Below are 57,671 nucleotides of genomic sequence, written 5' to 3'. Positions count from 1 at the left end.
TAGCAATAGTTTTCGATTTGTTAATGGCTCCAGACAGCTTACGCAATGCCTGCGACATCAGACGTGCTTGAAGACCGACATGGGAATCTCCCATTTCGCCTTCAATCTCTGCCTTCGGCACAAGTGCCGCTACGGAGTCAACAACTACAATGTCTACTGCTCCACTACGTACAAGGGCTTCGGCAATCTCAAGCGCCTGCTCTCCTGTATCTGGTTGCGATAGTAACAACTCATCAATATTGACACCCAGCTTGCTTGCATACGACGGATCAAGCGCATGCTCGGCGTCGATAAAGGCGGCTTGTCCGCCTGTTTTTTGCACCTCTGCGATAGCGTGAAGAGCTACTGTCGTTTTACCGGATGATTCCGGTCCGTATATTTCAATAACCCGGCCTCTTGGAAAGCCGCCCGTTCCTAACGCAATATCCAAAGCAATCGAACCACTGGGGATCGTTTCCACTTGCATGTGGGTAGACTCACCCAACTTCATAATGGAACCTTTACCAAATTGCTTTTCTATTTGACGGAGCGCCATATCCAGCGCAGCACGACGATCTGACAATAAACTCACATCCTTCATTGTTTGTACTTTAATAATACCTTGTTTTGACACGCTTGCCAAGCATTTTTTCGAACATACATTCGTTTTTTTATTCACACAGCTCTCTTCTGTAATTACACCTGTCTCTTAAAACAAAAAAAGAACCGCTGGCAAAAGGCTTTGCAACGGTTCTTCCGATAAGGTGATTATATCATGAATATCTATCTAAAACAACTCTACGACCCACACTGTACATAGATGATTAAGAGAGTTTCTCGTTCTCTACCAGCCTGCGCCACAATCTGTACAGAATCGCTTTGACTGATCGCAGTCGGATTGTTTCGCGGTTACCACTCAGTCTCAGTTCATGTACTTCCGTTTCCTTGTCGCGTTCAGCAATGCCAATATACACTAGACCGACTGGCTTACGTTCGGAATACCCAGGTCCGGCTACACCAGTAACTGAAAGTCCAAAATCGCTGTCCATGATCATTCTCGCCTGCTCTGCAAGCACAAGGGCCACTTCCTTACTCACTGCACCTGGCGCTTGATCCCCCTCTAAATAATCACAAGGCACGTTGAGTAATTTCATCTTCATTTCATTGGAATAGCACACGATGCCACCTTGAAACATAGTAGCACTGCCAGGTATAGAAGTGAGGTGTTCCATCAGCAGTCCACCTGTACAGCTTTCTGCCGCACTCACAGTGAGTCCGCGATTGGCCATTAGATCTACGATAACCTTCTCCAGCGTAACATCTTCGCTTGCATACATAAATTCCGAAAGACGCTGCTGAATTTCTACTTCCGTAGCCGTCAGCTTAATCAATGCTTCACTTTCGCTGGCCGCCTTGGTGGATATACGGATCGTGACTTCCCCTTCCTTGGCATAAGGAGCAATCGTGGGGTCTGTCTGGGATTGGATCAGATCTAACAAACGGGTTTCAAGAGCTGACTCACCAATCCCTGCAAATTTTAGCATTTTTGAATAAATTGGCATTTCCTCACCGCTCAATGCCTGCTGAAGCAACCAAGGTTTGGCCTGGTTTGCAAACATCGGTTTGAGTTCCTTAGGAGGTCCAGGCAAAACTACATAAAATTTACCATCCTGTGCAATTGCGTCGCCCACAGCTAGCCCTGTCTCATTTTCAAGCGGAGTAGCACCTTCAATAGAAAGCGCCTGCCGGCGGTTATTTTCGGTCATTTCTACCCCACGGTTACGAAAAAATTGATCTAGCTTGTCCATTGCAAGACGATCTATGTGCAATTTTCGCCCCAATACAGACGCTATCGCATCTTTCGTCAAATCATCCTGGGTCGGTCCCAGACCGCCAGAAAATAAAATAATATCCGCACGCTTCTGAGCAATTCTTATGGCTTCCTGAAGCCGATCTATGTTATCGCCAACCACAGTCTGAAAATATACATCGATTCCAATTGTAGCCAACTCTTGTGACAAATATTGAGCATTTGTATTCACTATTTGTCCGAGCAATAACTCTGTTCCTACCGCAATTATTTCAGCTTTCATCAATTCTTCCTCCTGTACTGCGAATATGATGGGAATTATATAAAGAAACAGCAATAAGTTTAGTCCCTATTGCTGTTTCCATAAAATTTATACTGTTAAACCTTGGAGGAGCTCAGCAAATGGATATTTTTCACGAAATAATCAATACCCGAATAAATGGTGATCAACACCGCTGCCCATATCGCTATTAAATCAAACGGTATACCAAGAAAAACAAACGGGAAATTATTAATGAGCAGCGCTACTATAGCAACAATCTGAATGATCGTCTTTAATTTGCCCCAATTGCTTGCAGCAACCACAGACCCATCCAGCAAGGCAATCTGACGCAGCCCCGTAACCGCAAACTCACGGCTAACAATCACAACAACAATCCACGAATCAATTTTCCCCATTTCTACCAAGGAAACCAAAATGGCGGTTACCAAAAGCTTATCAGCAAGGGGGTCCAACAGCTTGCCCAAATTGGTGACCATATTATTTTTACGTGCCAAATACCCGTCAAGACCGTCCGTGCTGGCTGCTACAAGGAAAATGATAGCCGCAATCAGCTGATTATACGGCAGCTTGAAAGCTCCGATCTCAATCGGTGGCGGATAAAAATCAAAGTCCACCAGCAAAGCCAGCATCATCACCGGGATAAGGCAAATCCGCGTTATTGTAATTCTGTTGGGTAAATTCACAACACACTCTCCCCTGATTATCGTACTTGATTACAAATGGCAGTTTTCGGATTAAATTCAACCCTATGTAAATCGCTTTCGGCGAGCGCTATACACCTGAATTGTCTGCATTTTCGTTACAAGTATAATATGGCGCAAAACGCATGTCAAAATAACCTGCCGCACATCAAGCAACGTTTTTCCTGCAAAATATATGAGGGAAAACGTCTTTATTTCATGTTTGTAAATTGAAGCTCCAATGGCAAATCAGCTTTACGTAGCAATTGAATGATCGCCTGTAAATCATCCCTGTTTTTCCCGGTCACCCGGATTTGATCACCTTGAATCTGACTTTTAACTTTTAGCTTGGAGTCCCGAATAAGAATGTTAATTTTCTTGGCATTATCCTGATCAATTCCCTGCTTCAGCGAAAGACGCTGACGCACTGAACCTAGAGAAGCGGGTTCCAATTTGCCATACTCCACATTTTTGAGGGACAGACCTCGTTTAGCCATTTTAGACTGCAAAATATCAATCACCGCATTCAGCTTGTATTCGTCTTCCGATGCAATCGTAAGAGCTTCTTTCTCAAGCTTGAGGCTACTTTTGCTATCCTTGAAATCAAATCGTGTTTCAATTTCACGCTCCGTCTGATGAACCGCATTTGTTAACTCCTGCATATCCATTTTGGAGACGATATCAAATGAATTTTCTGAAGCCATCGTTTCACTTTCCTTTCCACAACAAAGTTCAATATCTAATTATAGGCTAGTCATTTACAAAAATCCAATAATCGGTTGACTAAAAAGGCGTTCTTGCCAGTTTTCCTGACAAAAACGCCTTTATTTCATTTAGGGTCAAAATATCTAATTATGGCTTCGTGTTGGAGTTCGGAACATATCCAAAAGTCCAAGCACAATGTGAGCAAGACCAAAGCCCAGTATGCCATAGCCCCATGCATTCGGTGTCAGATAATAGCCCAGTAAACTGACAATTATACCGAGCCCAGTCACAATCCAGCTGACGGTCATAACGTATACACCTCACTTTGCGGAAAATGAAATGACTGCCTTTCCAGGAATTACAGTCATTAGTATTTCCTCGCACCAAGGCGTTTATTCACCATTAGTAGTTGTAGAATCTGTACCACTTTGTGCTGAATCCGTACTGCTACCTGTCGTAGAATCTGCAGGTAAACCCGTCACCCCTGCACTCGTTCCGGTCGAAGAGGCTTCTCCTTGCTGTATCAGTACACGAGTAGTCGATTTATTATCTGTTATCGGTTGACCTGCTACGGAAATATCTGTGGCAGAAGACCGCCCTGATTTGATATATAAACCTTCTGGACCAATATCGAAAGACATGGCATCTCCACTTTTAGTCATACCATAACTCAGCTTTTCTCCACGGGAATTTTCTCCCTTGTACACTTCAAGCCAGCTTTCACCCGTAGCTTTAATATCAACCTTGGCTGTGGCTCCCGTTGCACTGGAAACTTTAAAAATCGTCGTCTTGCCTTGCTTGCCGTCCTGTGCCACAGTTACACCTTGTTGTGGAGTAGTCGTATCCGGCTGTTGTCCAGTATTTGGAGTAGTAGCATCCGTATTCCCCGTACCATTTGGCTGAGTTTGCCCGGTTTGCCCCGCACCAGGAGTCTGCCCACCAGCACCATTTGGAGCCGTCGTTTGACCATTGTTCGGCTGTGTCGTAGTGGTATCAGGAGTAGACGTGTTTGGTGTTGTACTCGGTGTTGTACTTGGTGTTGTACTTGGTGTTGTACTTGGTGTTGTACTTGGTGTAGTAATCGGTGTTGTGTTTTCTGCTGTTTTTGGAGTTGAATGGTTGTTGCTCACCCAATAAGCATAAATAACCCCAACAATGAGAACTAGAAAAAGCCACATTAACGCTGTAGGCAACCATTTAAGATTACCAATCGTGGCGGGACGGCTGGAGCGTTTCTGTGTAACAGGCTCCATGACTGCTTCCGGTTCAGGTTCAGGCACATTGCTTTGATGCCCTTCCAGAATCTCATCAGGATTCAACCCGACCGTTTCAGCATATGTTTTAATAAAAGCTCTGACATAAAAGCTTCCCGGCAGCACTTTGTAATCGCCCGTCTCAATGGCTTCCAGATAACGTTTGCGTATCTTCGTCATTTCCTGAACATCGTCAAGGCTCAATCCTTTTTGCAGCCGGGCCTCCTTTAATTGCTGACCCAGTTCTGACATGTCATCATCTCCTTGTGTAATTACGCTTATTTAAAGATCTTCTGTATAACTGGCTGTAAAGGTATCATAAATAATTTCCTCAGCCGGATTATTGCGAAGTTCAATAATGATATTGAAATCGTCAAAGCTGTATCCCGACTCACGTACAAATACATCAGGATGCTCAATCACTTTAGTACTTGGCATGCTCATAATTTCCTGAAGCAGGTGATAATGTCTTTCATTTGACCGAATTGTACTCACAATACCATCAATAATAAACACATTGTTTGGGTTCATTTCTTCTTCAGAGAGCTGACTGCGTACCGTCTGTCTTAGTAGCGTCGAAGATACAAAAGTCCAACGCTTCATTGCGCATACACTACTGGCAATAATGGATTCCGTTTTGCCCACACGTGGCATCCCGCGAAGACCGATCACCTGATTGCCGTCCCTCTTTAATACTTCACCCAAAAAATCGACCAGCAACCCAAGCTCATCGCGTGTAAAGCGAAATGTTTTACGATCATCCGAATCCCGATCGATGTAACGGCCATGTCTTACTGCCAATATATCAACCAGTCTCGGAGCACGTAAGGCCGTGACTGTAATGTTGCTCGCTTTTTTTAACGTGTCTCCGAGAATACGTATCTTCTCATCATCGTCTGTTTCAAGCAACATTCCCCGTCTTTCACCTTCAACACCGTTGATCGTCAGTATATTAACCCCCAGAATACCAAGCATGGAAGCAATGTCTCCCAGCAGTCCGGGTCGATTTTTATGTATCTTGTACTCCATGTACCACTGTTTCGTTTCTTCCGTCACGTTAGCACCTCATTCACATTCAAACCGTCAACAACTCCAAATCAAAGCATTATTGTATCATAAAATAACATCTTTCGACAAAACCAATTATTGAAATTTGATAGGCTGCATTGTGTTGTAAGCCTCAATCACGTTTATGATATATAAATTACAAGGGAATTACAAGAACAGCTCTGTAACCATTACAGAAAAGCCCCCAAAAGGGAGCTTTTCATGTTGGTTCTTACTTATGCGTTGCTCTTGGCCAATTTAACCATTAGCCGGGCGATGGTGTGACGCTCGTCCTCATCGGCAACTCCCCACAGTTCTTTCAATGCGCGGTTGGAGTGGTTGGCTGGATCGACCTTCTCATCCAGAAAATCACCGATTTCATAAGCAAGCTCTGAAATGGTATCTTGGCTGATTCCCAGCTTCTCCGCTTGCTCTACACGCTGACCGAGGAACTTTTTCCAAACATCAAAATTCTGAACAACTGTTGACATACTTAAATCCTCCTTAGATGATTCAGATTTAAAATCAACAGTTGTAATATGCTCTTCTCAGACGCTTACTATACTGGTGGATTCCTCCAAGCGCTATTTCCCTTAAGTCACCCATCCTCCGTTAGGACTTATGACCTGGCCATTAATATAACCTGACTCAGGAAGCGCAAGAAAATAAACCAGGGATGATATCTCATCAGGTCGAGCCAATCGTCCGGCAGGAATTTCTTCTTCCAAACTGGTAATTTCGCCTTCATCTAAATGATCCAGCATCGACGTATTCACTGCACCTGGAGCTACTGCATTCACTGTCACCCCGGAAGGTGCTACTTCTTGAGCCAGCGCTTTAGTGAAAGCGTTAATGCCTCCCTTCGTGGTGGAATACAACACCTCGCACGAAGCCCCACATATCCCCCACACGGAGGAAACATTCACAATGCGGCCATAGCGTTGGGAAATCATATGTGGCATAAAAACCTGCGTACACAGAAAGGTTCCCTTAACATTGACTGCCATCACTTCGTCCCATTCCTCTTCCGAAACATCTGTCAACAGCCCATAATGAGATAATCCGGCGTTGTTCACAAGAATATCCGGCTTCATCCCGTGATTATCCAGCTTTTCCCGCATGCGTTCGATCTGCTCCTTGCTCCGCAGATCCGCAGACACGGTCATTACCTTGCCTGAATAAACCATGCAACGACGGGCAACTTCATTTGCTTTTTCATGGGACTTCATGTAGTGAATGACCACATTCATCCCTACAGCTGCAAAACGCTCAGCAATAGCCGCACCAATTCCGCCACTCGCTCCTGTAATCAGCACAGTTGTATCGCCAATCGCTTTTAATTCTCCGCCCTCAGTGGTCATCGTTTCCCTCTCCCTGGACATTACGGACTCACCACTAGTGATATTGCGAGTTGATCCCACTGGATATGGTCTTTCAGACGGCGATTTACATCCTCAAGCGTAATACTTTCATAAATCGGAAGCAGTTGGAAAAAATCACTGCCCCGGAAGCGATGTCTTGTAAATTCATGCGCAATATTTTCTGGTGAATTGAGTGTACGCAGATAACCACCGATTTTCTTTTTGCGTGCCCGTTCAAAATGTTCTGCTGCGAAGCCCTGCTTCTGGATGGACTCCACCTCTTCACGTATTCTCGCCAACAGCCGATCCGGGTCTTTGGTATCTCCACCGATTGCGGAAAATGCATATTGCTGCGTACTATTGTACTCATGGCCAAAACTGTCCGAAATCAGATCCTCATCGTAGAGCTTTTGATACAGTTGTGTACTGGAACCAAATAGGAGATCAAGCATCAGCTTGGTTTCCAGATCATGACGAAGCAATTCTTCACCCGTTAAGCCTACTTCAGCCTCCTTGAATCCAAACAGTAGCTTTGGCAGAGAAACGGCCAGCTTCACCTCACGACGTGGTTCTGCAACTGTAGTGGGTTCATCGTCGAAAATCCGCTCAATCTCTCCCTGCGGCTTATAGTCCTTTTTGGCCTGATTGTTACGTACCAGCTCTATTACTTCAGCTGGATCCACTCCTCCCACTACAAAAAGAATCATATTGCTTGGGTGGTAGAAAGCTTCATAGCAACTGTACAGCGTTTCCTTTGTAATCGTACTGATGGATTGAATCGTACCTGCGATATCAATATGCACCGGATGGACCTTGTACAACGCCTCGATCAGACCAAAGTAACTCCGCCAATCGGGGTTATCTTCATACATATTGATTTCCTGGCCAATAATGCCTTTTTCCTTCTCTACATTTTCATCTGTAAAGTAAGGATGTTGAACAAAATTGACCAGCGTGGTCAAATTTTCTTGAATACGCTCAGTTGCCGAAAACAGATATACGGTTTGATCAAAGCTCGTAAATGCGTTCGCCGATGCACCATTAGAGGAAAAGGTAGCAAAAATATCTCCTTCAGGCTCTTCAAACATTTTATGCTCCAAAAAATGGGCTATGCCATCCGGCACCTTTACGGGCTGTTGACCTTCTACGCGGAAATGATTATCAACCGAGCCGTATTTAGTCGCAAATGTGGCGTACGTCTTCTGAAAACCCGGTTTGGGCAACACATAAACGTGTAAGCCGTTATCCATTACTTCATAGTACAGCGTTTCCTGCAAATGCTCATAAGGTATATGCTCCACCGTTATTCCCCTTTCTGGTCTCTCAAGAAATAAATAGTGTCCAGTCGGAACGTCCGGGCGGCATCCTGAACATCCTGCACCTTGACTGCCTCCACCTGACTCAGCAGCTCATCTACCGTCCGCTCTTTACCGGAAAGCTGTCTGTTAAAATCATAGGCGATCATCTCAAAAGCGGAATCCTGCATCTCCTTCAGCAAGTTGCGAATCATCGCCTGCGTTTGGGTCATTTCCAGCTCAGTAATCGCTCCGTTTTGCGTATCTTCCAGTTGCTTGCGGATAATAGTAACCGCTTTTTCATAATTAGGAATTTCAATACCAGATTGAATCGTACCAATCCCTTTATGCCCGTCATATCGCGATGAAGCGTAATACGCCAAACTTTCCTTTTCCCTTACATTAACGAACAGCTTTGAATGCGGATACCCGCCCAGAATGCCATTGTACATCAGAGCGGATGCATAGCGATCGTCACCATACGTAATAGGGGTCCGCAATCCCATGTTGAGCTTGCCCTGGTTCACATCAAGACGCTCTACAACAGTTTGAACATCACGCTCTACCGACTTGGGCTGTTCCGGAACATACCCTGCTTCCGCTGAACGGTTCAATTGAAAATAGCGATCAACAAACTTCTCAACTTCTTCTAGCGTCGTATCTCCCACAACGTATAAATCCATGCTGGCATGATTCAGCCATTCTCCATAAGCCTCATACAAGCTCTGTGCATCTATACTGTCCAGATCAGATCGTTGACCAAGAGGGTGCAGACGATAAGGCTCATCTTTGCACATTTCCTCCATGCAGCGCTCACCAGCATAACGTATTTTATCGTTAACTATAGATTCCAGCTTCTTGCGCACATTTTCTCGTTCCTGCTGAACGTATCCAGTTTGAAATGCATCATTTTCCAATGCAGGCTTCGTCAGCACTTCTCCAAGGAAAGCAAACGAACGATCCAGCAAACTATCCGGACTGTTTACAAAGCTGTCATTAATCGTATCCATGCGAAATTGCACGATCTGATAATCTCCACGTTTATACACATCGAATCCGAAACCTGCGCCATACAATTGCTCTAACTGTTCTCTGAATTGTGTAGTCTGCGGATACGATTCTGTACCCCGGCGCAGAACGAAAGGTACCAGCCCCACTCGAGTTACGGTTTCCTCCCGTAGCGGAGTGCCTACATACAATGATATAGCAAACGTCTTAAAGCGCTTGGTTGGCAGTACATGAATCCTCAGTTGTCTGCGTGTGCCACGCTCGAAACCTGTTTTGTTCAAGTCCAAAACTCCTTTGTGACGTCAATTGGCGTCTAGCCTTTGATTAGCATTAGCTGCTGTAAATCGTCCTCCTGTAAAGAGGTAAAGTGTACCAATCTTTATTCTAACCATGCAAAAGCCAAGAAGCAACCGGAGACAAGCTCCCGGCTGCTTCGGCGTTTTACATGCAAAAAATATGTTCCCCGATGGTTTTCACCTGCGGACGGGTCCAAATCCATTTGGAGGTGGCTGTTTTTGGATTAAAATAATAGAGACATCCTCCGCTTGGGTCCCAGCCGTTCAGCGCCTGTCGTACTGCCTTCTGTGCAGTTTCATTCGGCGTAAGCCAGATTTGTCCGTCTGCTACAGCTGTAAAGGCCCCCGGCTGGAAAACCACCCCAGATGGTGTATTTGGAAAACTAGGTGATTTAACCCTGTTCAAAATAACCGCCGCCACGGCAACCTGCCCTTCAAAGGGCTCGCCACGGGATTCACCGTAGACCGCATTAGCCAAAATCTTAAGATCGTTTGCAGATAGTCCCATGGTGTTGGCCGATCCCATTGTTTCATCATTTTGATCCGCTTTATCATTATTGTCCGCTGTGTGTCCCTGAGCGGAACCTTGATTGTTACGATGCATAGGAGTTTCCGTTGGCTTCCAGTTAGGGGTAGCATTCACCAGCTTTAATTTCGTCTTTGCTCCGACCACTCCATCGGGACGGATACCAAATTCCTTTTGAAAACCTTTAACAGCTTTTAGTGTACTGCTGCCAAAATGGCTGTCCACTTTCCCGCCAAAAAAGCCCAGCAACTTCAAACGTGATTGCAACTCATATACATCCTGACCGTAAGATCCAAAATCAACCGTTCCCGAGCTGAATGTCGGCTCGGATGGTTGCGCCGCTTGTACTTTCTGCTGTGTGCTGAGCGACTCTGCTTGCTGCTGTGCAGAGTCATTTTTAAAAAGTCCTGTGTACGTAATAGCCGAGGCTGCGAGGATACCCGTGCAAATCCAGACCATTGTCTTTTTCATATGCTGCGCTCTACCTTTCTTTTGTGGGATTAACAGGATGGCTACGTTTATTATGACAAGCTCCGCTTAAAGCTATTCACCCTTTTAATCTTCTTTCAGCAGGTAGTCGCCACACCTCAAAAATACATCACAAAAAACGCTGTTTGTGCACTTGCAGTTGTCATTTTAGAACAACTACCTTGCGAACGAACAGCGTTTTAATGTAGTGCTGGATAGAGATAATGCTTAGGAACTAACTTTATTTTGCTGATATTGCTCCATTGAGATAAGAACCTCACGGGGCTTGCTGCCCTCGTAAGGGCCGATGACTCCGCGAGCTTCCATGGAGTCAATCAGTCGAGCAGCACGTGTATAACCGATCCGCATACGGCGCTGAAGGAGCGAAACGGAAGCTTGTTTAGCCTCTAAAATGATGTTGACAGCCTGATCGTACAGCTCATCCAGCATTTCATCTGCATCAGTCGATACCTCTTCCACCTCCGGCACTAGCGTCTCATCATACTGCGCTTCACCCTGTTCACGTACATAGTTAACAATATTTTCGACTTCTTGATCGCTCATGAACGCTCCCTGAACGCGGACTGGTTTAGAAGCACCCATTGGCATGAACAGCATATCACCACGTCCGAGCAGCTTCTCGGCTCCACCCATATCCAATATAGTACGGGAATCTACCTGCGAGGAAACGCCGAAGGCAATACGTGAAGGAATATTAGCTTTAATTACCCCGGTAATTACGTCAACCGAAGGTCTTTGCGTTGCAATGATAAGGTGGATGCCTGCTGCGCGCGCCATTTGGGCAAGTCGTGCAATCGCATCCTCCACATCTCCCGCAGCTACCATCATTAAATCTGCCAACTCGTCCACAATAACGACGATGTAAGGCAGAAATGCATCCGGGTTATCTTTCATCAAATTATTGTATCCCTCAATATTACGGGTTCCTGATTTGGAAAATAACTCATACCTTTTTTCCATTTCAACTACAATTTTCTTCAATGCAAGTGAGGCACGCTTTGGATCAGTCACGACTGGAGCCAACAAATGTGGGATTCCGTTGTACACGTTCAACTCCACCATTTTAGGATCGACCATCAAAAATTTGACCTCATCCGGCTTTGCTTTGTACAAAATACTCGTGATGATCCCATTGATACACACTGATTTACCCGAACCTGTTGCCCCAGCTACAAGCAGATGGGGCATCTTGGCCAAATTACCGACAATCGTCTGTCCTGCAATATCACGTCCGAATGCAATAGACAAGCTGGAAGCTGACTCCTGGAAAACGGTTGTCTCCATTACCTCACGCATCGTTACAATGGAAACTTCATTATTCGGAACCTCAATTCCGATAGCAGATTTGCCAGGAATTGGAGCCTCCATACGGATATCTTTGGCAGCAAGCGCAAGCGCAATGTCATCCGTCAGACTCACAATACGGCTGACCTTCACTCCAATGTCCGGCTGAATTTCATAACGTGTTACGGCAGGGCCACGGACAACCTCCAGCACCTTCGCCCGCACACCGAAGCTTTCCAGCGTTGCTTCCAGTTTGCGTGCCGTTTGCATATAATCCTTTTGTCCCATACCTTTGCCTGCATTTTGTGGTTTAGCAAGCAAACGAAACGATGGTAGCTTGTACGGTTTAGGCGGCGGCGGAGCCGGGATAGCTGTATGGGTACCTTCAACCTCTTCGCCTGCCACCCCAGTTGCAATCGTCTGAGCTTGTCCCTGAGCACCTTCTAATGTCCCCTGAATCGTAGTCGAATCATCCATATCCTTATTCGCATTGGCACCCACAAAGTCATCATCCAGGGGTTCGTCAATAATGGAAGTCGTCTGCTCTGCCCCTGTCAGGGACTCTCCAAATTCAGCTTCCGTTCTTCTTTCCTCATGCTTTACTTGTTCGAAGAAATCCCTAATAATCGGCGACCTTTTTACCGGAATTGCAGCTTCCTGCTCAGCGTGTTCGACTACGTCAGACAGCTCTTCACTCTGGTTGCCATTTCTCCACTGGGCCTGCGCGTCCTCAGCTTCATATGGAAAATCATGATCATCCTCATCGACGGAATGCTCTTCCTTGTCCGCTTTATCTGAATTCTTAAGACCAAACAACTGAAAGAAAATCGGTTGTTTGCGTGCAGGAGGCTGCATTTCGTCAAAGTCATCATCCATGTCTTCCTCATAGGCAGGAATCGGCTCAGACTTGATCTTTCTATTTCCATTACCTTTGCTAGATGCCGAAAGCGGAGTAGCTTTACCAGTCCATTTTTTGCGCACACTTCCCCCAGCTGCTAGCAGCTTGGTTTTTACAATCCGCACCAAATCCACATAGGACAGTTGGGTCATCAGCATGAAACAAATGACGAACATAACAATCATGATCAGTTTAGCTCCCGTGAGACCAAACAGCCACAACAGAACAGTAAGCTGCAACGCGCCTACGTAACCCCCGCTGATATCCTTGTTCAGCATTGAGGAATGGCCCTGCTGATCAGGCGACAGCAACTGCTCGCGCATATCTATATGTATCTGGGTCATCACTCCGCCCGGCTGAAGCGCGTTGATCGGCCCCAAACGCTGCTCCATAGATGAAATAGAACTCATAAGTGTAAAGGCAAATACCAACAGGAGCAAACCCGTTTTACGCGAGTTCCACTGGTTCGGCCACTTGCGGTGAATCATCACCATCAGACCATAATAAATGCCAATCAGAGGGATAACAAAATAGAATTTCCCCAATACGAGCCCAAACATCTTGGATAGCGACCGACCAACTGCCGCTTCACCCGACAACGCAATGACCGCTAATGTAATCAGCACAATGCCGTAAATTTCAAATTTTAGAACTCCGCCAAATGCGGCTTTCTTTTTTCTTTTTCTTCTTCTGGACATACAAGGTCACCCCCCAGAAGAATATTATACCACGTCACCCGGTATCCGCACATATGTTCTTTTTCAGCAATAAATGACCGATTTCTATACTATTCGACACCTTCTACGACCATTCGATGACTTGACCGGGTCCATAACGCGGATTCAGGTAGGCTTCCAGCGGGCAGTCCAACAACCGTACAATGATCCCCCGACGACTTTCAAGCGGCTGTACCTGCATAAGTAGACCGTCTACTCGAACCTCTGCAAGCTCCTCAGCCTCTTTCCACATCCCTTGCCACACCATTTCCATTGGCATTACAGTATATAATGTCATTGAGATAGCTCCCCGCTATGCTCCCCTGACAGTGTCTCTGTAGGAGTTCCTGTAGCACTGGGAATAAAAGGAGCATACGGAGCCTGCTGTTGGATCCCAGCGTTCCCGTTTTGCTGACGCCGCGTTTCAATAATGGTGTTCAGCTGTTTTAAAGCCTCTCCGATCCCTCCAACCGCGTCCATCAATCCATACTTCACTGCATCGGCTCCCCCAACCGCTGTACCAATATCGCGGTTTAACTCACCGGTTTTAAACATCAATTCCTTAAACTGCTCTTCTGTAATACGAGAATGAGAAACGACAAAGCGTACGACACGCTCCTGCATTTTTTCCATATATTCAAAAGTCTGTGGGACTCCAATGACCAGTCCGCTCATACGAATAGGATGAATGGTCATCGTCGCACTCTCCGCAATGTAGGAATAAGTGGAAGACACAGCAATCGGCACACCGATGCTGTGCCCCCCGCCTATCACAATGGTCACCGTTGGTTTACTCATCGATGCGATCATTTCAGCAATAGCCAGTCCTGCCTCTACATCACCACCAACTGTATTCAGCAAAATCATTAATCCTTCGATACGAGGATTTTGTTCTGCCGCTACCAGTTGGGGAATAATGTGCTCATATTTTGTCGTTTTGTTTTGAGGCGGTAAAATGAGATGCCCTTCAATCTGACCGATAATCGTCATGCAAAAAATATTGGACTCGCCTCCAGGCATGGAGGTTTGACCCAGTTGCTGCAAAGCCTCCATAGCAGGTAACGCGGGTCTTTGCCCAATTTCTGGTTGATCTGGCGTTTCCGTTTCCTCGTTGCCAGATGATAGATTGCTGTATTGTTCCATATGGGTGATCTTCCTTTCGCTTTACGCATCTATATGACCCGTAGTCACCCTATAGTATGGGATGTAAATGGAATATTTTATACCTACCCCCATGCTTTTCCTTGCCCCGAAAAATCAAAAAAGCCTCTCCTTCCGCGGAAACCGTCCAATATTTCCTGCGGGAAGAGAGGCGACTGTGTGCCTGTGACTTAAGTTTTTAATTCAGGTTTTTGAACAAATTTCAATTGAATCACACTTCCATTATAATTGGCAGGATCATCGGTCTGCGACGAGTTTGCTCATACAAGAAGCGACCCAGTGCATCCTTGACATTTGTCTTGAGGGAAGCCCATTCATTTACATTTTCACTCATGAGCTTATGCAGGGTACTTGAGACAATACGATTCGCTTCATCAAGCAAACCTTCCGATTCACGGACATAAACGAAACCGCGGGAAATGATATCTGGACCCGATTTAATCGTTCCGTCTTGCTTACTCAGCGTGACAACCACCACCAAAATACCGTCCTGTGACAGCAATTTACGGTCGCGCAATACGATATTTCCTACATCCCCTACGCCTAGTCCATCGATCAGTACGTTACCTGCTGTAACTTTACCAGCTCTGCGTGCTCCGCCATTCTGAATTTCAATGACTTCACCGATATCCGTGATGAAGATATTTTCAGGCTCAATACCTACGCCTTCAGCAAGAAGGGCGTGACGACGTTGCATTCTGAACTCACCATGAATTGGCAAGAAGAACTTTGGTTTCATCAGATTCAGCATCAGCTTAAGTTCTTCCTGGCTTCCGTGTCCAGAAACGTGAATACCTGGATTAGCTGCGCTGTAATATACATTGGCACCCAGACGGAACAGTTCATCAATTGTGCGTCCAACGTATTTTTCATTACCCGGTACCGGAGTAGCTGCAATGATGACTGAATCCCCTGGAAGAATGTCAACCTTTCGATGTGTGGAACGAGCCATTCTTGTCAAAGCGGACATCGGTTCGCCCTGACTGCCTGTGCAGAGAATAACTACACGGTCCGCTGACATTTTGCCAACTTCTTCAGGCTCAATCAGCATTCCATCCGGAATTTCCAAATAGCCCAAGTCCGAAGCAATGCCTACGACATTAACCATGCTTCGACCAATAACTGTTACTTTACGTCCCGTTGCTTCAGCAGCATTAATTACCTGCTGAATACGATGTACGTTAGAAGCAAAAGTGGCTACGACCACACGCTGTCTCGACTTGCGGAAAATGTCTTCCAGCACAATACCAACGCTCTTTTCCGAAGGTGTAAAGCCCGGTTTCTCGGCATTCGTACTGTCTGACAAAAGAGCCAGTACGCCACGTGTGCCAATTTCAGCCATACGCTGCAAATCTGCATATTGTCCGTTCACCGGAGTATGGTCAAATTTGAAGTCACCAGTATGAACAACAGCGCCTTCAGGAGTATCAATACATACACCTACAGAATCCGGAATACTATGGTTGGTTCTGAAGAAGGTTGCTTTTAGTGTGGAACCCAGCTTGATTTCGGAATCAGCATTGATCAAAATACGTTTGGTTTCACCAAGCAGATTCGCTTCCTTCAGCTTGTTTTCCACCAATCCCAGCGTCAATTTGGTACCATATACTGGTACATTCAAATGTTTCAACACGTAAGGCAAACCGCCGATATGGTCCTCGTGACCATGAGTCAGCACAATGCCTCTTACTTTGTCGCGGTTCTCTGTAAGGTAGGAAATATCAGGAATAACGATATCAATGCCCAGCATGTCCTCTTCCGGGAATTTCAGACCGGAATCCACCACGACAATGTCATTGCCGTATTGAACGACATACATATTTTTCCCGATTTCACCGACGCCGCCCAAAGCGAAAATCATCAATTTATCGTTGTTTGTTTTTTTAGACAAATGAATCTAAACCTCCTATGGTAGTTGGACGTCGTACCTTGATTTGTTATTTAATTTTCAAAAAAATACCGCACCCAGTCACTTGACCCCATTATACATGATTAAAATACGAAAAAACAAGTCATCCTGTTCGTTACGCTAGGTTTCCCATTGCCGTCTCAAACCATTAGTATCTGTCATTTTATCTATATGCATGGTTAAAAGCACAGCAAAAAGGACGTCCTATAAGAACGTCCTTCATGCTGGAGGACCTTGTCAGACAATAAACTCTATCGGTTTTGTACCTACCGACTGCCCTTAACAAGGTTACTCCTTAGTATTAATTAATATCCTACATTCCTATTTGTCTTTAGCGGGTAAATAATTTCTTAATAAATTCCGCTTCATCCTCAGTTGGAGGAATGAGCGGCAACCGAACCGAACCAACCCTAATCCCTCGTAATTCCAATGCATATTTTACTGCCACTGGATTAGGCAGAGGATGAGGACAGCCAAACAAACCCTTGAAAATCGGGAACAACTGCTGATGCAACTTTGCTGCCTCCTGAGAGTGTCCTCCTACAAGTGAATCGATCATCTGCTTCATTTCAGCACCTACCACATGGCTCGCTACGCTGATAATACCATAAGCACCTACAGCCATAGCAGGCAACCCAGAAGCATCATCCCCGGAATAAACCAGAAAATCCTCTGGCGCTGCCGCTGCAATCTGTGTAACCTGCGCAAGTGATGCACATTCTTTGGTTCCCACAATATTTGGAATTTGTGCAAGACGCAGCGTTGTTTCAGCTGTTAGACTCGCTCCAGTACGGCTTGGAACATTATACAGTATAGCTGGAAGGGATGTGGAGTTTGCAATACTTTCGAAATGCTGATACATCCCTTCCTGATTCGGTTTATTATAATATGGCACTACCAGTAGAACACCATCTGCTCCTGCCTGCTCCGCGGCACGGGTAAGATGAATGGAGTGACGCGTATTGTTGCTGCCAGTCCCGGCAATAATTTTACATCGTCCAGCTGCTTTTTCTACAACAAAAGCAAACAACTTGATTTTCTCATCATCGCTCAGGGTAGGAGACTCTCCTGTTGTTCCAGATACAACAAGTGACTCTGAATGCTGTTCTTCTATTAAATAATCAATCAACGAGGACAATGCAGTCCAGTCAATCTCTCCTTGCTGATCAAAAGGTGTCACCATCGCGGTAATCAATCTGCCGAAGTTCACCATGCTGCCTCCTTTTTGCAAATCCGAGCACGGACCATGCACCTATTGATGGAGTTCAAATTTATTATGCAATGCGCGTACAGCCTGCACCATATCTTCTTTTTTAACAAGTACCCAGATCGTCGTGTTGGAATCTGCGGATTGAAGGATCTGTACGTCTGATTCTGCCAATGCCTCCACAATCGTCGCCATAATGCCCGGTACCCCGTTGATACCACCGCCTATGACAGAAACTTTAGCACATCCGGCCAGTATCTTAGGTTCTAGACCCAACCCGTTCAATACTTCAACCGCTTTGCTTCCATCATAATCGAACACAGTATAAACTGCCCCCGATGGCGTTACATTAATAAAATCAACGCTGATTCCATGTTCAGCCATAGATTTGAACACTTGTAATTGCAAGTGCTCCATACCCGGCTTTAATTCAACATTAATCTGAGTGACATTGCCAACATACGCAATACCGGTCACGAAACGGTCTACGATGTCTGCCTGCACGTCTTTAAAGCCTTCCGGATGGGTAACTAACGTACCTTCTCCTTCGGAGAAGGTAGAGCGAACACGGACCGGGATATTAGCCTGCATGGCGATTTCAACAGCACGAGGATGGATAACCTTTGCTCCTTGATGAGCCATATTACAAATCTCCGTATAGCTAACATGTGTAAGAGGCTTTGCGTTTTCCACAATGCGCGGATCGGCGGTCAATATACCATTCACATCCGTATAAATATCAACCATATCCGCATGTAGAGCAGCACCTAGAGCAGTAGCTGACGTATCGCTGCCTCCCCGACCCAAGGTAGTCATATCACCGTCTGCTGTTTGTCCCTGAAAACCTGTCACAATGACAACTCTGCCTTGGTTCAACTCTTCAACAACACGGTCTGGCTTTATATCCAAAATACGAGCATTGCCGTATTGATCATCCGTAATAAAGCCCGCCTGTGCCCCAGTTAGCACTGTAGCAGGAATACCTTCCTTCTCCATCAGGCTGCATAATGTAGCAGCAGAAATAATTTCACCACAGCACAGCAATAAATCCCGTTCGCGCTTTGGCAGACTGTCGCCGTTAGACACCGCCCAATCCAGCAGCGTGTCGGTGGCATAAGGCTCTCCTTTTCTCCCCATGGCCGACACAACAACAACCAATTGAAGATTTTGTTCCAGCTCCCTCTTCACATGTGCCAACACAAGTTTACGTGCTTCAGGTGTGGAAAGCGAGGTTCCTCCAAATTTTTGCACCAAAATACCCATTATTTTTCCCCCATATTGGAACGTTACTCCGCGTTTGCAGCAATAATTTCCGCGATTTGCACCGCGTTCCATGCCGCTCCTTTGAGCAGATTGTCGGATACGACCCACAAATTCAATCCACGGCTATTGCCCAAATCACGGCGTACACGCCCCACAAATACGTCAGGTTTTCCTGCAGCTTCAGATGCCAGTGGATAAAGCTGAGCAGCAGGATCGTCCACTAGCGTTACTCCCGGTGCTGAAGCCAGCAAATTACGGATTTCTTCTAAATCATAATCTTTTTTAAGTTCTACATATACAGATTCCGAGTGACCATATACAACAGGAATACGTACACACGTTGCTGTTACGTCCACCGATTCGTCACCCAGTATTTTTTTCGTTTCACGTACCATTTTCATTTCTTCCAGTGTATAACCATTGTCCTGGAATTTATCAATTTGCGGAATAGCATTGAAAGCAATCTGATGTTTTACTGGCAACGAGCCTACTGGCAACAGATCAGGCTGAACTTCATCACCGTTAAGAATCGCTGCGCTTTGACGATTCAATTCATCAATAGCTCGGCTTCCAGCCCCGGAAACGGCCTGGTATGTGGATACTATGATACGAGAAATGCCATACTGATCATATAATGGTTTCAAAGCAGCTACCATCTGAATGGTGGAGCAGTTCGGGTTCGCAATAATGCCTTGATGCTCGGCAATTTTGTCGCTGTTCACCTCAGGCACTACAAGAGGAGCTGTCGGATCCATTCGGAATGCATTGGTGTTGTCAATACAAACTGCCCCATGACGAACAGCATGCGGCGCCAATTCCTTACTTACGTCTCCACCTGCACTAAACAAAGCAATGTCGATTCCCTCAAAGCTGTCGGGGGTAGCAATCTCTACTGGAATTTGCTGACCTTTAAAGCTAATTAACGTGCCGGCAGAACGAGCCGAAGAAAGAAATTTGATTTTGTCCACAGGAAAATCCCGTTTTTCCAGCAGATTTACGATCTGTTCTCCTACAGCGCCTGTCGCTCCAACGACAGCTACATTAAACTTTCTATTGCTCATCTGGTATATCTCCCCTTCTCGACTAAAAAACCATTTTTTATTCTGAAAGCATCCACCGCCAACAAGAAATTAGACCCGATACAATATCGAATCATCTTCTAGGCGAGGGATGCTCAGCAGTTAACTATAATACTTCATGGGGTCTTGCGTTCCACAATCATCGGCTGAAGCTGTTTGCCCTGCAATGCTTCATAAGCAGCCTCCGGAATCAACTCCATGTTAGCTACAAGCGAGTTCGGCTTTTTAACTGGATTGTCCTGTCCGAACGGTACAAAAAAGATATTTTTGGCTACGAGTAATTTGGCGATATTGGCAGCATTTAGGCCCAGTCCATCATTAGTAGATATGGCTAAAAGAAGTGGACGGCCGTTGCGCAATTGCGCCTTGGCAGCCATCAAAACCGGACTGTCTGTCATCGCATTCGCTAACTTACTCATCGAATTCCCCGTCAAAGGTGCAATCACCAGCACATCGAGTATTTGGGAGGGACCCAGTGGCTCAGCCTCCACAATTGTAGAAATGATATCATTCCCTGTTATATCTTTCAACTGTTTTTGCCAACTTTGCGAAGTACCAAAGCGAGTATCCGTTGTTAGCACTGTATTGGATATAATAGGGACGACCTTTGCACCCTCATCAACAAAGCGCTGTATAACAGGCATTACCTCTTCAAATGTGCAATGTGAGCCTGTAATTGCATAACCTACTGTTTTCCCTTGCCAACTCATTGTGCATCCCCCCGATCAGGATTATCTTCCATTAACAACTGCACCAGCGTATTCGCTATAATGGCACCAGCAGTTTTGGGAGCAACAATACCGGGAAGACCAGGGGCAAGCATAGCCTTGATTCCACGCTTTTCCGCATAACGGAAATCACATCCGCCCGGGGCGGAAGCAAGATCTATAATCACGGTGCTCAGTGGCAATTTAGACAGGATTTGCGCTGTGATAATCATAGAGGGTATCGTATTAAAAATCAAGTCAACTCCCTTTGTCTCATGTGCTAAATCCCTTGTCATAAAAGGCTTCCAACCCATTTCCACGGCTCTCGCTGCATCCTCTGCCCGCCGTACTCCAACCTTCACTCTAGCTCCCAATCCCTGTAGTGCCCTTGCCATGGTAAATCCAGTCCGTCCCATGCCTAGAACCATACAATCTGCACCGTGAATCGTAAAATCAGTATGCTGAATGGCCATCATCAGTGCGCCTTCGGCCGTAGGTATAGAGTTGTATATGGCCACATCATCTCGCTCCAGCAGCTCTACCAGCTTTAACTCATGTCTGGTACAAATTTCTTTTAAGTACGTCCGCGCCATTCCTGTATATACAATACAATGAGGTGGAAGAGCAGCAGCATGCTCATTCAGGAACTGAAGCTTCTGTGCTCCGAAAAGTGCATTTACGTTGCCTTCCTCATCGCATCCCACCACCGGCAAAATCAATGCATCTGACGATTCCAGCAGCTTGACAGACAGTGGTTCTAGTGTCACTCCTTTGAGTGGTACTTCAAGCTTGTCAAAACCGACCACACTGACGGTAGCATCCATGTCCACACATTTACGGATTACCTCAAGCTGCCTCGCATCGCCACCCAAAACAACGACGCGTATTCCTGTTAGCATCCGGATCACTCCTTTCCGAGACACGATATGCTTTTAGTCTATGCGAGTGCCCGGAGAGGGGTGAAAAAACACAAAAAAAAGCCGCCTCTTTATGAGTCGACCTTTAAATGCATACATACTCTTAAGCAAGTAAATACGAAGCTTTTACAAAATAGATATTCGTCATTTTAAACCAACCATTGCCTCAGCGTCCTGTATGACCAAAGCCTCCAGCACCACGCACTGTTTCAGATAATTGGTCTACTTGTTTCAGCTCTACCTCAGGTACAGCTTGAAATACCATTTGTGCAATTCGCTCATTGCGCGTAATCGTGAACGATTCCTCGCCCAAATTAATAAGAAGTACCTTAATCTCCCCACGATAATCCGCATCAATTGTTCCCGGTGTATTGAGACAAGTAATACCATGCTTAAGAGCCAGTCCACTTCGCGGACGGATCTGTGCCTCCAATCCCGCCGGCATAGCTATTGCAAATCCGGTTGGAACGAGGCAACGCTTGCCGGGTTCCAGTACCAGATTTTCCTGTACTGCTGCATACAAGTCAAACCCTGATGCAAGCTCTGACATTTTGCGGGGCAGCTCAATATCTTCATTGCCCGCGAGTCTGTTAATTTCCACGTAAGTTAACAAAATAGTCCCTCCTCATATCATTTACCGCTGAATCACTCGCTCCCACCATCGACAGGGCAAACGGCTCCGAGAACATCCGATCCAGCACTTTGTTCACATCATTCGCCGTCACTTGCTCGATATGTTCGATCATTTGATCCAGCGTATAATGCTGACCAAGCATTAATTCATTTTTTCCAAGCCGATTCATCCGGCTACCTGTACTTTCAAGGCTTAAAATCAAACTTCCTTTTAATTGCTCCTTACCTTTAAGAAGCTCATTAGCGTCTAAACCGTTGACAGCCACATCTCGTAAAAGCTCCAGCGTCAAATCCAGCACGTCCTTTGTTTGCTTAGGAGCCGTACCTGCATAGATCGTGAACATGCCACTGTCCGCATGGGAGCTATGATAGGAATAGACCGAATAAGCAAGCCCACGCTTTTCCCGAATTTCTTGAAACAAACGTGAACTCATGCCGCCGCCGATCGCGTTATTCAGCAAAACCATAGCATACTGGAGGTCGTCACCCGTCGCAAATCCAGGTAGGGATAAACAAATATGATTTTGCTCCGTTGCTTTCTCATGATACAACAGTTCACCGTTAAACGCAGGTACTGTCAGCGGCGAAACGGTTCCATGATTGTCAAAATGTCCAAAATGTCGCTCCAACAATTCTACCAAGCGATCGTCAACATTACCAGCCACACTGATAACCGTATTGTCAATTGTATAATGTTCCCTCATATACTGGCTGAGATGTGAGCTATCCATAGCAAGCAGGTGATCTTCGGTTCCGAGAATCGGATAAGCTAGTGGATGTTCACCATAGGCGGCGCGAGATACAAGATCATGCACCATATCATCCGGTGTATCCTCATACATGGAGATTTCCTCCAAAATCACATTCTTCTCTTTTGCCAATTCTTCCTGATCTAGTTTGGAATTAAAAAACATATCAGACAGCACATCAACTGCGATCGGTAGATGCTCATCCAACACTTTGGCATAATAGCATGTATATTCCTTCGAAGTAAAAGCATTAACATTTCCTCCGATGGCATCGAATTGCTCAGCGATTTCCTTAGCGTTAAAACGCTCTGTTCCTTTGAAAAGCATGTGTTCGATAAAATGAGAGATACCGCTATTGTCCGGCGTTTCATTCCGGGAGCCCGTTTTAACCCAGATGCCGAAAGAAACTGAACGCACGGTTGGAATTTTTTCAATGACCACTCTTAGGCCGTTTTTGAGTTGAATTCTTTCCACGATTGGCCCTCCTAAACTGAATTGCATACTTAGCCATAATGTTCAATCCTAACAGAAAAAAGACGTTCACTCAACCGGAACAGGTAGTTGCCGATCAGGGGAAAGCGTCTGACTGACAGTTCCGAGCATAAGTCCCTTACTACGAATGGCATGGATCATGCCTTTGAGAGCAGCCGCTGAGGAATCTGTTGGGTGCATTAATATCAGGGAGCCTGATTCTACCTTACTACTGATTTTGTTAATCACCGATTCCGGTGACGGATGTTTCCAATCTACTGTGTCCAATGTCCACAACACTGTTTTGAGCCCACTTTCTGCTGCTATATCCACCGTTTGCTGATTAAAATCACCCGAAGGAGGGGCGAACCAGTAATTTTTGATACCCAAAGTTTCTTGAAGAAGCACTTGAGTCTTTTCAATTTCTTGTGTGGCTCTGGCCCGACTCAGACGGCTCATATTCGGATGAGAGTAAGCATGATTCGAAAGCTCATGCCCTCTTTTTTGAATCTCCTTGGCGAGATCTGGATTTTTTTTCAACCAACTTCCATCAAGAAAAAATGTAGCCTTGACCTTTTCCTGATCCAGCGTGTTCAGTATCGGCAGGATAAATTCATTCCCCCATGCTACATTGATCATGAGGGATACCATCGGCTTTTCGGGGTTCCCCCTGTAAATTGGAACATTACCAAGCTGATTTAAATGTATTTTAGGTGCCAATTGCCGATATACATATTGAATGGGTCGATCCGGAGATGCAATCGCTTTGCGATAGGTAGCATCCAAATCCACCTCCAGCCCGTTATAGCCTGGAATAGCCTTCCATACCCTGTCGATCTTGGCATCAACTGGCTCCCGCCGCTGACGGGCTGCTTCTGTTCTTAGTCGCTGCATAAGCGCATTATCGGGTAAAGCCGCCATCGCCATCGTTGTTTCAACTTTAGGCTCCCCAACTCCTGTAACGTCTCCATTGCTTAATTGATCAGCGAAGTCACGAACCCCGCTAAACTGTCCGACTACCAGTGTGATGGCTAAACTGGCTACCACCCACACTGCTCGTTTTGCCCTACTCATAATTCCTTCATCCCCCCGCCCGTTTGTCCACATTGTATGCGACGAGGACAAGAACTATGACGTAGCAAGCTCTAGAAGCTCACTTGGGTGCAGCTTGTGTATATGTATGAAAAAAGAGCCAGAAACGTAGCTCTGCCTCTTTCCAAAAGCTTAAACAATGCTATTCAAATCCCTTGTACTGTTAATACGAAAAGCTTCTCCTGCCTTTCTAGTCTGCGACATGCAGGTCCTAGGATTTTGCAGGTGCTTCTGCTGTCAGAACAGCCTTACGGGACAGATTGACACGTCCTTGTTGATCAATTTCGGTTACTTTCACCGTAATTGTATCCCCAATAGCAATTACATCTTCAACTTTGGCTACACGCTCAGTAGACAGTTGAGAAATATGAACCAGACCATCTTTACCTGGTAAAATTTCAACAAATGCACCGAATTTCTCAATCCGTTTTACTGTACCGATGTAAATCTCACCGACCACGACTTCCTTTACGATACCCTCAATAATGGAACGTGCTTTTTCATTCATCTCTTGATTTGTGGAAGCGATGAACACACGACCATCTTGTTCAATATCGATTTTCACGCCAGTTTCTTCGATGATTTTGTTGATGATTTTACCACCAGCTCCAATAACATCACGGATTTTGTCCGGGTTAATGTGCATCGTCATAATTTTTGGAGCATACGGAGACAACTGCTCACGTGGCTTCTGGATCGCTTCCATCATTTTGCTAAGAATGAACAAGCGTCCTTCTTTAGCTTGCTTGAGCGCATCCTGTAAAATCTGGCGGTCAATACCGTTAATTTTAATATCCATTTGAATGGCAGTTACGCCTTCCGCAGTACCAGCAACTTTAAAGTCCATATCGCCCAGGTGATCTTCCATACCTTGGATATCAGTCAATACAGAGACATGATCTCCATCCTTGATCAATCCCATCGCTACACCTGCAACTGGAGCTTTAATTGGTACACCTGCATCCATCATAGCCAATGTACTTGCACAAATACTAGCTTGTGAAGTCGAACCATTCGATTCCAGTACCTCAGAAACCAGACGGATGGTGTATGGAAATTCAGTTTCGGAAGGAATTACTTTGGAAAGCGCACGTTCACCAAGAGCACCATGTCCGATTTCACGACGACCTGGCGCACGCAAAGGACGAGCCTCCCCTACGCTGAATGGCGGGAAATTGTAATGATGCATGAAGCGTTTTGTTTCTTCCAAATCAATACCGTCCAAAATTTGCACATCACCCAATGCACCAAGTGTACAAATGCTAAGTGCTTGCGTTTGACCGCGTGTAAATAAGCCCGAACCATGAGTACGCGGCAAGATGCTAGTGTCGCTTTCAATCGGACGAATTTCGTCAAGCTTACGACCATCAGGACGCACTTTATCATGCGTGATCAGACGACGTACTTCTTCCTTGACGATATCATAGAGAACTTCGCTCACGTCGCTCAAAAGCTCTGGTGTCTCTATGTATTGTGCTTCAAAATGGGCAACTGTCTCTTCGTTGACTGCATCAATCGCCTCTTGACGGGCATGTTTTTCTGCAATTTTAACAGCTTCCATTAAACGTTCAGCTGCATAAGCACGTACTTCACTGTTCACTTTTTCATCAACAGCATGCAGTTTAACCTGCATTTTCTCTTTACCTGCTACTTGCACCAATTGTTCAATGACTGCCACAATGTTCTTAATCTCATCATGACCGAACATAATGGCTTCCAGCATAACTTCCTCTGGAATCTCATTGCCTTCGGCTTCTACCATCATGATGGCATCTTTCGTTCCGGCTACAACCAGGTACATGTCGCTTGCATTCTGCTGTGCAATATCCGGGTTAATCACAAATTGTCCGTCTACACGTCCTACAGCGACTCCACCGATTGGCCCATTAAAAGGTACATCCGAAATGCTAAGTGCTGCCGAGGTTCCGATCATTGCTGCAATTTCAGGTTCGCAATCCTGATCGACACTCATAACCAGGTTCAACACCTGTACATCATTCCGGAAACCTTCCGGGAACAATGGGCGAATTGGACGGTCTGTCAAACGGCTGGACAAAATTGCTTTTTGACTCGGACGTCCTTCACGTTTAATAAATCCGCCAGGAATTTTCCCCACAGCATACAATCTTTCCTCATAGTTTACGGTCAGTGGAAAAAAATCCAAATCTTTCGGCTCACGGGAAGCGGTCACGGTACAAAGCACAACTGTTTCTCCGTAACTCACTTTAACTGCCGCATTGGCTTGTTTCGCAAGACGTCCTGTTTCCAGCACCAGCTTTCTTCCGCCGAGCTGCATTTCTACGCGTTGCTCCATGGTATCCCTCCATTTCATTTCATTGTAAAAGTTCTATACATATTCAGTATTTCCTGCGCAGGTCTTATTCATAAGAAGCTCGCAGGCAAATCAGGATATGTAATTCAAAAAAAGATTCCTCATTTCAAAAAAGAACCCGGCTGCTGTCCGCCGTCGCCTTAGCAGGGACAAGCGGTGAACAACCAGGCTTCTTTTCTCATTACATGTCTGAAAATTAACGACGCAGTCCGAGACGCTCGATCAACGCACTGTAACGTTTAACATCAGTCTTCTTCAGGTAAGCCAAAAGTTTACGACGCTGACCGACCATTTTCAACAACCCGCGGCGGGAGTGATGGTCTTTCTTGTGCGAACGAAAGTGACTTTGCAAGTTGACGATGTTTTCAGTAAGGATAGCGATTTGTACCTCTGGTGATCCTGTATCGGATTCATGAGTTTTGTACTCCTCGATCAATTGCTGTTTACGTTCTTGAGTCAATGCCATCCTGTTCACCTCCTTCATTATAATCGCCATTAGCCTCGTAGCCGCCGGTGAAAGCGGACAACCAAGCTAAGGTTCATCGTTGTTTACACAACATAAGTCAGTATAACACAGCGCCTGTCTTATGTAAATAAATTAGCCTAACAGCTTTTTAGCCGTTTGTGCGTCATTGCCAATTTGGTTGATCAGCTCATCCACCGAAGAGAATTTGCGTTCAGGACGGATGTAGTGGTGAAGCTCCACAAGTACAGACTCTCCATAAATTTGCTGATTAAAATCAAATAGATGTACCTCAAACGACGGATTCAGCACACCTTCATGGAAAGTAGGCTTAACCCCTACATTCATTACACCGTTTATCCAACGATCACCTACTAGTGCTCGTACAGCGTATACACCCTTGATCGGAATCGCGTAAGTATCACTCAGTTTGAGATTAGCGGTCGGAAAACCGATCGTACGTCCACGCTTCTCCCCATCCATTACAGTACCCTGGATACGATAAGGACGTCCCAACCAGCGAGAGGCATGCGCTAGATCCCCAGTCTGTAAAGCACGGCGAATTCCAGAGCTGCTCACCTTGTCCCCATCCAGTTCGAACGGTGGTACGGTGTGCACAGACATCAGCTTTCCTCCCAGCGTCCGAAGTGTATTCTCATGCCCTGCTCCCCGGTGGCCAAACCGAAAATCAAAGCCTACTACCGCTGTTCGAATTTGCAATGGAAGCAGCACGTCGCTCATAAACGCCTCAGGGCTGACCTTGGAAAATTCTTCGTTAAAACTCAAAATATAAAGTACATCCACACCCATATCAGCCAGAATAGTCTGCTTGTCCGCAAGCGGTGTCAAATAACCTTCATAATCGCCTTTTTTCATGACTTCCTTCGGATGAGGGTGAAATGTCATGACAGATACCGGCATTTGCTGTTCACGAGCCAGCGCAACGGCCTCGCGTATCACGCTTGCGTGTCCAAGATGAAGACCATCAAACTGACCGATCGCCGTGACCTGTGGACGTCCCCATTGCTGCAAAAGCTCATCACTCAATGGATAAGATAACGATACGGTAATCATTATTAATTCACCTGCATTTCACATCATTTGACTAACTTCGTCAAAATTATAGCACAATTCAAGGTAAGAAAAACGTCTATCGACGTAATTCACGGAAGCCAGATCACGCCTAGCGGAAGTTTTTCTTGCAATTATAGAATTGTTCAGCTCCCCTGAAAATCTATAAATTCTATAATCTTAAAAAAACTTTAATGGGAGCAATCGCGTCTGATTCATCCCGACCAAATATGCCTAAAAACGTTTTATCCTCTTTATACAAACGGAAGGGCTGGTTGTCCGTCACAGGTGGTGAAATCATATTCAGCGACAGGCGCTGGCCTTGCAGAGCCGCAGTTACCTTGGCTTCAGCCACTATATGCTCAGGCATATAGTCAATCGCCTGATCCGTTGTAATAAGTCGCTCTCCAAGACTGCCATCCGCTACGAAATGCTCTATCTCTTCGAAAGTCAGACAACGTTCCGCAGGAATTCCCGCAGACATGGTTCGCTCCAGCTTGACCATCGTTGAAGGATATCCTAATTCACGGCCAATATCAACACATAGTGTACGGATATAAGTACCTTTGGAGCATAAGGCACGAAAAGAAATATCCACATACCCCTCCGTCTCCGCGAATCCCGTCATCTCCAACTCATAAATGCTTACTTCACGGCTTTGGCGCTCAACAGTTTTGCCTTCTCGAGCCAGTTCGTATAGGCGTTTGCCGTCCACTTTTAGCGCGGAGTACATTGGAGGCACTTGGGAGATCGTACCAACAAAACGCTTCAGAACCGCTTTGACTTCCACTTCCGTCACCTCTACTGGACGTTCACTTTCTTCCGTAATTTTCCCAGTCAGGTCCTCGGTATCCGTGGCAATGCCTAATCGCAGTGTAGCCCGATATTCCTTGGGCCGCTCTTGCATGTATTCCACCACGCGGGTGGCACGTCCCAGACACAAGGGCAAAACACCGGTTACTTGCGGATCAAGCGTTCCAGTGTGTCCGATTCGCTTCATACCTAATAAACGGCGAGCCTTGGCCACCACATCATGAGAGGTAAATCCAGCAGGTTTATAGACTGGTAGGACGCCTTCCCAAGCTGCTTGTTCCTTCTTTATCGGGTTCATAGCTCAGACTTCACCCGCCCTACAACTGTCTTAATGATATCTTCCAGTTTACCCTCTAGCCGACAGCCAGCCGCACGTACATGTCCACCGCCTCCAAATGATTGAGCCAGCGCGGCTACATCTACATTCCCTGCCGATCTCAAGCTGGCCTTGACCGCTTGATCATTAATAACCTTAAAGAAAATGCCTACCTCAACACCACGAATATTTCTTGGGTAATTCACGATGCCTTCCAAGTCCTCATTTACAGCGCCACATTCTGTCATATCGTCAGGTGATACAACGACCCAAGCGACTTTTCCATCCTCGGACATCGTGAGCGTTTGCAATGCTTTTGTCAGCACCTTCATTTGTGGAAAGGTCATTTCCTCGAGCAATTTCTCAGATAAAGAGGGACCATCTACACCGTAAGCAAGTAACTGTGACACAGCAGACATCACTTTCGGTGAAGTGTTGGAATAACGGAAACCTCCTGTATCCGTTAGCAACCCTGTATATAAAGCCGTTGCTACTTCGACGTCCCAGGTTACTGCAAACTCTTCCAGTAGATCAAAAAGAATTTCCGCTGTTGCCGCAGCATCCGACTTAATCACATTAACTGTACCATAAGCATCATTTGTTGGATGATGATCAATATTCAGGATAATGGCATCTTCCGTAAAAAACTGCTCAGTCAAACCAACACGACGGTAATCCGCACAATCTACACAAATGATCCGATTGTATTTCCGTTCTGGCGGTTGCTGGCTCATATCCATAATCTCATCGGCATGCCATAAAAAATCCATGCGCTTGGGAATAGGTCCCTCATTCAGCATGGTAAATTTCTTCCCCAGACATGAGAGAAGCCAGCCCACCGTTACGGTGGAGCTGACTGCGTCTCCGTCCGGCTGTACATGCGATACGATCAGGTAATCATCATGCTCCAGAATAAATTCCTTCGCTTGTTGAAGCGCCTGTTCATAGGTATGCATTGCCTTCTCCTTTACATTCAGTTCATGGTTCCTTCAGACAAACTAAAAGTTTTATTTTTCATCCTTGTCGATATCACTCAGCAGTTTTTCAATTCGACTGCCGTAAGCAATAGATTCGTCAATTTTGAAAATCAACTCAGGAATATGGCGCAGCCGTATCCGTTTGCCGAGTTCAGAACGAAGATAACCGTTCGCTTTGTCCAATGCTTTCAGGGAAGAATTTTTTTGTTCTTCATCCCCGAGCACGCTCAAGTATATTTTCGCTTGGGACAAATCATTTGTAAGATCGACACCCGTTACCGTGATAAAACCGATGCGGGGGTCTTTTAATTCAGTTTGGATGAGTTGGCTTAGCTCCTTCTTGATCTGCTCACCAACCCGACCTGTACGTATTTTAGCCATGGATGCTCACCTCTCTGCCGTTAGCGCTCCACTGTTTCCATGACGAACGCTTCAATAATGTCGAGTTCCTTAACATCATTATAGCCATCAAGGGTAATACCGCATTCGTAACCTTGGGCAACTTCTTTTGCGTCGTCCTTAAAGCGTTTCAGTGAGTCGATTTTACCTTCAAAAATGACGATGCCATCACGAATCAGGCGTGCTTCTGCTGAACGGGTAATTTTACCGGATGTCACCATACAACCAGCGATCGTACCGACTTTAGTAACTTTGAACACGTTACGTACTTCAGCATGCCCAATCACATTTTCTTTATATTCAGGATCCAGCATGCCCTTCATGGCTTGCTCTATTTCTTCAATGACATTGTAAATGACACGGTGTAGACGAATGTCCACTTTTTCAGCTTCCGCTGTAGATTTCGCCTGGTTATCCGGACGAACATTAAAACCAATGACAATAGCATTGGAAGCTGCGGCCAAAATAATATCGGATTCGGTGATTGCTCCTGCACCACTGTGAAGAATTTTAACGCGCACACCTTCGACTTCAATCTTGTTCAAGGAACCTTTCAACGCTTCGACAGAACCTTGCACGTCACCTTTAATAATGACGTTCAGATCCTTCATTTCGCCATCCTTGATGTGTTGGAACAGGTCATCCAGTGTTACGCGTGTATTACTGCCCAGATCAGATTGGCGTTGTGTGATCGCACGTCTGTCAGCAATAGCGCGTGCTTTCCGCTCATCCTCAAACACCATGAATGGATCGCCAGCAAGTGGAACTTCTGTCAAACCAGTAATTTCAACTGGAGTGGAAGGACCTGCTTCCTTAAGACGACGACCTTTATCGTTGACCATGGCACGCACACGTCCGAAGCAGTTACCCGCTACGAAAGCATCGCCAACTTTCAGTGTACCATTCTGAACGAGGATACGAGCCACAGAACCGCGGCCTTTATCCAGTTCTGCCTCGATGATGGTACCACGTGCCCGTTTGTTCGGATTCGCTTTGTACTCATTCACTTCAGCTACGAGCAGAATCATTTCGAGCAGGTCTTCCAGACCCATTCTTTGTTTCGCGGAAACGTTGACGAAAATCGTATCGCCGCCCCACTCTTCAGGTACCAATTCATATTCAGTGAGTTCTTGCTTCACTTTATCCGGGTTGGCATCTGGTTTGTCGATCTTGTTCACAGCTACGATAATTGGCAGACCTGCCGCCTTCGCATGGTTAATAGCTTCGACCGTCTGAGGCATAACACCGTCATCAGCTGCAACCACGATAATCGTCATATCTGTCACTTGAGCACCACGTGCACGCATAGCAGTAAAGGCTTCGTGACCCGGTGTATCCAGGAAAGTGATTTTTTTGCTGTTAATTTCAACTTGGTATGCACCAATATGCTGTGTAATACCGCCAGCTTCGCCACCAGTTACATTAGTCGAGCGAATGGCATCCAGCAAAGTTGTTTTACCATGATCGACGTGACCCATAATCGTTACAACGGGTGGACGTGTTTTCAGATCCGCAGGATCATCATTTTCTTCCACCGTTTCAAAACGATCTTCTTCGACCGGAATTTTCACTTCTACCTCGACACCAAAGTCTCCGGCAAGCAAGAGGATAGTATCCATATCCAGTTCCTGGTTAATGGTCGCCATCGTTCCGAGCATAATCAGCTTTTTGATGACTTCTGACGCATCCTTGTGAAGAAGCTTGGCAGTTTCGCCTACGGTCATCTCACCACGAACAATAATTTTCTTTGGCGTGTTGTCGATTTTCTCACGACGTTCCTGTTGTTGACCTTTACCACGATTGTTAAATTTCCCGCCACGATTGCTACCACCGCGATTATTGCCTCCACGACCACCGTTACCACCGCGTCCGCCGCCTTGACGGTTATCGTCAAAACGTCCTTGACCGGAACGGTTACCACCGTTGTTGGAGTTACTGCCTGTACGGTTGCCACCACTACGGTTCGCATTGTTGCTACCTGTGGAGGATGATGTTCTTACAGCCGTACCACCCTGACTACTTCCCTGAGGGCGTGAGTTAGTGCTTTGGCTACCTTGAGGACGCGAACCTGTGTTACCGCCGGGACGCTGTTGTCCTCCCTGTTGTTGACCATTACTGCGGTTTTGTGTACTTTGCTGACCAGTGGGTCTGCTAGTACTTTGTTGACTGCGGTTTTGACCGCCCTGCTGACTGCTTTGCGCTTTTGGAGCGCTGCTTCGGTTACTGTTTTGGTTGTTGTTTGTCCTATTCATACTTACCTGCTTTTCCTGTTGATTTTTGGTTTGCTCAGTTGAATGATTACTATTCTGGCTTGAACCGGCCTGATTCGAGCTTACTTGCACCGTACCTGCTTCGCCTTGCTTGGCCGCAGCATTGGATTTAATATTCTTAAAAAAACTTTCCACTTTACCTACGGCATCATGTTCCATGACGCTCATATGGTTGTTCACGGGAATATCCAGCCGTTTAAGAATGGTGATAATTTCTTTGCTGCTCATGTTCAACGATTTGGCGTATTCGTATACCCGCACTTTGTCTTTGTTTTCTTGTTTACTCAATATACTCCACCTCCGACATTATCCCCGCATGTTTCTTGATCAATTTCGCGAATCCTTGATCCGTCACAGCCAGCACAACCCGTTCAGGCTTGCCGATACTACTTCCCAAGCTTTCCCGGTCAAATCCTATCATTAAGGGGATTTTGTACGTCCCGCATTTGTCGCGGAATTTCTTTTGAGTATTCATTGAAGCATCTTTCGCAAGAATGACCAGCTTGGCTTCTGAAGACCTGATCGCTTTATAAACGATCTCATCACCTGTTAGCAGCTTGCCAGCTCTCATGGCAAGACCCAATCCAGACAGCGCCTTATTCATCCTGCACGCTGCCTTGTGCCGCCAGGAATTCTTCCTCGACGGCAGCAAAATCACGACTTAGCTGCTCATAAATATCAGGATGAACCGAGTGCTTCAATGCTCGATCCAGTGCCTTGCTCTTTTGAGCCAGCTTGAAGCAGGCGACTTTGCCGCACAAGTAAGCGCCGCGTCCCGACTTTTTGCCAGTCAAGTCAATCAACACTTCGTCTTCAGGGGTTTTGACGACACGGATCAACTGCTTCTTTGGCATCATTTCATGACAGGCCACACATTTGCGCAAAGGTATCTTTCTCTGTTTCATGCATTAACCCCCCTACACTCCGCTTAATCTACAGAAACGGAATCCTGATGCATTTCATCGGTGGATGTTCTCGGTCTGCCGAGTTCTTCCTCCGCCTGTGTTTCACTCTTAATATCAATTTTCCAACCCGTAAGCTTAGCAGCAAGGCGGGCATTTTGTCCTTTGATACCAATAGCAAGAGAAAGCTGATAATCAGGCACAATAACACGCGCCATTTTCTCTTCTTCAAACACCTGCACTTCGAGCACCTTGGATGGACTCAGCGCATTAGCCACGTATTCATCAACATTATCGGAATAACGTACAATGTCGATTTTTTCGCCACGCAGCTCGTTCACAATAGTCTGTACACGTGTTCCTCTAGGACCCACACAAGAGCCGACCGGATCCACCTCGGCGTTCCGGGAATGAACCGCGATTTTAGAACGGAAGCCTGCTTCACGCGCTACGGAACGAATCTCTACAACACCATCAAAAATTTCAGGCACTTCGAGTTCGAACAAACGCTTAAGCAGACCCGGATGTGATCGAGACAGCATAATTTGCGGTCCTTTGGTTGTGTTTTCTACTTTGGTAATATAAGCCTTAATTCGATCCAGATGGCTAAATTTCTCATTAGGCATCAATTCGCCTAACGGGAGAACCGCTTCCACCTTACCAAGATCAATATAAATGTTACGTGGGTCTTGGCGCTGTACAGTTCCTGTTACAATATCTTCTTCCTTGTCCACAAACTTGTTGTAGATCAGTCCCCGTTCCGCTTCGCGGATACGCTGGGTCACGACCTGCTTCGCAGTTTGTGCAGCAATCCGTCCAAAATCACGTGGTGTAACTTCAATTTCAGCGATATCTTCCAACTGAAAATGCGGGTTAATCTCACGAGCCGCAGGCAACGAAATCTCGGTGCGAGGATCCAATACCTCCTCAACGATCAGCTTGCGGGCATATACCTTAATGACTCCCGAGTTGCGGTTCATATCAACACGCACGTTTTGTGCGGTGTTGAAATTCCGTTTGTAACTAGAAATCAAGGCTGCTTCAATGGCCTCAAACAGCACATCCTTGCTGATCCCCTTTTCTCTTTCCAACTCGTTCATTGCTTCAATAAAATCCATACTCATGGATTACTGCTCCCCCTTTCAAATGATGCACCTGCGTACTGGTCGGCACACGAGGCAAAAAAACATGTAGTACATGTCAAACAGCAACAGTCAAATCTGAATTAAAATATGATCGCGAGCCTTGCACCAGCTACCTTGTCATAAGGTATAGCATGCTTCTTTTGTCCGCTTTGAACGGTGAGTTCCCCATCTTCAAAAGAAAGCAAACGACCTTCAAATTCCTTCAGGCCGTTGATCGGCTCGTATGTAGTAACGAATACGTTTTTGCCTACCGCTTTAGTAACGTCCTCCGCTTTTTTTAGCGGTCTTTCGGCGCCTGGTGAAGACACTTCCAGAAAATATGCTGTAGAAACAGGGTCATTTTCATCCAACTTTTGACCCAAATATTCACTGATCATACTGCAGTCGTCCAGATCAATTCCTCCGTCTTTGTCTACAAAAACGCGAAGAAACCAATTACTGCCCTCTTTGACATACTCGACATCGACCAGTTCAAAACCATGCTCTTCGAGGTAAGGTTGGGCCATTTCTTCTACTACTGATTTGATCTTTGGTGTGCTCAAAGATTATAACCTCCAAAAGTGAACTTTCCTGTGTTGAAAAAAAGATGCCCTATTGCATGGACAATGCTTCTCCATCACCGGCATTTTCATTTTCATTTGATGTAATGTTCATTTCGGGCTCACTGCAAATAAACCGGCGTACCGGTTTCGTGCCCAAAAACAACCTTTTCACGTTGTAACTGTATATCAAACAGTAAAGAGTGGGTTTCCCCACTCTTTTAGCAACGGTTTTATCTCCATGATTACCAAAAAAATTATAACATAACCGTAGTTATGTGACAAGTGCCAGAGCTTGACTACTGTGGTTCGGATTAAAACAGAGACAGCTGATTACTCTCTGGAAGACCTCGAAAGCAACCCATCTGAGACAGCATTTCGACAATGGTTTTACTAGCCTTCGATTTTTGTTGAAAATCCTCGACAGACAAAAATTCACCATGTTCACGGGAGGCTGCGATGTTACGTGCCGCGTTGTCTCCAATTCCCTGAAGAGCTCCGAATGGCGGAATGAGTGAATCTCCATCCACCTTGAAGCGTGTAGCTTCGGAACGGTACAAATCAATGGATTTAAAACTAAACCCGCGAGCCGTCATTTCCAGAGCCATTTCCAGGATCGGAAGCATCCCTTTTTCTTTGGGAGGTGCCTGAAAACCGAGTTGCTCGATTTCGACAATCTTCCGCGCGATTGCATCATATCCCTGACAGCACAGCTCAATATCAAAATCGGCTGCACGTACTGAAAAGTAAGTCGCATAATATTCAATCGGATGATACAGCTTAAAGTACGCTGTGCGCACTGCTGAAATAACATACGCTGCAGCATGCGCCTTCGGAAACATGTACTGGATTTTCAAACAAGAATCAATATACCACTGTGGCACCTTGCATTTTTTCATTTCCTCAATCCATTCAGCACTAAGCCCCTTACCTTTACGTACGCTCTCCGTAATTTTAAAGGCCAGACCTGCGTCCATGCCTGCCTTGTAAATCAAAAACAGCATGATGTCATCACGACAACCAATTACAGTCTTGATGTTACAAGTATTATTCTTAATCAGTTCCTGTGCGTTCCCTAGCCATACGCCCGTGCCGTGAGACAGTCCGGATATTTGCAGTAAATCGGCAAAAGAACTTGGCTGCGACTCTACTAACATTTGGCGCACAAACTTCGTCCCCATCTCTGGTACACCATAGGTTGCTACAGGCGTGCGGATTTGCTGGGGTGTAACACCGAGCGCCTCCGTGGAGTTGAACATGCTCATAACCTTAGGATCATTCATTGGAATGGTCGTAGGATCGACACCAGTCAAATCCTGAAGCATCCTCATCATGGTCGGATCATCATGACCCAGAATATCGAGTTTGAGTAAATTCGCATCAAAAGCGTGATAATCAAAATGCGTTGTTTTCCATTCCGAGCTTGTATCATCGGCGGGGTACTGTACCGGCGTAATATCCTCGACCTCAATATAATCGGGAACAACGACAATTCCGCCTGGATGTTGCCCGGTACTGCGTTTGACCCCTGTACAGCCCGAAGCCAGCCTATTCAGCTCAGCCCCACGCCATTTTTTATGATGCGCCTCTTCATATTTCTTGGCAAAGCCAAAGGCTGTCTTCTCGGCAACGGTACCGATGGTTCCAGCACGGAATACACTTTTCTCACCAAACAGTACTTTCGTATAGTTATGTGCCACAGGCTGATATTCGCCAGAGAAGTTCAAGTCAATATCGGGAACTTTATCTCCCTTAAACCCAAGAAACGTTTCAAACGGAATATCCTGTCCCTCACCCTTCAGTTTGCCGCCGCAATTCGGACAATTTTTGTCCGGCAAATCAAATCCACTCGGCACACTACCGTCCAAAATCCATTCGCTATGTCTGCATTCAGGATTACCGCAAATATAATGTGCAGGCAGTGGATTAACCTCGGAAATACCGAGGAAGGTAGCGACCACAGAAGATCCAACAGACCCCCGTGAACCTACCAGATATCCATCCTTATTAGACTTTTTAACCAAGCGCTCGGAAATAAGATAGTTGGCAGAGAAACCGTATTTAATAATCGGCTCCAGTTCTTTTTCAAGGCGAGCTACAACCACCTCGGGCAATTCCTCACCATAGATAGATTTAGCCGTCTCATAGCAAGTGTTACGGATTTCCTCGTCCGCCCCATCCAGCAAAGGTGTAAACAGCTTGTCAGGGAACAACTCCAGCTCCTCAAATCGATCCGCCAACTCACTGGTATTCTTCACAACGACTTCATAGGCTTTCTCCTCGCCCAAAAACTCGAATTCTGCCAGCATTTCGTCTGTGGTGCGTAAATGCGCATCAGGCTTACGAATATCTTTTAGCGGACTAAATCCCGTAATGCCATGTATCGTAATATCACGGTACAACTTATCGCGCGTTTCCAAATAGTGAACATTGCCTGTGGCAATTACGGGCTTATCAAGTCGCCGCCCAATTTCGCATACTTTGCGTATTGCCGTTTTCAGAGCATCAGGCCCGCTTACCAGTTGTTTTTCTACTAAATGCATATACATCGTCAAAGGTTGAATCTCCAACACATCATAAAACTGTGCTATTTCCTCGGCTTCTTCCTCGGACTTGTTCAACACAGCCTCGAAGAACTCTCCTTTTTCGCAGCCAGAAATAATAAGCAGTCCGTCTCTCATTTCTGACAATTTTGATTTAGGAATGCAAGGCACACGCTTGAAATATTCGGTATGAGACATCGAAACCAGCTTGTACAGATTTTTTTTACCAATCGGATTGAGGGCATAAATACAACAGTGAAATGGACGAACGGTCGATAAGTCCTTACCCACATAATCATTCAGACGATCGAGCATTTTTAAACCCTTAATTTGTTCCGCATCATTCAGCAAGCCATTCAGCACTTCAGTCAGTGCGACTGTATCGTCAATGGCTCGGTGATGGCTTTCGAGCGCCACTTTATATTTGGTCGTCAGCGTATTCAGACGATGGTTTTTCATTGTTGGAAACAGTAAACGAGCCAGTTCGAGCGTATCCAGTACCGGATTGGTCATTTCAGGCAAACCCATATTTCGAAGGGTGGCCTGGATAAAACCGACATCAAAACGCGCATTATGGGCAACCAATACAGCATCGCCAGCAAAAGCTACAAACTCCTTCATAACAGGTTCTACATCCGGCGCGTCCTTGACCATTTCATCGTTAATGTTGGTCAGTTGCTGTATATTATATGGAATGCGCTCATGCGGATTGACAAAGGTAGCATAACGATCAATTTCTTTGCCATCATGCATTTTCACAGCTGCAATCTCAATGATTTTATTCTGTGTAACCGATAAACCGGTGGTTTCAATATCAAAAACGACATAAGTCGCTGTTTTCAAATTTAATGGCTGTGCCTGCATTACAACCTCAACGGCATCATTAACCACATTGGCCTCAACACCGTAGATCATTTTAATGCCGTTTTTCTTTGCAGCCTTAGCAGCATCAGGGTAGCACTGCACTCCGCCATGGTCGGTGACTGCAATCGCCTTGTGCCCCCATTTGGCGGCTGTTTTAACGTATTGATCAATCGAGGCAACAGCATCCATTGCGCTCATCTTTGTATGGAGATGGAACTCGACTCGTTTTTCCTCTGCTTTATCCTTACGTGTGGGTGGAGCCTGTACTTCAACTAGATCAGAGGGAATCATAACCAGCTCGGGAATTTGCATAAAACGATCATATTCAACTCGACCCCGTACTTTGACCCATTTCCCGTTAGCCAACAAGCTGAGGATCTTCAGATCTTCTTTAGTTTTAGCAAACATTTTCATTTGCAGGGAATCACTAAAGTCGGTCAAATAATACGTAAACAACGTACTGCCATTGCGCAATTCTTTACTATCCAAACCGAAGATTGTTCCTTGTAAAGTGACTTTCTTCTCTTCGTCCTGAATATCTTGCATCGGAACAGCCGGTTCTTTGATGTCATAACCGAATTGAAGCCGTACGTCTCCTTCTTCTTCATCCAAAGGCGGCATTTCGGATTCCATACTTTCCATCATCTGCTGAATGACTTCGCGTTCTTCCTGCATTTTTTTCTCTTGGAATTGCTGTAACGCCTCCTGGTTACTTTCACCCACCTGGACTTTAATGCGCATAGAAAGCCCGAAATATTTATCGTAAAATTTGATGATAGCTTGATCTATCTGCTTTTTACGCGCCAGTTCCAACGACATACCGTCGCTCATCGTTAGCAATAATAGACCGTCGTCCCACTCATGCACAGCCCGATTCATCCAACCGTTAACCGATGGAATCTCACGATGTACCCACTCTAGAAAAAGTTTCCAGTATTCACTGATGATATCACCAGGCTGAATCTGCTCACTGTACTGAAAACGGAACGTAATTTTTGCGATGTGACTCATTTTTTCCTGTACTTGAATACAGAACGTACGATACACCTGAGCGGGGACCAATGTCTCCTTGGCAATGGTGATGTTCCAATCCTTATTGGTTCGGCTAATCTCCACTTGGTCAATCCAACCGTCCAAAAAATAAGGTTCAACCACTCCCGCCGGCATCCCAACTTGCTTCATTAGCAGTTCCAGCCGCTTTCTCTTTTCTTCAGCTCCGCCCATGGCTCTCCCCCCAATTTCAAATCTACCATTCTGAAAACATGAAAAGCTTCTGCGTCAAAAACATCTCCGACCGCAAAAGCTTTTCGTAGCCCTCTTCAATCCTCTTCACAACGACACATAGATCCTTCGGGACATTGTCCCGTAACAGTTACCATGTCAGCGAAGAGAATGAAGTGAGTATAGTGGTATTGCCCTACTTCTATATTAGTACGCCCGTGCGAACACTACTGTATGCTTGGCAGGTTTGCCACAGCACAAACATGTGGACTTTTGCTCGTTTGTTTTAAACGGTATATTACGGCTTGTAGCACCTGTCACTTCTTTAACTTTATCTTCACATTCTTCAGATCCGCACCAGCCTGCCAAAGTAAAGCCGCGTTTTTCTTCCATGAGAGTCTTCATTTCATCCAGCGTATCAACGGAATAGAAGTTTTCTTCCATGAAATTTTTCGCACGATCAAACATCTCCTGCTGTACCTGTGCGAGCATCGCGTGTACTTCCTCAACCAGATTATCCTGCTGCACGATTTTTTTCTCACCGCTGATACGGGATACGAGCACACAGACACCGTTTTCCATATCACGCGGCCCGATTTCCAGACGAACCGGCACACCGCGCATTTCATATTCATTAAATTTCCAGCCTGGGCTTACATCGCTGCGGTCGTCCATTTTAACACGCACTCCAGCTTGTTTCAACTGAGCGAATAGTTCATCTGCACGAGCGATAACGGCATCACGCTTCTTAGGTGGCCCAATTGGAACCATAATAACCTGCGTAGGCGCAACTTTAGGAGGCAATGCCAAACCACGGTCATCTCCATGGACCATAATCAGTGCGCCGATCAAACGTGTACTTGTTCCCCATGAAGTCGTATGCGCGAATTCCAGGTTGTTTTCACGACTCAAATATTTGATATCAAATGCAACTGCAAAATTAGTTCCCATATAGTGGGAAGTTCCAGCTTGTACTGCCCGTCCATCCTTCATCATCGCTTCCAGTGAAAATGTATCCTTCGCACCTGCAAACTTTTCAGAAGGTGTTTTCTGTCCAGTAATAACCGGAATAGCCAGAACTTCCTCAATAACCTCACGGTATACTTCCAGCATTTTCATCGTTTCTTCACGTGCTTCTTCTTCTGTTTCATGGGCCGTGTGACCTTCTTGCCACAAAAATTCACTTGTGCGCAAGAAAGGCAGCGTGCGTTTTTCCCAACGCACTACATTAGCCCATTGGTTAATAAGCACGGGTAGATCACGATAGGATTGAATCCATTTGGAGTACATATGACCAATCATGGTTTCCGAAGTCGGACGAATTGCAAGACGCTCTTCCAGCTTTTCCCCGCCAGCCTCGGTTACCCAAGGCAGTTCAGGATTAAACCCTTCAACATGCTCTTTTTCCTTTTGAAAAAAGCTTTCTGGAATGAACATTGGAAAATAGGCATTACGGTGACCTGTTTCTCTGAAGCGCACATCCATGGCTTCCTTGATATGCTCCCAAATTTCAAAACCATCGGGGCGGAATACAATACATCCGCGAACAGGGGAATAATCCATCAGTTCTGCTTTTTTAATAACATCAATATACCATCGGGAAAAATCTTCACTCTGTGGCGTAATTTCCTCGACAAACTGTTTATCGTTCGACATAGAAATGCATGTCCTCCCATACAGACCGTTTTTATATAAGTCCGTCTCTAATTAACCATTAATTAAGCGTAAAATATCGTTATACGTGACCGCAATCATAAGCAGGAATAGCATAGCAAAACCAACGAAATGGACCATACCTTCCCTACTCGGATCAACGGGACGTCCTCTTACCGCCTCCACACCAAGGAAAACAAGTCTGCTTCCATCCAGCGCCGGAATAGGCAATAAATTAAATATCCCCAGGTAAAGACTCATTATAGCAGTCCAATACGTCAACTGCTCAATCCCCTGCTTGGCAATTTGCCCTGTCACTTCAAAAGTACGTACCGGGCCTCCCAGGTCATTGATAGAAAAACGTTGGATGAGCTGGCTAAATCCTTGGAAAATAATATCGGTCGTTCTGACCATAGATTGGCCGGCAAATTTGAACGTTTCTCCCACACCTGCTTGGCGTTTTGGAAGTTCGGGTACAATACCCACCTTGCCACCCTTTTGTCCTTCCATAGCACGAGGTGTAATCGTAAGATCAAAGGTCTTACTATCACGGCGAACCGTCCACTTCATCGGCTTGTCTTGAGAATCCGCAATCAGTTTGATCATGTTTTCAACATTTGCACCAATGGCTATTCCATTCACCGATTCGATGATATCTCCCTTATGCAAATCAGCTTCAGCAGCAGGCATACCTGCTGTAATTTCACTAATTTGGACATAAGTCGGGTTGTCCACTTGTATGCCGACCATCTGAATATGCAGACCAAACAAAATAAAAGCAAGAATAAAATTCATCAGGGGTCCAGCAAAAATAGCCATCGCACGCTGTCCTACTGTTTTACTCCCGTACTGCCGATCCTTGGGTGCAATCTGAATGGATTGACCTTTGGTTACCATCATCGCTTGCGGATGTACAGTGTATTGCTGATCTTCGCCATCCACATCCAATTTTAAAGTTAATGACTGTTCCAGATCAATATCCAACACTTCGCCGCGCACCACATTTTTACGATTATCCAGTTGATCTAGATAGATGGTTTTAACGACGTCATCCGTTACGCGTACAGCAATCGTTTGTCCGGCCTCAATTTCATTGACCTCCGGATCCTCTCCCGCCATTCGGGCAAAGCCACCGAACGGCAACAAACGCAACGTAAATCGCGTCTCGTTTCTTTTATAAGAAAACAGTTTCGGACCGAAACCGATCGCAAACTCCCGTACCAGAATCCCGGCGCGTTTGGCAAAATAATAATGCCCCCATTCATGCACCGTCACTATGACGAAAAACATGAGCACCGTCATCAACACTATTTGAATCGTTTCCAATCGTTTCTGTTCCCCTTTCAATGAGATCGAGTTTGTCTTCCTAGATTATCATTATTCTCCGATCCCGCACAAGAGAATCACATTTCGTTTCTAACCCAACTTAGCCTACAACCCCGAAGATATGCTACGAGTCTCTTCGTCACAGGCTTCAATTGCAGAAAGATCAGGATTAGCCACATTGACATGCCGCTCCAACACACGTTCAATAATAGCTTCAATATGCAGAAAAGAAATTTCTCCACGCAGGAAACGGGCAACTGCAATTTCATTAGCTGCATTAAATGCGGTCGGTGCTGTACCACCCATTTTACCACATTCGAAGGCAAGCCTTAAACAAGGAAAACGATTATAATCCATTTCCTTAAAATGGAGTTTACCCACTTCAGCCAGTGACAACGGCTTCGCCGGGGACTTCATACGCTCAGGGTAAGTCAATGCATATTGAATGGGTACTCTCATGTCCGGATTCCCAAGTTGAGCAACAATGCTTGTATCCTGAAACTCAACATAGGAATGAATAATGCTTTCCGGATGAAGCAACACATGAATGTGCTCATAATCAATTCCGAATAGCCAATGCGCCTCAATGACTTCCAGCCCCTTGTTTACCATCGTCGCTGAATCAATCGTAATTTTGGCCCCCATTGACCAATTGGGATGCTTGAGTGCATCTTTCACTGTAACTTCACGCAACTGTTCTCTTGTCAAATCTCGAAAAGAACCCCCTGATGCTGTGAGGGTAATATGTGCCACATCTTTCATACGCTCACCATTCAAGCATTGGAAAATAGCTGAATGCTCACTGTCAATCGGCAGCAACGGCACTCCTTTCGCCCGAGCCCGCGCTGTGACCAGATGACCAGCAGTAACCAGTGTCTCCTTATTGGCCAAACCGATCTGTTTTCCAGCCTCAATCGCGGCCAGCGTGGAGTGCAATCCGACACTGCCCATTACAGCCGTCACAACCATATCCGCCTCCGTGTTTGCAGCAAGCTCAACGAGTCCTTCATTTCCCCAATACAGTTCCATTCCAGAAGGTAGTAAAGGACGAATTTCATCCGCCAACTGCCGAGTACCCACAGACACTTTTTTGGGTTTATAAAGATGCGCCTGCTCAGCAAGTAACTTTATATTAGAACCACCTGCTAAAGCCTCAACAGTAAACTGATCCGGGTGCATGGACACTACATCCAGCGTTTGAGTTCCAATAGAACCGGTTGAACCAAGTACCGTAATTCTTTTCATGATGCACCTTCCTATCCTGAAAATCACTTTTATCCAGGAGCTCATTGATTATTATTCAGGCAGCTATGCTACTGGTTCCAACCTTCTAGTAGCGCAGAGTGAGCAGCATAGAGATTAGCCTGAGCATAAACTGTAATCAATAGACTCATGGAAGCAGCATCAGCATATGTACAAATGGAAAAACGACAATCCAGCTGTCGCAACGGTCTAGTATACCACCGTGCCCTGGCAGCAGATTACCGGAATCTTTAATGCCGTACACTCGTTTGTATGCAGATTGTACCAAATCGCCCAGTTGTCCCACAACTGCACATGACAAACCGATGCCGATGGCTTTGCCCCATGGCAGCAGTCCACCCGATAATCCAGCGAATACAAGAGCTATAACCAACGCTAAAACGATGCCGCCAATGGATCCTTCGACCGTTTTATTCGGACTGATCGCAGGCCATAATTTCGTCTTTCCTGCCATTTTGCCTACAAAATATGCCCCTGCATCACTTGCCCAAATACAAGCCAATAATAAAAATGTCCATAACAGTCCATGTTCCATATGACGTGATTCCGCAATATACGAAAATCCAAACCCTATATAAACGGTACCAAGAAATAATATAGCTACCGTTTGAATCGGGATTTTATTTTTTGTTCCTACCGTGATGATCATAAAAGCTATCATTACCAGCCAAAGCATACTGGCAAAGGGTAAGGGTGAGTGCAAGCCAAAAGGTTCATACGGGAATACAAAAGCTAATATGCTTACGTATCCAAGTATTGCTGTACCTCCAAAAGGAGATACCTGCGTCATTCGTGCGAACTCATAAAATCCGATTAGGGCCATCGCCAATATAAGCAAATGGTAGGCCAAGCCGCCCCACAGGACCATCGCCAAAAAGAATATGCCTGCCAGAATACCGGTAATTAATCTCTGTCTCAACGGCTTTCATCCTCCATTTACTTCAGTCCGCCATACCGTCGTGTTCTTTGCTGATATTCGATCACTGCTTCGTATAAGTGTTCTTTCTTAAACTCAGGCCAATAAATATCAGTAAACCACAACTCACTGTAGGCAAGCTGCCAGAGCATAAAATTACTAAGTCTAAGCTCACCGCTTGTTCGAATCAGTAAATCAGGGTCTGGCATACCGCTAGAAAGCAACGTACTACCGATCAGCTCAGATGTTATATCTTCCGATTTAAGCTTCCCATCCGCAATTTGACGGCCCAATGTTTGCATGCATTCGGTGATTTCCAACCGACTTCCATAATTTAATGCAAAATTAAGAACAAGTCCGGTATTATTTTCAGTTCGTCGAGTCGCTTCAGTCAGCGCTTCAACGGTATGGGAAGGTAAATGTTCTTTATTGCCCATCATACGTACTTGCACATTTTTTTCAATCAACTCATCTAGCTCAATAGCCAGAAATTCCTGCGGTAAGCGCATTAGAAAATCAACTTCGTCCTTTGGACGCGTCCAATTTTCAGTTGAAAATGCAAACAAAGTCAAATACTTAATACCCAGTTCATCCGCCGCAATTGCTGTGCGTTTCACTGCCTTCATTCCATTTTGGTGCCCTACAATCCGCGGCATTCCAATCCGTTTGGCCCATCTGCCGTTCCCATCCATGATGACAGCAACATGCTGCGGAATATTGTCTTTTGAAATGGCCGGTATTTGCTGTTTTTGTTCCCCGTTCCACCAAGACCGAACCCGTTTGATCATTCCAGTTCCTCCAGCATTCTCTGAAAATGTGCCTCAGGCTTGAAAAGAGACAAACCCCACCGTAAGGGAGGGGCTGCCAATCTTTTAGACTTCCATAATTTCTTTTTCTTTTGCAGCTAAAACTTTATCCACTTCAGCGATAAACTTATCAGTTGTTTTCTGGATATCTTCCTGATGTTTACGAGATTCGTCCTCGGAAATATCACTTTTCTCCAATTTTTTGATGTCATCATTGGCATCACGACGAATGTTACGAATAGCGATCTTCGCTTCTTCACCGTTCTTCTTTGTCAACTTCACCAAGTCAGTTCTGCGCTCCTCCGTCAAAGCAGGAATGCTAAGACGAATGGTGTTACCGTCATTCGAAGGTGTCAAACCTAAATCGGATTTTTGTATAGCGCGCTCGATATCAGCCAAGGAAGATTTGTCCCAAGGCTGAATCATCAAGGTCCGGCTGTCAGGTGTATTGATATTCGCCAGTTGGTTGACTGGAGTCATTGCACCATAATACTCTACCTGTACACGGTCCAGTAAAGCTGGTGTCGCCCGTCCTGCACGCAAAGATGCAAGATCACGTTGCAATGCCTGGATTGCTTTTTGCATGCGTTCCTCAGCACTCTTTTTCACAGATTGTGGCATTAATTTACACTCCCTTTGACGATCGTACCAATTTTCTCACCCAGCACGACACGTTTAATGTTACCTTGCTCTGTAATAGCAAAGACAATCAACGGAATATTGTTATCCATGCACAACGAGGAAGCAGTAGAATCCATGACACCGAGATTTTTGTTGAGCACATCCAAATACGTAAGCTGCTCATATTTCTCAGCTGTGCTATCTTTAAACGGATCAGCAGAATATACGCCATCCACTTTATTTTTAGCCATCAGAATCACTTCCGCTTCGATCTCAGCGGCACGCAGTGCAGCTGTAGTATCAGTCGAGAAGAACGGATTACCTGTACCTGCTGCAAAAATAACAACCCGACCCTTTTCTAAATGACGGATAGCTCTACGACGAATGTAAGGTTCTGCAATCTGTTGCATCGCAATGGATGTTTGTACACGGGTAGGTACCTCAATCTGTTCCAAAGCATCCTGTAAGGCCAGTGAGTTCATCACCGTTGCCAGCATACCCATGTAATCTGCCGTGGCCCGGTCAATTCCGTTGGCACTTCCAGCAATACCGCGCCAGATGTTACCGCCACCACACACGATAGCAACTTCTACTCCCAGTTCCACTACGTCTTTGACTTGTTCGGCAATGGATGCAATCGTATCCGCGTCAATACCGTAACCGTTAGGACCTGACAGCGATTCACCACTAACTTTCAGGACAACACGCTTAAACACAGGTTTTTCCAAATGATCACCCTCCAATATCATTTATACTTTATGTAACAGGATAGGTGTCCTGTTGCAAGAAATGGAACACTGATGTGTCCCATTTCCATTTTTCCATATGCGATTACCGTTCGTTGGTAATTATTGTTTCACTTGAGACATAACTTCTTCGTAGAAGTTGTCTTCTTTTTTCTCCAGACCTTCACCCAGTTCAAAACGAACAAAGCGACGCAGGGAGATGTTCTCGCCAATCGTACTGATTTTTTCGTTGATAAGCGTGGAGATTGTTTTGTCTGGATCTTTGATGAAAGATTGCTCCAACAAACAGAACTCTTCATAGAACTTACCAATACGGCCTTCAACCATTTTTTCAACAATTTTTTCTGGTTTACCTTCGTTCAGCGCTTGTGCTTTCAGGATTTCTTTTTCTTTTTCGATCTCTTCCTGTGGCACTTCTTCACGACGAACATAACGAGGGTTCGATGCAGCGATATGCATTGCAATGTCGCGTACAAAATCTCTGAACTGGTCTGTTTTAGCTACGAAGTCTGTTTCGCAGTTTACTTCTACCAGTACGCCGATACGGCCGCCAGCATGAATGTAGGATTCAACAACACCTTCAGTAGCAATACGACCCGCTTTGTTGGCTGCAGCTGCAAGTCCTTTTTCGCGCAGAACTTCAACCGCTTTTGTCAAATCACCGTTTGCTTCTTCAAGCGCTTTTTTACAATCCAGCATTCCTGCGCCTGTTTTTTCACGAAGCTCTTTTACTGCGCTAGCATTAACTGCCATATTATTTCCCTCCAAATTTGATTTTCAGTGGTATACCGTGCTTATTCCTTAAAAAAAGGGTAGTGAGAGGTTATACACCTGCCAACCACCCTTTTCATTTAATTCATATAGTTATTTCCTAATGGAAATGTTATGCTGTAGTTTCTTCGCCTTGGTTTGCTTCCATAACTGCATCAGCCATTTTACCTGTCAGCAATTTAACAGCGCGGATTGCGTCGTCATTACCTGGGATAACATAGTCGATTTCGTCTGGATCGCAGTTTGTATCAACGATACCTACGATTGGGATACCCAATTTGCGAGCTTCAGCAACCGCGATACGTTCTTTGCGTGGATCAATGATGAACAGAGCACTTGGAAGGCCCTTCATGTTTTTGATACCGCCCAAGAATTTTTCAAGACGATCTTTTTCTTTGCGAAGAATGATAACTTCTTTTTTAGGAAGAACTGCGAATGTACCGTCTTCTTCCCAAGCTTCTAGTTGTTTCAAACGGTCAATACGTTTTTGAATCGTTTGGAAGTTAGTCAGCGTACCACCCAACCAACGTTGGTTAATGTAGAATTGACCAGCGCGTGCTGCTTCTTCTTTAACGGAATCTTGTGCTTGTTTCTTCGTGCCTACGAACAGAATTGTACCATTCTCAGCTGCAATGCTTTTTACAAAGTTGTAAGCTTCCTCAACCTTTTTCACTGTCTTTTGCAAGTCAATGATGTAAATACCGTTTCTTTCAGTGAAGATATAACGATCCATTTTCGGGTTCCAGCGACGTGTTTGGTGACCAAAGTGAACCCCAGCTTCCAAAAGCTGTTTCATGGAGATTACTGCCATCTTCACGCACCTCCTAAGTTTGGTTTTTTGTGTGTCCTCCGCCGACATCATTTTTCATAAAGACTTTCCATTGGAAAGCACCCTTTATAAAATTAACCGACGTGCGTTTTTAACACCGTTAATTAATATACCATAACACTTGCATCGTTGCAACCAACTTTTCGACAATAGTTAGAACAACGCAAGATGTGACGTTTTACGCCTCTCATTGAACTTTTCAGCAAGAATAAAAGCCGGCCACTTCCCAGTCTGGTCAGTTGGACGGCTTTTTCGTAATTTTAGTAATGATAGAACTGAAATCCTCACCTTTAGCAAACTGATAGGTACCGGTACGAATTTTGGTATTGATTTTTTTAGCCTTAGCTGCTGCCTCAAATGCACTAGCATCCGATACGACCCCTGCCCGTTGCAATCCTGATGCCACACTTCTCAAATTGCTTCCGGATGCAATGCTATACTGCACTTGTGGGGTGGCAGGCTGCTTGGGGATATTGGGAGTCGCTGTAGTGCCAGAACTTTGAGTTTGCGGCTTATTCGGACTTTGTGGAACCGATGTGCTGGTCGAAGGTTTAGAACCAGCCGAGGATATGCTGTTTGCAGGTGCCTTTGGTGTTGCTGGCGTTTGAGCTGGTTTAGCTTTTTGGGGTGCAACGGGAGTTTTATTACCTTCCTTGATCACCTTATTACGCCATTCCTCTTCTGTCATTTTCGGGTTAGAGCTGTCACTGACCTGGAGATTTAATCCGGCTGCTGCCTTTTCTAATTGCTCTCGCGTCATGTTTTTCGGGTCTGTGGAAGATTGCTGCGATTGCCCCTGACCGATCAATGCCAGTTGCAATAGCAATGCCCCCGTTATAAGACCAGTACCCATGCCTAGCATAAATGAACGGTTTTTGATCACGTTACATCCTCCCGCTCCGCGAGTTGCAAAATAAGCTGTACTTCACCCCGTTGAATGCCTGATTGCTTAGCTATATAGTCCACTGACTTGCCTTGCTCATGTAGCGCAAACAACTCTTGATAACGATCACGGATGGACTCTGCTTCCTGCTCAGTTTCAGGATCTTGTAATGCCGTCTGTTCCTCCATAGTTATGAGGGGAGCTTCTGAACCAGAGTAGCCTTCCTGCACAGACATTTCAGGTTGCGGACTTTGAAATTGACCGTATGCAACCGCTGCCTGCTGAGAAGCAGTTGTATGTTGTATTTCCTTAGGTACAGGCTCGGTTTGCATAGACACAGTTGCAAACATAGCCTGGCGCTCAAGCTCCACGATACGGCTCCGAAGCTCAGCTACTTGCTCCTGTAATGCCGCCTGTTTCACTGTATGCTCCTGCTTCATACCAGAAACGAGCTCAATCAACTCGTCATTATCGTTTTCAATATCGGCCATATATTGCTCTAATGTGGCCTCGACCTTTTGGACGACGGCCTCTTCTGTTCCCCGGCCTGGCTGACGCTTAGGCTGTAGCCAGGCATAGACAACAGCTGCGGCGCCCAGCAGAACAATATAAATCCATGGTTGATCCACTGCCCATCGTCTCCTTTAATAACGTTTCTCCACCTGTCGGATCAGAGCGAAAAATCAATATGGTGTCCCTTGAACGGATGCTCTGCCGGATGCTCCTTAGGCAGTTCAGCCTCATCTGGCCGGGAGCGGCTCTGCTGGGAAGAATCTCTGCTCTGTCCCCCTGTTTGCCGCTCACCGACAAATGTTTCCGCAGACTGATCTACAGCACTGCTTCGCTGACGCATGTTCTCCGTCTCCAGCGCGGCCTTTTGTCCAAGCAATGCTTGATCATTCATCGGCCGCTGCTGGGACTCACTTTGGTATTTTCCAGCTTCGCTGGTGCGAGGTACGGCAATTTGCAATTCAACAGCCTTCAAGCTCATTGGACCACACCCTTTCCGATTGGGCATCCGTATCTTTCTTCCAAGGAATACAATGTTAAATGTTGTTTATCAGTGTGCCGAATTACACGTAGGAGGACATGCTGATGTCTCCCTCATGATAATAAAACGCCATTCTTTCCACTGAATCTTTAATAAATTTTGTATATCTGCCGATAACTATTTTAGAGCCACCGTAAATCACATTTTTCACTTCTACCCGTGCGCGGCTTGTATCCTCTAATGTTCGTTCAATTTCAAGCATTCTGGACTTGGTTTCCAAAAGCTCCTGTTCATTAGATTTTTTAGTAGATGTCAGCTTGATTCGCATAGCCATTCTTTCAGGTGCAAGCTGTCCGGCGGCGGCAAGCTGATCCAATATGGTAAGAGCCTTATTCGTTTTATCCTGGCTGTCTGTCTGCTGCTTCAAACGTGCGCGGAGTTCTGTCAGTTCATCGCGCAGTTCGGGAAGTACACCCACTTCGATATTGGTAGCTGTGGACATCGTATTACCGACGGTACGAGCCACTACCTTTTTACCAGCTTGTACACTGCCACCTACGATAAGCCCTTTTGTCCCTTCGCAGATTACATTATTACTCGCTTTGATCTGGGAATGCATGATACTCTGGGATACAAGTACATCGCCTCCCGCAATCACGTTACCATCTTGTATAAACGAGCATTTCACATTTTGTGCAGCTTTCACGAACCCCTTATGGTATCCGATAATACCGCCAGTGATTTCCACTGAACCTTCCGCCACAATTTCGGCCCCTTCCACACCACCGATGACACGAATGTCGCCAGCCGCCCGAACCCGGAAACCTGTCAAAACATTCCCACGAATGACGACGGTTCCAACAAAATCAATGTTGCCGACACTATAATCGACGTCCCCGTTAACTTCATATACGGGGAACACATTAAGTTTGCCCTTTTCAGTCGTAGTTACCAGTCCGTCAATAGCCGCATACATCGCAACACCTTCTGGATGAATCACTACATTTTTTCCAACTTTAAAACGCGCCTCTTTACCTGGAAGAAAAGGAATTTCCTCTCCGGTTACAGCAATCCCCGGTACACCTGGCAGAGGATCAACCCGTTCGGCAATCAGTTGACCACGTTTTACATTTCTTAAACGAGTTAGTTCTTTATAATCCACCCGTCCATCCACGGTTTCAAGCGGCTTATGTGCATCTTCGCCAGTCACAATATCAGCCAGATTGATTTTTCCGTCTGTGCCATGGATCGGCTGCTTTCCCTGAGCAATCAGTAATTTTCCGAAGAAATGATCTTCCGGACTTGCCGCAAATACGCGAATTGCATCGGTTATTAAACCGTAGGATATTTTTTGGTTGCTTAGAAAACGCTCTAATTCTTCCACAGAACAGGCAAAGCCTTCTTCACGTTTGGCAAACTCCAAGTAGGCGGTTTGTTTGTCAGGTGAGACAACCACTTTTAAAAACTGGTCCAAAGCATATTGCTTCTCCACAAGGGTGCTCCTTCCGTCTAACTGTTACTGTAACCTCCCGTACGTTAATCTTTACGCATTAGCAAATCCCGTTGTTTGTCCAATGTCGCTCTCAGACGTAATATTGCTTTGGAATGCAACTGTGAAATTCGCGATGGAGATAGCGACATGACCTCAGCGATTTCGCTGAGTGACAAATCCTCGTAATACAATAAAGAAACAACGATACGTTCTTTTTCAGTCAATTTATCAATGCCTTGTGCAAGGGCATCACGAAGTGTAAATTCATTGACCTTATGATCCGGATTTTTCGCCTTCTCGTCCACCAAAAGGGAAAGCCGTGTTTCCGATTCCTCTTCGCGGATCGGATCCTCCAGTGAGACAATCGACATAACAGCGACCTCTTGGATCATATTTTGAAACTCTTTCTCAGAAACGTCCAAATAATGACTCATCTCTTCGTCGCTGACCGTGCGTAGATATCTTTGTTCCAAATGCTGGTATGCATCCTCGATTTTTTTCGCTTTTTCCCTAACTGAACGAGGAACCCAATCCCCTTGACGAAGACCATCCAAAATCGCTCCACGAACACGCCAAGAAGCATAAGTCTCAAACTGCAAACCACGCTCATAGTCAAATTTCTCTAAAGCGTCAATCAAACCCATAACGCCGTTACTCGCCAGATCATCCTTGGATACATTTTTAGGCAAGCCTACTGCAAGACGGCCTGACACATACTCCACAATATGGAGATACTTTTCAATTAACTGTTTTTTTGCTTCCTTGTCACCGTGTTCTTTCCATTGTTCCCATAGTTCGGAATGGTTTAAATGAGCGGCTTTTCGCTCGTTCATCGGCTTCACCCTCCTTATTTGTCTGTCAGGTGACGAACGGCCTTGGCCAATTCTTCAGGGTCCTTGTTGGAAACCAGCTTAGGTGGGTTTAAAGGTGCAAAACCATTATCCCCCTCGTCCGTCTGCTCTGGTTTCGGTTTCAGCAATTCATTCAGGTCTTCATTTTCGTCTGGTGTCGTCAGGTCCAGATTCCCCCCTACGCCATCTACCTGAGAGCTTGCCCGGCTTTGGGCATTCCCCAGATCTGGCCGCGCTACAACACCTAGTGTCCAGCGCAGCACAAATGCAAGTAGGAACCAAAAAACGAAGGCGATCAAGCCACGAATTAAGCTCGTGGTCAGCAGATTGCTGCCAACGGACAACACAAAAGTCAGAATAAATCCGACTACTCCAGACCAAAGATTAATGCGTAAGCTGCCAAATAACATGTTTATAATTCCTTTACACCTTTTTGTACGCTTCGAATATTCAAAACGCCAGTTTCAGAGTCCAACTCAATCGTTCGTCCATAATTGCCGCCTGTGTCCTCCGCAATCAAAGGAATGCCGAGATCTACGAGCATTTCCTTGCATGATTCTACATTACGTGGACCAATCCGCATGGTGTCTCCACTACCAGCAAAGGCGAACATCTGCGCTCCCCCTGCCATTTTGGCAATCAGCCTGCGTCGTTCTGCACCCAATTTCAGCATCCTCTCAAATAACTCGGGCAGCGCCGTATCCGCATATTTGGCTATATTCAGCTGCCCTTCACGCGCAATATCTGAGGACGGTAGCATCACATGTGCCATGCCTGCCAGTTTCAAATGAGGATCATAGAGGGTCAATCCGACGCAGGAGCCAAGTCCTGTCGTACGAATCGAGTTCGGATTGCTGGTAACATTTAAATCTGCCATGCCGACTTTAATGATGCTTTTATCCTCAATCATCGTTCATCGGGACTCCTAACGACCTAAAGATTTTCCCGAACGATTCTGGATCAGGAATCAGGAAAAATTGACCCTCTATCTGATTCTGCCCTTCCAGAAACGATGTGTCAATCAATAATGCAGCATCTCCCATCTGCCCAAACTGCAGCAGTCCGTAGCTAAGAATTGCTCCTGCCATGTCCAACGCCAGCGCAGGGACTGTTGGATACATGGATAAACGTGTGAAATCGGCCAGCGAAGACAGGTAAGAGCCCGCTAAAATGTTTCCGATCTCCGACAGGGCTGAGTGCTCCATTTCGTTAAAACTGTCCTCGTCATCTGAAGGAATATTCGCCAAACGGGAAAGTAAGCCTTTTGCCGCCTGAGGCTGCAATATGAAGAATAGATTGCCGGGGGCTTCCCCTTCTACCCTAAAAAATATTGCAACAACAAGTTGCTCATTTCCACCGACTTTATCGGCAATTTCCTCAAAAGGCAGCATTTGTACTTTGGGCACACCCATGTCGACCGGTTTATTGAGAAGCCGGGAGAGCGCTGTAGCAGCGTTCCCCGAGCCAATGTTGCCGACTTCTTTCAACACATCCAACTTGAAGTCTTCGAGATTCCCAAGATTCTCCATATGTTAATCCTCTAAGCCTTCCAGTTGGTTCATTTCGCTACGATTCAGGACTTCGGACAAGTTCAGCATAATCAACAAGCGCTCTTCACCAATTTTAGCAACTCCGCGAAGATATTTAGCCTTAACTCCGCCAATCACTTCCGGTGGTGTCTCGATATTGTCAGTATTCAGGTCAATAACGTCATTCGCTGAATCAACGATAAAGCCGACTTGCATTTCGCCCACTGCAACGATAATGATGCGGGTTTGATCGGTATATTCAGCTTCAGGCAATCCAAATCGGCCACGAAGATCAATAACCGGAATGACTACGCCTCTCATGTTGAATACACCTTTTACAAAATCGTAAGTTCTTGGAACCCGTGTAATCGGCACCATGCGTTCAATAGATTGGACTTTTTCTACTTCAACACCGTATTCCTCTTCACCAAGCTTAAATACGATAACTTTAATTTCTTCTCCCATGTCTAAAAACCCTCCTTATTGATGTCAGCAACTTCACATTTCTTTCATTTCTGATGAAGACATTATTTAATGAAAACATTCGGGTCAATGATCAACGCAACCTGACCGTCACCCAGAATCGTGGCACCTGAAATTCCTTGGATGTTTGGAAGGTATTTGCCCAGATTTTTAAGGACAATTTCACTTTGTCCCAAAAAGTCCTGTACAGAAAGAGCTGCCAAACGGTCTCCCTTGCGGATGACCACGACCTCTGTCTCTTCTTCTTCATCTTCATTGAAGTCCGGTACCTCAAACAGCTGACTCAAGGAGATGAGCGGGATATGAGAATCGCGGAAAGCAATCATTTTATTGCCATGTACAGAACGAATTTGTGTCCGTTTGACAATCGCAGTCTCCACAATGGAGGACAATGGGATCGCATATTTTTCAGAACCGATCTGTATCATCATGGCTGCAATAATGGATAGGGTGAGCGGCAATTGCACAGAGAAATTAGTGCCTTGGCCCAGTGTAGAGTGAACCGTAACATTGCCACCCAAAGCAGTGATTTTGGATTTAACAACGTCCAAACCGACACCGCGTCCTGATACGTCTGAAATGACTGCAGCTGTGCTAAAGCCTGGAGCAAACAATACCTGATAAGCTTCCTCGTCGGTCATGACCGCTGCTTGCTCTGCTGTCAAAATCCCTTTAGAAATAGCACTGTTTAGTACCTTATCGCGATTAATACCATTTCCGTCATCTTCAATCTCGATGAATACGTTATTTCCGCTATGAAAAGCACGCAAGTTAACCGTTCCTGTCTCAGGTTTACCAGCTGCAATCCGATCGGCTACCGACTCAATGCCATGATCCACGGAGTTACGAAGCAAATGCACCAGAGGATCGCCAATTTCGTCGATAACAGTGCGGTCCATTTCAGTCTCTGCTCCAGTAATAACCAAATCAAGTTTTTTATCCAGCGATTTGGCCAGATCGCGCACCATACGCGGAAAACGATTGAAAACAGTGTCTACTGGTACCATCCGCAATTTAAGAACGACGTTTTGTAAATCGCTGCTCACACGACTCATGTGCTCTACCGTTTCTGTCAGTGCTGGATTGGAAGCTTCACTTGCCAACTGCTCTAACCGCACGCGGTCAATGAGCAACTCGCTAAATAAGTTCATAAGTACATCCAGACGTTCAATATCTACACGAATCGTACGGTTATGCGTAGGGGCAGCTGCCTTAGCTGCTGGCGTCTTACCTGCAGCTGCCTTAGCCACAGAGGCCGCAGCTGAAGACTGCGGCTGGGATGGAGCAGGTGATTGCACGGCAACAGGAGCTTCCTGTACCGCAGCAGTCTCAGCCAGTCCAGCAGTAACTTCGCTCATTTGTTTAAGCGATTCCTGATCTAGTTGTACCACTGAGACAGTGTCAATCTCAGAGATGCCCGCGATTTCCTTTTCCAGCTCCCCAACTTCTTTCTGCGTTATGTAATATAACGAGAAGCTTTGCTCGAATTTCTCCTGCTCAATATCCTGTACCGACGGATAGGCCTTGACGATTTCACCAGAGTTTTCCAGTGTATTAAACACCATAAAAGCACGCGCCGCCTTTAACTGGCTCTCTGAGCTGATTGTTACCTGTATATAGTGAACACGATGTCCTTCAGAAATAGATTGCTCCAATACAGAATACTGGAACTGATCCAAAACAAGCCCAGCACTATCGTTTTTGCCCACTTTTTTAGATGGAGACTCCTCAGTCGCAGCATTTGCGCCGGTCTTTTGGAAATCCCCGCTCACGATGGATTGTAGTGAAGATACAATAGAGGAGACATCCGCTTTTCCGTCGCCTCCCTCTGTAATGTG

The 57,671-nt window shown here is 45.6% G+C and carries 55 protein-coding genes (2 of these 55 only partly in view); all 55 read right to left on the bottom strand.

Annotation, left to right across the window (positions count from 1 at the left end; genetic code table 11):
• Positions 1-562: the 5' portion of a recombinase RecA gene (gene recA / locus NSS94_RS10605; RefSeq protein ID WP_023988239.1), read on the bottom strand. Its footprint begins 500 nt before the window's first position; 562 of the gene's 1,062 nt are visible here — the first part of the coding sequence; it begins with the start codon at positions 560-562; its stop codon lies off the left edge, out of view.
• A 241-nt stretch (positions 563-803) separates the two neighbouring features.
• Positions 804-2,072, bottom strand: coding sequence for a competence/damage-inducible protein A (locus tag NSS94_RS10600; RefSeq protein ID WP_029517041.1), 1,269 nt, complete (start codon positions 2,070-2,072; stop codon positions 804-806).
• A gap of 95 nt (positions 2,073-2,167) precedes the next feature.
• A complete protein-coding gene (pgsA, locus tag NSS94_RS10595; RefSeq protein WP_013309954.1) occupies positions 2,168-2,755 on the bottom strand; it encodes a CDP-diacylglycerol--glycerol-3-phosphate 3-phosphatidyltransferase in 588 nt (195 codons plus the stop codon).
• A 209-nt stretch (positions 2,756-2,964) separates the two neighbouring features.
• Positions 2,965-3,456, bottom strand: coding sequence for a YajQ family cyclic di-GMP-binding protein (locus NSS94_RS10590; RefSeq protein WP_013309953.1), 492 nt, complete (start codon positions 3,454-3,456; stop codon positions 2,965-2,967).
• A gap of 144 nt (positions 3,457-3,600) precedes the next feature.
• Positions 3,601-3,765, bottom strand: coding sequence for a hypothetical protein (locus NSS94_RS10585; protein ID WP_023988236.1), 165 nt, complete (start codon positions 3,763-3,765; stop codon positions 3,601-3,603).
• An 84-nt stretch (positions 3,766-3,849) separates the two neighbouring features.
• Positions 3,850-4,962 (bottom strand): helix-turn-helix domain-containing protein, encoded by a 1,113-nt coding sequence (locus tag NSS94_RS10580; protein ID WP_318626648.1) that lies wholly within the window; start codon positions 4,960-4,962, stop codon positions 3,850-3,852.
• Positions 4,963-4,992: 30 nt separating this feature from the next.
• On the bottom strand, positions 4,993-5,766 hold the full coding sequence (locus NSS94_RS10575) for a DUF3388 domain-containing protein (protein WP_013370747.1): 774 nt from the start codon (positions 5,764-5,766) through the stop codon (positions 4,993-4,995).
• Positions 5,767-5,993: 227 nt separating this feature from the next.
• Complete coding sequence (locus NSS94_RS10570; protein ID WP_013309950.1) at positions 5,994-6,248, bottom strand: DUF3243 domain-containing protein; 255 nt, start codon at positions 6,246-6,248, stop codon at positions 5,994-5,996.
• Positions 6,249-6,350: 102 nt separating this feature from the next.
• Complete coding sequence (gene ymfI / locus NSS94_RS10565) at positions 6,351-7,118, bottom strand: elongation factor P 5-aminopentanone reductase (protein ID WP_069011413.1); 768 nt, start codon at positions 7,116-7,118, stop codon at positions 6,351-6,353.
• A 20-nt stretch (positions 7,119-7,138) separates the two neighbouring features.
• The gene (gene yfmH, locus NSS94_RS10560) at positions 7,139-8,419 is read right to left on the bottom strand and encodes an EF-P 5-aminopentanol modification-associated protein YfmH (RefSeq protein ID WP_039273585.1); all 1,281 of its coding nucleotides are present in this window, start codon (positions 8,417-8,419) and stop codon (positions 7,139-7,141) included.
• Between the two features lie 2 nt (positions 8,420-8,421).
• Positions 8,422-9,702 (bottom strand): EF-P 5-aminopentanol modification-associated protein YfmF, encoded by a 1,281-nt coding sequence (yfmF, locus tag NSS94_RS10555; protein ID WP_029517037.1) that lies wholly within the window; start codon positions 9,700-9,702, stop codon positions 8,422-8,424.
• A 160-nt stretch (positions 9,703-9,862) separates the two neighbouring features.
• On the bottom strand, positions 9,863-10,714 hold the full coding sequence (gene sleB / locus NSS94_RS10550; RefSeq protein ID WP_069011412.1) for a spore cortex-lytic enzyme: 852 nt from the start codon (positions 10,712-10,714) through the stop codon (positions 9,863-9,865).
• A 225-nt stretch (positions 10,715-10,939) separates the two neighbouring features.
• Positions 10,940-13,612, bottom strand: coding sequence for an FtsK/SpoIIIE family DNA translocase (locus NSS94_RS10545; RefSeq protein ID WP_341039260.1), 2,673 nt, complete (start codon positions 13,610-13,612; stop codon positions 10,940-10,942).
• 103 nt (positions 13,613-13,715) lie between these two features.
• Positions 13,716-13,928, bottom strand: a complete 213-nt coding sequence (locus tag NSS94_RS10540) for a YlzJ-like family protein (RefSeq protein ID WP_023988229.1) — start codon at positions 13,926-13,928, stop codon at positions 13,716-13,718.
• A complete protein-coding gene (locus tag NSS94_RS10535) occupies positions 13,925-14,773 on the bottom strand; it encodes a ClpP family protease (protein WP_029517034.1) in 849 nt (282 codons plus the stop codon). Before NSS94_RS10535 ends, NSS94_RS10540 begins: the two co-directional genes overlap by 4 nt.
• A 229-nt stretch (positions 14,774-15,002) precedes the next feature.
• Complete coding sequence (locus NSS94_RS10530; protein ID WP_013309942.1) at positions 15,003-16,682, bottom strand: ribonuclease J; 1,680 nt, start codon at positions 16,680-16,682, stop codon at positions 15,003-15,005.
• A 349-nt stretch (positions 16,683-17,031) separates the two neighbouring features.
• The gene (dapA, locus tag NSS94_RS10525; protein ID WP_341039259.1) at positions 17,032-17,913 is read right to left on the bottom strand and encodes a 4-hydroxy-tetrahydrodipicolinate synthase; all 882 of its coding nucleotides are present in this window, start codon (positions 17,911-17,913) and stop codon (positions 17,032-17,034) included.
• Between the two features lie 39 nt (positions 17,914-17,952).
• On the bottom strand, positions 17,953-19,170 hold the full coding sequence (gene dapG, locus NSS94_RS10520; protein WP_069011410.1) for an aspartate kinase: 1,218 nt from the start codon (positions 19,168-19,170) through the stop codon (positions 17,953-17,955).
• A 23-nt stretch (positions 19,171-19,193) separates the two neighbouring features.
• Positions 19,194-20,231: an aspartate-semialdehyde dehydrogenase gene (locus tag NSS94_RS10515; RefSeq protein WP_341039258.1), complete on the bottom strand. Its 1,038-nt coding sequence runs from the start codon at positions 20,229-20,231 to the stop codon at positions 19,194-19,196.
• A 134-nt stretch (positions 20,232-20,365) separates the two neighbouring features.
• On the bottom strand, positions 20,366-20,959 hold the full coding sequence (locus tag NSS94_RS10510) for a dipicolinate synthase subunit B (RefSeq protein WP_029517031.1): 594 nt from the start codon (positions 20,957-20,959) through the stop codon (positions 20,366-20,368).
• Entirely contained in the window at positions 20,956-21,855 is a 900-nt protein-coding gene (dpsA, locus tag NSS94_RS10505) for a dipicolinate synthase subunit DpsA (protein ID WP_029517030.1), read from the bottom strand. The genes NSS94_RS10510 and dpsA overlap by 4 nt, the downstream gene beginning before the upstream one ends.
• Before the next feature lie 184 nt (positions 21,856-22,039).
• The gene (dut, locus tag NSS94_RS10500; protein ID WP_039274649.1) at positions 22,040-22,486 is read right to left on the bottom strand and encodes a dUTP diphosphatase; all 447 of its coding nucleotides are present in this window, start codon (positions 22,484-22,486) and stop codon (positions 22,040-22,042) included.
• Positions 22,464-23,729: a M16 family metallopeptidase gene (locus tag NSS94_RS10495; RefSeq protein WP_341039257.1), complete on the bottom strand. Its 1,266-nt coding sequence runs from the start codon at positions 23,727-23,729 to the stop codon at positions 22,464-22,466. The genes dut and NSS94_RS10495 overlap by 23 nt, the downstream gene beginning before the upstream one ends.
• 66 nt (positions 23,730-23,795) lie before the next feature.
• Positions 23,796-24,800, bottom strand: a complete 1,005-nt coding sequence (locus NSS94_RS10490; protein WP_341039256.1) for a polysaccharide deacetylase family protein — start codon at positions 24,798-24,800, stop codon at positions 23,796-23,798.
• 229 nt (positions 24,801-25,029) lie between these two features.
• Positions 25,030-27,132 (bottom strand): polyribonucleotide nucleotidyltransferase, encoded by a 2,103-nt coding sequence (gene pnp, locus NSS94_RS10485; protein WP_039274655.1) that lies wholly within the window; start codon positions 27,130-27,132, stop codon positions 25,030-25,032.
• Between the two features lie 214 nt (positions 27,133-27,346).
• Positions 27,347-27,616: a 30S ribosomal protein S15 gene (rpsO, locus tag NSS94_RS10480; protein ID WP_007430074.1), complete on the bottom strand. Its 270-nt coding sequence runs from the start codon at positions 27,614-27,616 to the stop codon at positions 27,347-27,349.
• A 132-nt stretch (positions 27,617-27,748) separates the two neighbouring features.
• Positions 27,749-28,687 carry a bifunctional riboflavin kinase/FAD synthetase gene (locus tag NSS94_RS10475; protein WP_341039254.1) on the bottom strand — a complete coding sequence of 313 codons (939 nt, stop codon included), beginning with the start codon at positions 28,685-28,687 and terminating at the stop codon, positions 27,749-27,751.
• Between the two features lie 169 nt (positions 28,688-28,856).
• The gene (gene truB / locus NSS94_RS10470) at positions 28,857-29,795 is read right to left on the bottom strand and encodes a tRNA pseudouridine(55) synthase TruB (protein ID WP_341039253.1); all 939 of its coding nucleotides are present in this window, start codon (positions 29,793-29,795) and stop codon (positions 28,857-28,859) included.
• A complete protein-coding gene (locus NSS94_RS10465; protein ID WP_069011407.1) occupies positions 29,792-30,769 on the bottom strand; it encodes a DHH family phosphoesterase in 978 nt (325 codons plus the stop codon). The genes truB and NSS94_RS10465 overlap by 4 nt, the downstream gene beginning before the upstream one ends.
• Before the next feature lie 51 nt (positions 30,770-30,820).
• The gene (gene rbfA / locus NSS94_RS10460; protein ID WP_010346342.1) at positions 30,821-31,171 is read right to left on the bottom strand and encodes a 30S ribosome-binding factor RbfA; all 351 of its coding nucleotides are present in this window, start codon (positions 31,169-31,171) and stop codon (positions 30,821-30,823) included.
• A 20-nt stretch (positions 31,172-31,191) separates the two neighbouring features.
• Positions 31,192-33,747, bottom strand: a complete 2,556-nt coding sequence (gene infB, locus NSS94_RS10455) for a translation initiation factor IF-2 (RefSeq protein ID WP_029517022.1) — start codon at positions 33,745-33,747, stop codon at positions 31,192-31,194.
• On the bottom strand, positions 33,740-34,063 hold the full coding sequence (locus NSS94_RS10450; RefSeq protein WP_322156797.1) for a L7Ae/L30e/S12e/Gadd45 family ribosomal protein: 324 nt from the start codon (positions 34,061-34,063) through the stop codon (positions 33,740-33,742). Before NSS94_RS10450 ends, infB begins: the two co-directional genes overlap by 8 nt.
• On the bottom strand, positions 34,056-34,364 hold the full coding sequence (rnpM, locus tag NSS94_RS10445) for an RNase P modulator RnpM (RefSeq protein ID WP_341039251.1): 309 nt from the start codon (positions 34,362-34,364) through the stop codon (positions 34,056-34,058). Before rnpM ends, NSS94_RS10450 begins: the two co-directional genes overlap by 8 nt.
• Before the next feature lie 23 nt (positions 34,365-34,387).
• Positions 34,388-35,485, bottom strand: coding sequence for a transcription termination factor NusA (gene nusA / locus NSS94_RS10440; RefSeq protein ID WP_013309927.1), 1,098 nt, complete (start codon positions 35,483-35,485; stop codon positions 34,388-34,390).
• Positions 35,486-35,586: 101 nt separating this feature from the next.
• A complete protein-coding gene (gene rimP, locus NSS94_RS10435; RefSeq protein WP_029517020.1) occupies positions 35,587-36,048 on the bottom strand; it encodes a ribosome maturation factor RimP in 462 nt (153 codons plus the stop codon).
• A 311-nt stretch (positions 36,049-36,359) separates the two neighbouring features.
• The gene (locus tag NSS94_RS10430; protein WP_029517019.1) at positions 36,360-40,676 is read right to left on the bottom strand and encodes a PolC-type DNA polymerase III; all 4,317 of its coding nucleotides are present in this window, start codon (positions 40,674-40,676) and stop codon (positions 36,360-36,362) included.
• Between the two features lie 204 nt (positions 40,677-40,880).
• Complete coding sequence (gene proS, locus NSS94_RS10425) at positions 40,881-42,329, bottom strand: proline--tRNA ligase (RefSeq protein WP_039274666.1); 1,449 nt, start codon at positions 42,327-42,329, stop codon at positions 40,881-40,883.
• A 51-nt stretch (positions 42,330-42,380) separates the two neighbouring features.
• A complete protein-coding gene (gene rseP, locus NSS94_RS10420) occupies positions 42,381-43,652 on the bottom strand; it encodes an RIP metalloprotease RseP (protein WP_069011406.1) in 1,272 nt (423 codons plus the stop codon).
• Positions 43,653-43,757: 105 nt separating this feature from the next.
• Positions 43,758-44,897, bottom strand: a complete 1,140-nt coding sequence (locus NSS94_RS10415) for a 1-deoxy-D-xylulose-5-phosphate reductoisomerase (protein WP_165147574.1) — start codon at positions 44,895-44,897, stop codon at positions 43,758-43,760.
• Positions 44,898-45,042: 145 nt separating this feature from the next.
• Complete coding sequence (locus tag NSS94_RS10410; protein ID WP_029517015.1) at positions 45,043-45,834, bottom strand: phosphatidate cytidylyltransferase; 792 nt, start codon at positions 45,832-45,834, stop codon at positions 45,043-45,045.
• Between the two features lie 17 nt (positions 45,835-45,851).
• On the bottom strand, positions 45,852-46,619 hold the full coding sequence (locus tag NSS94_RS10405) for an isoprenyl transferase (protein WP_039274672.1): 768 nt from the start codon (positions 46,617-46,619) through the stop codon (positions 45,852-45,854).
• 84 nt (positions 46,620-46,703) lie between these two features.
• On the bottom strand, positions 46,704-47,258 hold the full coding sequence (frr, locus tag NSS94_RS10400; protein ID WP_029517013.1) for a ribosome recycling factor: 555 nt from the start codon (positions 47,256-47,258) through the stop codon (positions 46,704-46,706).
• A complete protein-coding gene (gene pyrH, locus NSS94_RS10395) occupies positions 47,258-47,986 on the bottom strand; it encodes a UMP kinase (RefSeq protein ID WP_013309918.1) in 729 nt (242 codons plus the stop codon). The genes frr and pyrH overlap by 1 nt, the downstream gene beginning before the upstream one ends.
• A 120-nt stretch (positions 47,987-48,106) precedes the next feature.
• Positions 48,107-48,757 carry a translation elongation factor Ts gene (gene tsf, locus NSS94_RS10390; protein ID WP_013309917.1) on the bottom strand — a complete coding sequence of 217 codons (651 nt, stop codon included), beginning with the start codon at positions 48,755-48,757 and terminating at the stop codon, positions 48,107-48,109.
• Between the two features lie 130 nt (positions 48,758-48,887).
• Positions 48,888-49,586, bottom strand: coding sequence for a 30S ribosomal protein S2 (gene rpsB / locus NSS94_RS10385; protein ID WP_013309916.1), 699 nt, complete (start codon positions 49,584-49,586; stop codon positions 48,888-48,890).
• Positions 49,587-49,839: 253 nt separating this feature from the next.
• Entirely contained in the window at positions 49,840-50,487 is a 648-nt protein-coding gene (locus NSS94_RS10380; protein ID WP_029517012.1) for an endolytic transglycosylase MltG, read from the bottom strand.
• Complete coding sequence (locus NSS94_RS10375; RefSeq protein WP_029517011.1) at positions 50,484-51,116, bottom strand: hypothetical protein; 633 nt, start codon at positions 51,114-51,116, stop codon at positions 50,484-50,486. Before NSS94_RS10375 ends, NSS94_RS10380 begins: the two co-directional genes overlap by 4 nt.
• Before the next feature lie 41 nt (positions 51,117-51,157).
• Positions 51,158-51,478 (bottom strand): hypothetical protein, encoded by a 321-nt coding sequence (locus NSS94_RS10370; protein ID WP_029517010.1) that lies wholly within the window; start codon positions 51,476-51,478, stop codon positions 51,158-51,160.
• Positions 51,479-51,560: 82 nt separating this feature from the next.
• The gene (locus NSS94_RS10365) at positions 51,561-52,970 is read right to left on the bottom strand and encodes a DUF342 domain-containing protein (RefSeq protein ID WP_039274680.1); all 1,410 of its coding nucleotides are present in this window, start codon (positions 52,968-52,970) and stop codon (positions 51,561-51,563) included.
• A 44-nt stretch (positions 52,971-53,014) separates the two neighbouring features.
• Entirely contained in the window at positions 53,015-53,803 is a 789-nt protein-coding gene (locus NSS94_RS10360) for a FliA/WhiG family RNA polymerase sigma factor (protein WP_013309911.1), read from the bottom strand.
• Between the two features lie 14 nt (positions 53,804-53,817).
• Positions 53,818-54,231 (bottom strand): hypothetical protein, encoded by a 414-nt coding sequence (locus tag NSS94_RS10355; RefSeq protein WP_029517008.1) that lies wholly within the window; start codon positions 54,229-54,231, stop codon positions 53,818-53,820.
• Positions 54,232-54,233: 2 nt separating this feature from the next.
• A complete protein-coding gene (locus tag NSS94_RS10350; protein WP_010346358.1) occupies positions 54,234-54,731 on the bottom strand; it encodes a chemotaxis protein CheD in 498 nt (165 codons plus the stop codon).
• The gene (locus tag NSS94_RS10345) at positions 54,724-55,350 is read right to left on the bottom strand and encodes a chemotaxis protein CheC (RefSeq protein WP_029517007.1); all 627 of its coding nucleotides are present in this window, start codon (positions 55,348-55,350) and stop codon (positions 54,724-54,726) included. The genes NSS94_RS10350 and NSS94_RS10345 overlap by 8 nt, the downstream gene beginning before the upstream one ends.
• Positions 55,351-55,353: 3 nt before the next feature.
• Positions 55,354-55,815, bottom strand: a complete 462-nt coding sequence (locus NSS94_RS10340) for a chemotaxis protein CheW (RefSeq protein ID WP_007430046.1) — start codon at positions 55,813-55,815, stop codon at positions 55,354-55,356.
• Positions 55,816-55,877: 62 nt separating this feature from the next.
• A protein-coding gene (locus NSS94_RS10335) for a chemotaxis protein CheA (RefSeq protein ID WP_069011401.1) crosses the window boundary here: on the bottom strand, positions 55,878-57,671 show its 3' portion. It continues 303 nt past the right edge of the window; the window shows 1,794 of its 2,097 coding nt (coding positions 304-2,097); the start codon falls outside the window, past its right edge — the gene reads right to left on this strand; its stop codon occupies positions 55,878-55,880.

Source organism: Paenibacillus sp. FSL L8-0644 (genome assembly GCF_038008165.1).
In the GTDB taxonomy this organism is placed as follows: Bacteria; Bacillota; Bacilli; order Paenibacillales; family Paenibacillaceae; genus Paenibacillus; species Paenibacillus polymyxa_D.
Note: the sequence above shows the minus strand (reverse complement) of the source record. Positions and strands in the feature narration are given on the sequence as shown.

Coding starts and splice junctions, on each gene's coding strand:
- NSS94_RS10570 (WP_013309950.1), bottom strand. CDS start 6,248: ATGTCAACAGTTGTTCAGAATTTTGATGTTTGGAAAAAGTTCCTCGGT.
- NSS94_RS10360 (WP_013309911.1), bottom strand. CDS start 53,803: ATGAACGAGCGAAAAGCCGCTCATTTAAACCATTCCGAACTATGGGAA.
- proS (WP_039274666.1), bottom strand. CDS start 42,329: ATGTCGAACGATAAACAGTTTGTCGAGGAAATTACGCCACAGAGTGAA.
- NSS94_RS10340 (WP_007430046.1), bottom strand. CDS start 55,815: ATGGGAGAAGAAATTAAAGTTATCGTATTTAAGCTTGGTGAAGAGGAA.
- NSS94_RS10600 (WP_029517041.1), bottom strand. CDS start 2,072: ATGAAAGCTGAAATAATTGCGGTAGGAACAGAGTTATTGCTCGGACAA.
- rbfA (WP_010346342.1), bottom strand. CDS start 31,171: ATGGCTAAAATACGTACAGGTCGGGTTGGTGAGCAGATCAAGAAGGAG.
- NSS94_RS10430 (WP_029517019.1), bottom strand. CDS start 40,676: ATGGGCGGAGCTGAAGAAAAGAGAAAGCGGCTGGAACTGCTAATGAAG.
- NSS94_RS10350 (WP_010346358.1), bottom strand. CDS start 54,731: ATGATTGAGGATAAAAGCATCATTAAAGTCGGCATGGCAGATTTAAAT.
- NSS94_RS10405 (WP_039274672.1), bottom strand. CDS start 46,619: ATGATCAAACGGGTTCGGTCTTGGTGGAACGGGGAACAAAAACAGCAA.
- dapG (WP_069011410.1), bottom strand. CDS start 19,170: ATGGGTATTTTGGTGCAAAAATTTGGAGGAACCTCGCTTTCCACACCT.
- NSS94_RS10355 (WP_029517008.1), bottom strand. CDS start 54,231: ATGTTATTTGGCAGCTTACGCATTAATCTTTGGTCTGGAGTAGTCGGA.
- NSS94_RS10585 (WP_023988236.1), bottom strand. CDS start 3,765: ATGACCGTCAGCTGGATTGTGACTGGGCTCGGTATAATTGTCAGTTTA.
- NSS94_RS10515 (WP_341039258.1), bottom strand. CDS start 20,231: ATGAGCAATAGAAAGTTTAATGTAGCTGTCGTTGGAGCGACAGGCGCT.
- nusA (WP_013309927.1), bottom strand. CDS start 35,485: ATGAGTATGGATTTTATTGAAGCAATGAACGAGTTGGAAAGAGAAAAG.
- NSS94_RS10370 (WP_029517010.1), bottom strand. CDS start 51,478: ATGAGCTTGAAGGCTGTTGAATTGCAAATTGCCGTACCTCGCACCAGC.
- rpsB (WP_013309916.1), bottom strand. CDS start 49,586: ATGGCAGTAATCTCCATGAAACAGCTTTTGGAAGCTGGGGTTCACTTT.
- NSS94_RS10450 (WP_322156797.1), bottom strand. CDS start 34,063: ATGAATAAGGCGCTGTCTGGATTGGGTCTTGCCATGAGAGCTGGCAAG.
- rnpM (WP_341039251.1), bottom strand. CDS start 34,364: ATGAAACAGAGAAAGATACCTTTGCGCAAATGTGTGGCCTGTCATGAA.
- tsf (WP_013309917.1), bottom strand. CDS start 48,757: ATGGCAGTTAATGCTAGCGCAGTAAAAGAGCTTCGTGAAAAAACAGGC.
- NSS94_RS10465 (WP_069011407.1), bottom strand. CDS start 30,769: ATGCATACCTATGAACAGGCGCTTCAACAAGCGAAGGAATTTATTCTG.
- truB (WP_341039253.1), bottom strand. CDS start 29,795: ATGAACCCGATAAAGAAGGAACAAGCAGCTTGGGAAGGCGTCCTACCA.
- NSS94_RS10510 (WP_029517031.1), bottom strand. CDS start 20,959: ATGAGTTGGCAAGGGAAAACAGTAGGTTATGCAATTACAGGCTCACAT.
- rpsO (WP_007430074.1), bottom strand. CDS start 27,616: ATGGCATTGACTCAAGAACGTAAACAGCAATTGATCGAGGAGTACAAA.
- NSS94_RS10475 (WP_341039254.1), bottom strand. CDS start 28,687: ATGATTACCGTATCGTTATCTTATCCATTGAGTGATGAGCTTTTGCAG.
- dpsA (WP_029517030.1), bottom strand. CDS start 21,855: ATGCTAACAGGAATACGCGTCGTTGTTTTGGGTGGCGATGCGAGGCAG.
- NSS94_RS10540 (WP_023988229.1), bottom strand. CDS start 13,928: ATGACATTATATACTGTAATGCCAATGGAAATGGTGTGGCAAGGGATG.
- NSS94_RS10415 (WP_165147574.1), bottom strand. CDS start 44,897: ATGAAAAGAATTACGGTACTTGGTTCAACCGGTTCTATTGGAACTCAA.
- dapA (WP_341039259.1), bottom strand. CDS start 17,913: ATGGTGAACTTCGGCAGATTGATTACCGCGATGGTGACACCTTTTGAT.
- NSS94_RS10545 (WP_341039260.1), bottom strand. CDS start 13,612: ATGTCCAGAAGAAGAAAAAGAAAAAAGAAAGCCGCATTTGGCGGAGTT.
- NSS94_RS10590 (WP_013309953.1), bottom strand. CDS start 3,456: ATGGCTTCAGAAAATTCATTTGATATCGTCTCCAAAATGGATATGCAG.
- NSS94_RS10345 (WP_029517007.1), bottom strand. CDS start 55,350: ATGGAGAATCTTGGGAATCTCGAAGACTTCAAGTTGGATGTGTTGAAA.
- NSS94_RS10580 (WP_318626648.1), bottom strand. CDS start 4,962: ATGTCAGAACTGGGTCAGCAATTAAAGGAGGCCCGGCTGCAAAAAGGA.
- NSS94_RS10490 (WP_341039256.1), bottom strand. CDS start 24,800: ATGAGTAGGGCAAAACGAGCAGTGTGGGTGGTAGCCAGTTTAGCCATC.
- ymfI (WP_069011413.1), bottom strand. CDS start 7,118: ATGACCACTGAGGGCGGAGAATTAAAAGCGATTGGCGATACAACTGTG.
- frr (WP_029517013.1), bottom strand. CDS start 47,258: ATGCCACAATCTGTGAAAAAGAGTGCTGAGGAACGCATGCAAAAAGCA.
- NSS94_RS10535 (WP_029517034.1), bottom strand. CDS start 14,773: ATGGAACAATACAGCAATCTATCATCTGGCAACGAGGAAACGGAAACG.
- pnp (WP_039274655.1), bottom strand. CDS start 27,132: ATGGAGCAACGCGTAGAAATGCAGCTCGGCGGAAGAAAGCTGGTGCTG.
- sleB (WP_069011412.1), bottom strand. CDS start 10,714: ATGAAAAAGACAATGGTCTGGATTTGCACGGGTATCCTCGCAGCCTCG.